General features: G+C 44.4%; 32 protein-coding genes and 3 pseudogenes. 9 read left to right on the forward strand and 26 right to left on the reverse strand.

Annotated elements, in window-relative coordinates; genetic code table 11:
* Positions 1–82: pseudogene (locus H6F63_RS15710) on the forward strand (IS1 family transposase); the annotation flags it as partial.
* Positions 83–210: 128 nt separating this feature from the next.
* On the opposite strand, the gene H6F63_RS15715 reads toward H6F63_RS15710, so the two are convergent.
* The 4 genes from H6F63_RS15715 to H6F63_RS15730 all read right to left on the reverse strand — a co-directional run bounded on the left by H6F63_RS15715 (position 211) and on the right by H6F63_RS15730 (position 10,842).
* Positions 211–1,515 carry a hybrid sensor histidine kinase/response regulator gene (locus H6F63_RS15715; RefSeq protein WP_190638524.1) on the reverse strand — a complete coding sequence of 435 codons (1,305 nt, stop codon included), beginning with the start codon at positions 1,513–1,515 and terminating at the stop codon, positions 211–213.
* 291 nt (positions 1,516–1,806) lie between these two features.
* On the reverse strand, positions 1,807–3,627 hold the full coding sequence (locus tag H6F63_RS15720) for an EAL domain-containing protein (protein WP_347276803.1): 1,821 nt from the start codon (positions 3,625–3,627) through the stop codon (positions 1,807–1,809).
* Positions 3,628–3,711: 84 nt separating this feature from the next.
* Entirely contained in the window at positions 3,712–8,766 is a 5,055-nt protein-coding gene (locus H6F63_RS15725) for an MHYT domain-containing protein (RefSeq protein WP_190638526.1), read from the reverse strand.
* A 690-nt stretch (positions 8,767–9,456) separates the two neighbouring features.
* Entirely contained in the window at positions 9,457–10,842 is a 1,386-nt protein-coding gene (locus H6F63_RS15730; protein ID WP_190638527.1) for an ATP-binding protein, read from the reverse strand.
* Between the two features lie 113 nt (positions 10,843–10,955).
* Here H6F63_RS15730 and H6F63_RS15735 point away from each other — a divergent pair, with 113 nt between their 5' ends.
* Together H6F63_RS15735 and H6F63_RS15740 are read left to right on the forward strand one after the other, a co-directional pair.
* Positions 10,956–11,465: a MarR family transcriptional regulator gene (locus H6F63_RS15735; RefSeq protein WP_190638528.1), complete on the forward strand. Its 510-nt coding sequence runs from the start codon at positions 10,956–10,958 to the stop codon at positions 11,463–11,465.
* A 97-nt stretch (positions 11,466–11,562) separates the two neighbouring features.
* The gene (locus tag H6F63_RS15740) at positions 11,563–12,090 is read left to right on the forward strand and encodes a hypothetical protein (RefSeq protein WP_190426138.1); all 528 of its coding nucleotides are present in this window, start codon (positions 11,563–11,565) and stop codon (positions 12,088–12,090) included.
* Here the strand turns inward: H6F63_RS15740 and H6F63_RS15745 are convergent, their stop codons facing one another.
* The 8 genes from H6F63_RS15745 to H6F63_RS15780 form a co-directional block, all read right to left on the reverse strand.
* The gene (locus H6F63_RS15745; RefSeq protein ID WP_190638529.1) at positions 12,091–13,557 is read right to left on the reverse strand and encodes an ATP-binding protein; all 1,467 of its coding nucleotides are present in this window, start codon (positions 13,555–13,557) and stop codon (positions 12,091–12,093) included.
* Between the two features lie 103 nt (positions 13,558–13,660).
* Positions 13,661–14,041, reverse strand: a complete 381-nt coding sequence (locus H6F63_RS15750) for a type II toxin-antitoxin system VapC family toxin (protein WP_190638530.1) — start codon at positions 14,039–14,041, stop codon at positions 13,661–13,663.
* Entirely contained in the window at positions 14,041–14,265 is a 225-nt protein-coding gene (locus H6F63_RS15755; RefSeq protein ID WP_190638531.1) for a type II toxin-antitoxin system Phd/YefM family antitoxin, read from the reverse strand. Before H6F63_RS15755 ends, H6F63_RS15750 begins: the two co-directional genes overlap by 1 nt.
* Positions 14,266–14,371: 106 nt before the next feature.
* The gene (locus tag H6F63_RS15760; protein ID WP_190638532.1) at positions 14,372–14,983 is read right to left on the reverse strand and encodes an HAD family phosphatase; all 612 of its coding nucleotides are present in this window, start codon (positions 14,981–14,983) and stop codon (positions 14,372–14,374) included.
* Between the two features lie 130 nt (positions 14,984–15,113).
* Entirely contained in the window at positions 15,114–17,036 is a 1,923-nt protein-coding gene (locus tag H6F63_RS15765) for a hypothetical protein (RefSeq protein ID WP_190638533.1), read from the reverse strand.
* 316 nt (positions 17,037–17,352) lie between these two features.
* Positions 17,353–18,255, reverse strand: coding sequence for a hypothetical protein (locus H6F63_RS15770; protein WP_190638534.1), 903 nt, complete (start codon positions 18,253–18,255; stop codon positions 17,353–17,355).
* A 100-nt stretch (positions 18,256–18,355) separates the two neighbouring features.
* Positions 18,356–19,579 carry a DUF4336 domain-containing protein gene (locus tag H6F63_RS15775; RefSeq protein WP_190638554.1) on the reverse strand — a complete coding sequence of 408 codons (1,224 nt, stop codon included), beginning with the start codon at positions 19,577–19,579 and terminating at the stop codon, positions 18,356–18,358.
* Between the two features lie 54 nt (positions 19,580–19,633).
* Positions 19,634–19,777: a hypothetical protein gene (locus tag H6F63_RS15780; protein WP_190638535.1), complete on the reverse strand. Its 144-nt coding sequence runs from the start codon at positions 19,775–19,777 to the stop codon at positions 19,634–19,636.
* Between the two features lie 195 nt (positions 19,778–19,972).
* On the opposite strand from H6F63_RS15780, the gene H6F63_RS15785 reads away from it, so the two are divergent.
* A complete protein-coding gene (locus H6F63_RS15785) occupies positions 19,973–20,797 on the forward strand; it encodes a M90 family metallopeptidase (protein ID WP_190638536.1) in 825 nt (274 codons plus the stop codon).
* A gap of 97 nt (positions 20,798–20,894) precedes the next feature.
* Here H6F63_RS15785 and H6F63_RS15790 read toward each other — a convergent pair whose 3' ends face one another.
* Positions 20,895–23,912 (reverse strand): UvrD-helicase domain-containing protein, encoded by a 3,018-nt coding sequence (locus tag H6F63_RS15790; RefSeq protein ID WP_199298068.1) that lies wholly within the window; start codon positions 23,910–23,912, stop codon positions 20,895–20,897.
* Between the two features lie 669 nt (positions 23,913–24,581).
* Here H6F63_RS15790 and H6F63_RS15795 point away from each other — a divergent pair.
* The gene (locus H6F63_RS15795) at positions 24,582–26,870 is read left to right on the forward strand and encodes an ATP-binding protein (protein ID WP_199298069.1); all 2,289 of its coding nucleotides are present in this window, start codon (positions 24,582–24,584) and stop codon (positions 26,868–26,870) included.
* Between the two features lie 127 nt (positions 26,871–26,997).
* Here the strand turns inward: H6F63_RS15795 and H6F63_RS15800 are convergent, their stop codons facing one another.
* From H6F63_RS15800 to speD, 4 genes are all read right to left on the reverse strand, one after another.
* A complete protein-coding gene (locus tag H6F63_RS15800) occupies positions 26,998–27,408 on the reverse strand; it encodes an EamA family transporter (protein ID WP_190638538.1) in 411 nt (136 codons plus the stop codon).
* A 120-nt stretch (positions 27,409–27,528) separates the two neighbouring features.
* Positions 27,529–28,527, reverse strand: a complete 999-nt coding sequence (locus H6F63_RS15805) for a cache domain-containing protein (RefSeq protein ID WP_190638539.1) — start codon at positions 28,525–28,527, stop codon at positions 27,529–27,531.
* 30 nt (positions 28,528–28,557) lie between these two features.
* Positions 28,558–30,045 carry an SET domain-containing protein-lysine N-methyltransferase gene (locus tag H6F63_RS15810; protein WP_190638540.1) on the reverse strand — a complete coding sequence of 496 codons (1,488 nt, stop codon included), beginning with the start codon at positions 30,043–30,045 and terminating at the stop codon, positions 28,558–28,560.
* A gap of 61 nt (positions 30,046–30,106) precedes the next feature.
* The gene (speD, locus tag H6F63_RS15815; RefSeq protein ID WP_190638541.1) at positions 30,107–30,508 is read right to left on the reverse strand and encodes an adenosylmethionine decarboxylase; all 402 of its coding nucleotides are present in this window, start codon (positions 30,506–30,508) and stop codon (positions 30,107–30,109) included.
* A gap of 452 nt (positions 30,509–30,960) precedes the next feature.
* On the opposite strand from speD, the gene H6F63_RS15820 reads away from it, so the two are divergent.
* The gene (locus H6F63_RS15820; RefSeq protein WP_190638542.1) at positions 30,961–33,240 is read left to right on the forward strand and encodes an ATP-binding protein; all 2,280 of its coding nucleotides are present in this window, start codon (positions 30,961–30,963) and stop codon (positions 33,238–33,240) included.
* On the opposite strand, the gene H6F63_RS15825 is transcribed toward H6F63_RS15820, so the two are convergent.
* From H6F63_RS15825 to H6F63_RS15840, 5 genes and pseudogenes are all read right to left on the reverse strand, one after another.
* Entirely contained in the window at positions 33,224–33,364 is a 141-nt protein-coding gene (locus H6F63_RS15825) for a hypothetical protein (RefSeq protein WP_190638543.1), read from the reverse strand. The genes H6F63_RS15820 and H6F63_RS15825 overlap by 17 nt on opposite strands.
* 19 nt (positions 33,365–33,383) lie before the next feature.
* Positions 33,384–33,959 (reverse strand): hypothetical protein, encoded by a 576-nt coding sequence (locus tag H6F63_RS15830; RefSeq protein WP_190638544.1) that lies wholly within the window; start codon positions 33,957–33,959, stop codon positions 33,384–33,386.
* Positions 33,960–34,340: 381 nt separating this feature from the next.
* The gene (locus H6F63_RS15835; protein WP_190638545.1) at positions 34,341–34,880 is read right to left on the reverse strand and encodes a GNAT family protein; all 540 of its coding nucleotides are present in this window, start codon (positions 34,878–34,880) and stop codon (positions 34,341–34,343) included.
* A 222-nt stretch (positions 34,881–35,102) separates the two neighbouring features.
* Positions 35,103–35,207: pseudogene (locus H6F63_RS30080) on the reverse strand (TetR/AcrR family transcriptional regulator); the annotation flags it as partial.
* Between the two features lie 57 nt (positions 35,208–35,264).
* A pseudogene (locus H6F63_RS15840) lies at positions 35,265–35,867 on the reverse strand (TetR/AcrR family transcriptional regulator); the annotation flags it as partial.
* 52 nt (positions 35,868–35,919) lie between these two features.
* On the opposite strand from H6F63_RS15840, the gene H6F63_RS15845 reads away from it, so the two are divergent.
* Complete coding sequence (locus tag H6F63_RS15845; protein WP_190638547.1) at positions 35,920–36,912, forward strand: Rieske 2Fe-2S domain-containing protein; 993 nt, start codon at positions 35,920–35,922, stop codon at positions 36,910–36,912.
* A 190-nt stretch (positions 36,913–37,102) separates the two neighbouring features.
* Here the strand turns inward: H6F63_RS15845 and H6F63_RS15850 are convergent, their stop codons facing one another.
* The 4 genes from H6F63_RS15850 to H6F63_RS15865 all read right to left on the reverse strand — a co-directional run bounded on the left by H6F63_RS15850 (position 37,103) and on the right by H6F63_RS15865 (position 41,658).
* Positions 37,103–37,957 carry a hypothetical protein gene (locus H6F63_RS15850; RefSeq protein WP_190638548.1) on the reverse strand — a complete coding sequence of 285 codons (855 nt, stop codon included), beginning with the start codon at positions 37,955–37,957 and terminating at the stop codon, positions 37,103–37,105.
* A gap of 205 nt (positions 37,958–38,162) precedes the next feature.
* Complete coding sequence (locus tag H6F63_RS15855) at positions 38,163–39,026, reverse strand: neutral zinc metallopeptidase (protein WP_190638549.1); 864 nt, start codon at positions 39,024–39,026, stop codon at positions 38,163–38,165.
* A 300-nt stretch (positions 39,027–39,326) separates the two neighbouring features.
* On the reverse strand, positions 39,327–39,920 hold the full coding sequence (locus H6F63_RS15860; protein ID WP_190638550.1) for an HPP family protein: 594 nt from the start codon (positions 39,918–39,920) through the stop codon (positions 39,327–39,329).
* Positions 39,921–40,404: 484 nt separating this feature from the next.
* The gene (locus H6F63_RS15865) at positions 40,405–41,658 is read right to left on the reverse strand and encodes a glycoside hydrolase family 10 protein (RefSeq protein ID WP_190638551.1); all 1,254 of its coding nucleotides are present in this window, start codon (positions 41,656–41,658) and stop codon (positions 40,405–40,407) included.
* A 426-nt stretch (positions 41,659–42,084) separates the two neighbouring features.
* Here H6F63_RS15865 and H6F63_RS15870 point away from each other — a divergent pair, with 426 nt between their 5' ends.
* Complete coding sequence (locus H6F63_RS15870) at positions 42,085–42,300, forward strand: hypothetical protein (protein ID WP_190638552.1); 216 nt, start codon at positions 42,085–42,087, stop codon at positions 42,298–42,300.
* A gap of 5 nt (positions 42,301–42,305) precedes the next feature.
* Complete coding sequence (locus H6F63_RS15875; protein WP_190638553.1) at positions 42,306–42,749, forward strand: hypothetical protein; 444 nt, start codon at positions 42,306–42,308, stop codon at positions 42,747–42,749.
* The last annotated feature ends 70 nt before the right edge of the window (positions 42,750–42,819 follow it).

The raw sequence follows: 42,819 nt of genomic DNA on the forward strand, positions 1-42,819 counted from the left end.
GTCTTTTTCTAAAAAGTTAGAAAATCACATTGGAGCTATATGGTATTTTATCCATCATTATAATGCGTCGCTATCTATGTAAGAATTTTTTTCACTACATATTTACCACTACCGAATTGCCCATAGTAATCTACCGGATATGATATGAATTTTTTTCCTTTTTAGTCTTACCTGCGAATTATTTTATTCAGACATTTAAAACACCCTGATCTAACAGTTTATATCCTTAATTAACTGCACTGGAATTTCAATTGTAAACTCTGCACCTTGCCCAGGTGAGGAATTACAACGCAGTTCCCCTTTATGCTTCTCCACTACAATCTCATAACTCGTCACTAACCCTAAACCGCTCCCTTGACCTACAGGCTTAGTTGTAAAAAAAGGATTAAATAAACGCGATCGCACTTTCTCATCAATGCCAATACCATTGTCTTTAATCTGAATACTTACAGTCTTATAGGCAGTTAACTCGGTATTAATCCAAATCGTCGGACTTGATAATTCAGTAATACCTTTTTCCAGCCCAGATTCTATAGCATCAATAGCATTATTCAACAAATTAAAAAATACCTGATTAAGTTGACTAGCATAACAAGTAACCAAGGGTAAATTTCCATATCTTTTGATAACTTTAATCTCTGGGCATTTCCTTTCTTTCCTCAGTCGATGCTGCAACAATAATAAAGTGCTATCAAGCCCCTCATGGATATCGACAGCTTTAATATCTGATTCATTCAGGCGAGAGAAAATGCGTAAGGCAAGAATCATTGTAGAGATACGCTCCGCCCCCGTCTGCATTGAACCCATAATTTTTTTGATATCTAAACTTAAAAAATCTAAATCAATCTCCTGAATTGCTTTTTGAATGGGAATACTAGGGTTAGGATATTCCTGCTGATATAAATCAATCAAATGTAGCAAGTCTTGGATATATTCGCTTGCAGGCTCAAGATTACTAGAAACAAAGCCAATAGAGTTATTTATTTCATGAGCCATCCCTGCGGCTAACTGACCTAAGCCCAGCATTTTTTCTTTTTGAACCAATTGTGCTTGAGCTTTTTTAAGCTCGTTTAATGCTTGTTGAAGCTGGGTATTTTGCGCTTGCAGCTCATTTTGAAGATTTTTAATTGTCAGTTGATTTTGAATTCGAGCTAACACTTCTTCAATTTTAAAAGGTTTGGTGATATAGTCTACACCTCCAACTTTAAAAGCTTTAACCTTATCCATTACATCATCCAAAGCACTTAAGAAAATTACGGGTACAGAGCTGGTTGGAGAATCCTTCTTCAGAAGTTCGCATACCTCATAACCGCTCATGTTGGGCATATTAACATCGAGCAAAATTAAATCAGGAGGAACGGTTTTCACTGCGGTTAATGCCATCTGCCCATTGGTAGCTTTCCGAACATTATACCCCTCATCTAACAACAGGGAAGATAAAAAGCGGAGGTTGTCCGGTGTATCGTCTACTATCAGAATGTCTGCTTTGAAGATAGTATCCGCTTTGTAATTCATTGTAGTTTTAGGTCTATTTTAATAAAAGTTTTGTCAAATATTATTCGTTAATAATTTTAATTATTTATTCTCAATATCTATTTATATATAAAAATCTTAATCTATTTATGGAATTCTCTCTTGTTTCTTTGCGGAGTGTTTTTTACGCCTGTAGTATTTCGTTTTTAAAAATGGCTTTCACAAATTAGATAAGATTAGCATAGGAGTTCTGTAGATTTTTTCGCTAAATTGAAGTATTATAAATAATTAACAATTTAACTACCTTAGCATTAACTAAACTTTACTCATGTTTTACCAGTGAGTAGCCGATTCAATTAAATTTGTTGCGTTTTTGCCATCTAAAGGTTTAGAAAAAAGATATCCCTGACCAAAATCGCAGTTTAAAACTCTAAGTTGCTCTAATTGTTGCGCTGTTTCTATGCCTTCAGCGGTTACACTCATTTTTAGAGCCTGGGCAATATTCATAATTGCTGAAATCAGCCCCAAATTGTCTGAATTTCCATTTAAAGAACTAATAAAAGAGCGATCAATTTTAATATTATCAATGGGAAAATTATGTAAATAACTTAGGGAAGAATAACCTGTGCCAAAATCATCAATACACAATTGAATTTGGCGTTCCTGAAGTTGCTGAAGAATTACTTTGACAGGTTGAGAATTCTTCATGATGACACTTTCAGTAATTTCTAACTTTAAACTTTGGGGATTAAGCTGCGTTTCTGCCAGAATTTTGTCAATTTGCTCAATCAAATCGGGCTGAGCAAATTGCCGCACCGAAAGATTGACGCTCATGGTAAGGGGATAATCAGTGAGCTTTTGGTGATGCCATTGCTGAAGCTGATAGCAAGCTTCTCGTAAAACCCAGTTACCAATAGGGTTAATCAAACCTGTTTCTTCTGCTATAGGAATAAACAAATTTGGAGAAATTAACCCTTGTTGAGGATGGTTCCAGCGTACCAGTGCCTCAAACCCAACAATTTTGCCTGTGGTGAGGGCAATAATTGGCTGATAGTGGACGATAAATTCTTGTTGATTGACAGCTCTACGCAGGTCGTTTTCTAGCTGTAAAACTTGAATAGCAGCATTGTGCATTTCCGAGTCAAAAATTTGGTATTGACCTTTTCCTAACGTCTTGGCACGATACATAGCGGTGTCCGCATCCCGCAATAAATATTCTGACTGTTCGTAATTAAGATTGCTTAGAGTAATACCAATACTGGCATTGATGAAAACTTCTTGTCTTTTTAATTGGAATGGAAAAGAGAGGGCTTTAAGTATTTCATCTGCTATCAAAGTTACACTGTTAATATTTTCAATTTCCGTTAGGAGAATTGCAAATTCATCACCACTCAATCTAGCCAGAGTATCAGTTTGATTTAGAGATGCTTCTAAACGACGAGCAAGGGCGACCAACAGTTCATCGCCGACGAAATGACCAAGGGAATCATTGACGACTTTAAAGCGATCGCAATCGAGAAACAACACCGCAAACCGATAATCTGGATGTTGCTTGGCACGTTTAAGCGCTTGTTCTAAGCGCTCCATGAATAAAAATCGATTGGGCAAACCCGTCAGAGCGTCATAGAGAGCCATTTTCAGCAGTTGCTCTTGCAGAAGCATCCGTTCAGAGATTTCCCGCTTCAGTTCCTGATTAGCTAGTTCTAACTGATGAGTACGCTCTTTAACTCGCTCTTCAAGTTGGGCATTAATTTGTTGGTTTTGGATTTTTGCTGCTTTCAGAGTTAGTTGGTTCTGAACGCGGGTTAAAACTTCTTCAAGTTGAAACGGCTTAGTGATATAGTCTGCGCCACCGACACCAAAGGCTTTTACTTTGTCAAAAGCATCACTCAGAGCGCTCAGAAAAATTACGGGGATTTCGGCAGTTTTCGGATCTGCTTTTAGATGTTTACAGACTTGATAGCCATCCATGTTGGGCATCATAATATCGAGCAAAATTAAATCTGGCACAACACTTTGCACAGCCGTCAGTGCCATTTGCCCATTTAACGCCTTGCGAATGTTATACCCCTCTTTGGTCAGCATCTTCGAGAGCAAGCGCAAGTTTTCTGGTGTGTCATCAACGATAAGGATGTCTTCTTTAGTCATGCCCATCCCAAGAGAATTCATCTCAAGTTTATTTTCATCCCTGGTATTGTTCTGTCCATTTATTTGAGTTTTTATTATATGCTATAATGGCTAGCTTACACTTGATTGAGCTAATTTTATGATTTGCTCAAACTGAAAGTTTTCGGCTAAATCCGTCAAAGCAATAATGAGAGCCGAATTGTCTGCCGGTATTTCCTTAATCAGCTCAAGAATCAGGATATCGCTGCCTTGGGAAGCTGCATAATGTATTTGTTCTATCCACTGGGGGGGCATACTGGTAATCTGAATCCCTCTGCCGCAATTGGTAACCTCTTGTAAGTTTTGCTTTCTGCTTTCTATCTGGCGTGCTTCCTCTTGATAAAGATATCGCACCCCCAGATATTTGCTCATTTTGAAAAGAAGCTCCTCTTCTCGAAAGGGTTTACGCACGAAGTCGTCACATCCGGCAGACAAAATAATTTGTCGCTCCTCTTCAAAAGCGCTAGCAGTTAAGGCAATAATTACAGTTGCCTGACCATTCAATGAAGCTCTGATTGTTTTGGTAGCTTCATAACCGTTCATTAAGGGCATCCGCATATCCATCCAAATTAAGTGTGGTTGCCAACTCTCCCAAATGGCTACAGCTTCTTGACCATTACAAGCTTCCCGCACCTCAAAGCCCAACGAACTGAGAAGCTCAACTAACAGAAGGCGATTTGTTAACCTATCCTCCACAACCAAAATGCGATAGATAGGTTGATTAGGGGCTAAACCAATAACTTTTTGAAAGATGGGTTGAGTTGTTTCAATCGGAGTTTCTTCAAGCAAACTCACTTGAATATCAAAAGAAAATTTCGCTCCCCTACCAGGAAAACTGGTGACAGTAATTTCTCCCCCCATCAGTTGTACAAACTTTTGGCTAATGGGTAAACCTAAACCTGTTCCTTGATTTGATTTCAATCCTGCTGCGGTTTGTCCGAAGGCTTCAAATAACTTATCAAACTCCTCTGGGGCAATGCCGAAACCTGTATCTTCTACTTCAAAATAGAGTGTCAGTTGTTTGATACCCTTGTCCGCTGACACGCGCAAGGTGACGCTACCTTCTTGAGTAAATTTGATGGCATTACTAAGCAGGTTGATTAAAACCTGACGTAGCTTGCTTTCGTCGGTTCTGACATATTGAGGAACTTGGGGGGCGCGATCGCATATTAACTGGAGGCCTTTGGATGTAGCTTTGAGTTGTAGCATCCGTTCAATACTATCGAGCAGACGATATAAATCAAAGTTATTTTCCACCAGGGTGACTCGTCCTGCTTCGATTTTTGACATTTCCAGAACACCGTTAATCAATTCCAGTAAATGTTCCCCACTACGACTGATAATGTCCAAATATTCCTGATGCTCAGGGCATAGCGAGGTATCAAGGCTCATCAGTTGAGTAAAGCCGAGGACGGCGTTGAGTGGCGTTCTTAGTTCGTGGCTCATATTAGCGAGAAACTCGCTTTTAGCACGGTTGGCAGCGTCGGCGGTTTCCTTAGCCTTTATCAGTTCAACCGACTGCTTTTGAGTTTGCGCTAATAATTCAGCTTGTTGGATGGCGACTCCTAACTGCGCCCCAATTTGAACTACCATCTTGATTTCTGCTTCTTGCCATTGGCGGGGAGCGGAATTTTGGTAAATTGCCAGTAATCCCCAAAGTTGATTGCTACAGAAGATGGGGACAATGATGTATGCCCGTGCTTGAAATTGCTCTAAAAGTTGCAGATAACAATCGTCAAATCCAGCGGAGTAGATATCTGCGACACAGCGGTAACTTGTTTCTTGGCGATGAAAACCGCCTTGATTTTCTTGCAGATAAGTATCTTGTACTGGGTATGGTGAGCTATCTAAGGTTTTGACAACACAATCACTTTGGTCAACTGCTACTTTTTTGAGATCGGGTTGATTAATTTGTTTCAAAAGTAGCAAATTCCAACCCTCTGCTACTGATTCAGATACAAACTCTCCACTCCAGTCAGGGTGGAAACGATAGACAGCGACGCGATCGCTATTTAAGGCTTGCCGCAGTTCTTGGGTTGTGGCACTAAAAATCTGCTCAATATCCAACGTTTGGCGCATCCGTTGAATTACGAAGGCGATCGCTTTTTCCCGTTCGGCACTTTCCCGTAATGCTTCTTCTGCTTCCTGGCGTTCTGTAATATCAGTCACCAAACCATCCCAGATAATACTGCCATCAGCTTGCCGTTCCGGGCGAGAATTTCCTTGCAGCCACTTAATTTGACCGGAGACGAAAACTCGCCAGACGCAATCCCAAGGCTTCAGGGTTTGAGCTGAGATAGCAATCGACCGATTTAGAAGAGCGATATCATCAGGATGAGTAAGCTTCCAAAACAGGGGGGCATCGTGAAGCAATTCCTCTGGCTCTAGTCCAAAGAGTTCTCGGCAACCGCCGCTGACATAAAGAAACGCCCTTGAGCCATCAGGTTTGAGAATGAATTGATAAATCATCCCCGGTACGTTCTGTGCTAAATTCTGATACCGAGTATTGCTCCGTTGCAGTGCGGCTTGTGCTTCTAGATGTCCCTGGCTAATGGCGATGAACTCGGTGACTAATTTGAGCCAATTAATTTCTTCTTGACTCCAGATTGAGGAGGAACGAACGATATCCAGACCCAGAAATCCTACAACTTTGCCATAATGGAGCGTGGGAACGGCAAGCCGATTGATATCAACCCACTCGGATTTTTGGGTGGCTTCAGGTGGGATGTCAGCGGGAATTTGGACAGTGTTGCCACTCAAGATTTGGCTGTGAACCCAATTATCATTCTCAACTAGCAATCCTTGAAATTTATCGATTAATGGCTCTATGCCTAAGCTGCACCACTCGTGGGTCATTTTTAAGCAGCTGTGGTTGCTATCGTATTGGAAAAGATAGGCGCGATCGCTCCCCAGAACCTCACCGACTGTTTGCAGCGTGAAAGCGATCGCATTATCTAAGTTTTGGTTAATAAACCTATCTGGAGATTGGTGTAAATTGTAACTACGCTCTAAATCCCTATTAGGGATGGAAATCATCAACATCCGGGAAATACGGCTCAAGCAACTGTCCATTTCCGCTCGTTTCTGGAGCAATTCCTCTGCTAATTTCCGCTCCAGTTCAGCTCCTGCCCTGGCAACAAAAATTTTCAAAATCATCTCTTTGCCCGGATCGTAAGGCATTGGCTGCACGTCTAGCACCCCCAAATTGCCGATTACATTCCCGGCGGAGTCCAACAGTGGGATTCCCCAGTAGCTTTGTGCGTTTAACTCAACTAAATCGCCAAAGTCAGGAAAGAGTTTTTGTACTTCTGACGGGTAAAAATGGCTCGTCCCCTGCAAGACATTTTCGCAGGGAGTGCCAGCTAGGTCGTACTCAAAGTTTTCGCCATCTTCGCCCTTCCAAAATGCCAAGGTACGCACTCTGGTTTTAGCATCGTTGGCAAACTTACTTACCAAAGCGTAACGAACTCCTAAAACTTCGGCGAGATAACGAACACAGGTGTGAAAGAATTCATTGCCAGTTGCAGAAGCTGTCCCCTCAACAATTAATTGCAGTGCTTCTTCTGTGTGCTTGCGATCGCTAATATCGGTATGGGAACCCGCCAAGCGATAGGGGTTGCCTGTTTCATCCCACAATGCAACTCCACGAGTTAGAATCCAACGATAGCTGCCATCTTTGTGCAATGCCCGGAACTCTTCTTTGTAGCTGGGGATTTTCTTAGTCAAATAGTCATGTAGCGCCCCCCGGACTCGCTCTGAGTCTTCTGGGTGGATAATTTTGAACCAAGAATCTATGTTACTCTTAATTTCTGAGTCTTCATAACCCAACATACTTTTCCAACGCGGCGACAGATAGGCATAATTCGTTTGCAAATTCCAGTCCCAAATCCCGTCGTTGGCCCCTTCTACAGCCAAGGCAAATCGTTCTTCACTTTGGCGAAGTGCCACTTCTGCTTGTTTTTGGTTGGTGATATCGCTAAGGGTGCAGATAATTCGCTCTACGCTACCATTCTCTGCTATCTGGGGATCGGCATTCACCAGCAGCCAGCGTTGATTTGGATCTTGAGGACTCTTAACTCTTGGCTGAATTTCTTCGTTCCCAGTCGGCGCAATTCCCATAACAATATTATGAATGGGTTGGCGCTCTTGGGTCGCCTTTTGCACAGGTAACTCTGTGGTTTGGAAGGGAGTACCGTCTTCGTGTAGCAAATGCCAACAAGCACCAAACACATGATGCCTTACATCCTCTGGATTGAGATTGAGAAGATTTGTCGCCGCTTGATTGCAAACGAGAATTTCGGCATTAGCATTCAGCAGCAATACTCCCACCTGCATTTCGCCAATCAACATCCGAAAACTTTTCTCGCTTTCCTGTAAAGTCTGCTCTCGGACTAACTGAGCCGTTAAACGCTTATCAAATAGGGATGTTAATAAAGCTAAGCTTAAAATAAATAAGCTAGCAATCCCAATGCCAACCCCTAGCCAGGACTGGTTTATTGCAGGGGATTGGTGTACTGGCAAGACTTTGTTGGGAATAAAGTGAGTTGCCTGCATTCCGGTATAGTGCATTCCACTGATGGCAACTCCCATGACAAAGGCACTGCCGAGTTTTTGCCAAAAAACCCCTTGCGAAGATTGATTGTGTAGCCGAAACAGCCAAAGGGCGGCAAAAGAGGCACTCAGAGCGATCGCAACAGACAGACTAACCAATATCCAGTCATACTCTATCTTCGCTGGCAGTTGCATCGCTGCCATGCCAGTATAGTGCATCGATGCGATCGCTATTCCCATGCAAACGCCACCGCCGATTAAAAGCGGTGTTGACATCAAGCTACGACTCACTAACCACAAAGCAATGCTAGAGGCAATAATTCCGCACAGCAGGGAAAGCAAGGTGATCCACACGTTGTAGTTAACGGACTCAGGTAAATGGAACGCCAGCATGGCAATGAAGTGCATTGACCAAATTCCGCTTCCCATTGCCACTGCTCCACCCAAAAGCCAGCGCCATCGTCCCTCTCCCAAGCCAGATTTTACTCGCCCTACTAAGTCTAGGGCTGTGTAAGATGCAATTAGCGCGATCGCAAAGGAAAGCGTCACCAAGCCTAAGTTGTAAGTGCCTGCCATTGGGCTATCCATCTCGTTTTAAATGTCGCAGACTGCTAACAATTAAGGTAAATTTTATTATCTAGGAATATATTTCATCATAGCTTCCCTAACTTCAGCCCTATTTGTACGTTATATCTATTATGAATCTATCCTCTATCTAAAGTAAGAATTAAACCTCTAAATAAAACAAATATTCTTAAATCAGAAATATTTTTCAGATTTTAGACAAAAAAATAGGTATCGTCAAAATTCAGCTAGTAGGTTGGGTTGAGGAGCGAAACTCAACCTACGAAAACTACGCAAACTTATAACGAACCGTCTTGGGACTGCTATAGCCTTTCTCAGTTGCATGAAGTACATCAGGAAAACCTAACCCCCAACCCCTTCCCTGCTAGGGAAGGGGAGTAAGAATCAAAGCCTCTCTCCTTGTAGGAGAGAGGTTTGGAGAGAGGTCAGAGTGTACCGCATCCAACCGAGAACCGCTATATAGCAATTATTAGCTAGTGGAATCAACGGTGAAATTACCTATTTTTCATAATTTTTGTCTGACAAAACTTTTAACGAAACTTGCTTTTGCTCTTTATAGATAGTTAATATCAATTCACTTTTTTGCCACTACATTTAAGCGTCTCCTTAGCCCCCAATTTATGGAAGCACCTCAACTCTTAGCATTAGCAGGCTCCCGCCTGAGAACGAGGAGAAAATGCCTTAATTATCTAAACATTCTATGGGCAGATAAACGCGAAAACAGGTGTCACCAGGCTTAGACTCAAAGTGGATGTCGCCTTTGTGCCTTTTAACAACAATGCGGTAGGCAATTTCCAAACCTAACCCGCTTCCTTTCCCCACACCTTTAGTAGTAAAAAACGGTTCAAAGATGCGAGATTGAATTGCTGGCGGGATACCTAACCCATTATCAGCAATTTCTACCAGTATGCAGTTATTGCCTCTGGACGTGCGGATCGTCAGCTGTCCTTTCCCATCCATCGCATCAATCGCATTGTCAATCAAATTCGTCCATACTTGATTAAGTTCGCTGCCGTAAACGCAGATGCGGGGAATACTTTTGTCGTAGTCGCGCTTGACGACGATTCCCTTCTTGAGCTTATGATTCAGGATGGTCAGCGTGTTCTCGATGCCCTGATGCACATCGACTTCTTGCAGGGGCGCTTGATCCATGTAGGAGTAAGCTTTAACTGCTTTCACTAAGTCAGAGATGCGGGTGGTACTCTGCTCAATTTCGTTTAATAATCCAGAGGAAGCAAGTGTCGCTTCTAGCCACAAGAGGACGTTGCTAAGTAATTCTTGGGTGATATTGTCGATAAGAGTATCCAGTTTTTGGGTATCAATTCCGGCGTTAACCAGTGTTGGAGCGAGTTTCCAACCGTTGCTGACATCGTGCGCTTCTAGCCAGTCTGTCACCTCTTCTTCTTTGTCGCTTTGTGTTAGAGGATCGAGTGGGCATGATGTGGTAGCGTGAGCGATCGCATCCTTATGAACATCAACAATAAAATTTAATTGCGCTGGGGACAAGGAATTCAGCTGCAAAGCCAGAGATTGCAAGTTTTGGAAGTTCTCGCGCAATTGTCCCGCAGCCCTTTGTCCCGCAGAAGCTGGATTATTTAACTCGTGAGCCAGGCCTGCTGACATTTTACCAAGTGCTGCCAGTTTCTCCTGTTGCCTGAGTTGCGCTTCAACGTCTTGAGTTCGTCCCGCCATAGCCGAAAGCACCACATCAGCTATCGGAGAACATTCGACGATGATGTGCTTAAAAGTGTCCATGTCAATCCGCAGAACACGAGAGGAAGCGATCGCGCGTGCGCTGGCAATAGATCCAGAACCTGTTAACATCGAAAGCTCACCCATAAACTCGCCCCGGCGATGAATAGCCAGCAGTCTCTTCTCGCCGCCAACAAGCTTAACGATCTCGATTTCACCTTCTAGGACAACGTGAAAACTATAATTCTCCTCACCTTCTGAAAACAGCACATCACCCGTATTAAGCTGAATCTCAGTCCCATGCTGCTTCATCTGCTGCAACGCCTCATCAGGTAACTTCGGAAACAGCGCGTTCTGGTTTGGATCGTGCAGCATCGCAACACCTTTGTTTAACTCTGACTTCTACCATAGGGCAATCCCCTTATTTCTGGGTGAGTTCTGAATTAAGCCACCATAAAATAAGCTTCCTAATTAATCAGCAGCAATTCATGTTCATACTACGCACACTCCCAAATAACCAGATACTACTGAATCTTGCCAGTCGCTACCCAGAACTAGATATGGCTTCAGTACAAACTTGCCTAGCTTTTCTGAACACCACTGCTGATGTCTATGAAGCTCTTGATACTCACTTTGCTCGTTATGGTCTTTCAATGGGCAAGTTTACCCTTCTGATGCAGCTACTGCCAGCAGGCGAGTCGGGACTAACCCCATCAGAGTGCGCTGAACGTGCTGGTGTCACTAGAGGCACAATAACTGGGTTGCTTGACGGACTAGAACGAGACGGATTGGTGAAACGCCGACCTCATCCGGCGGACAGGCGGATGCTGAGTGTGCAACTGACAGAAAAGGGAGAGCAATTGCTTGATGAAATGCTCCCAGATCACTTTTGCCGCACCACTGGCCTGATGGCTAATCTTACTGACGCTGAAAAGAAGACACTGATCGAGTTGCTGGCAAAGTTAGGCTCTGGAACACCTGCCATGCGCGAACCATAATTTGATAAGGAGCCATACTATATGGCAGTTTATGGTAAGTTAGTAAGGAGCCATATAGTATGGCTGCAAATTATCCCAACCTAGATCATCACGCTTCATGAACAAACTAACTGTCAAGCAAAAAAACTGGTTATTGTCTTCCCACGTTGGTTTTATCGGACTTTGGTTTGGAACAGCTTTAAGCATGGTAATCATCGCTTTAAGTAACAGAAATACAACAAATGGCGATGAACTATACGCGATTAATTCAATAGTGAAGTTGCTAGATGACTTTATTGTTATTCCGGCCGCAGTCGGTTCGTTGTTAACTGGTGGATTGCTTTCCTGGTTGACAGTTTGGGGATTTGTGAAATTTTACTGGGTTATTGTTAAGTGGATTTCTACACTTGTACTTATTACCTTCGGGACTTTTTGGCTGGGGCCGTGGACAAACGCAATGACCTCTATTTCCGATACAGAAAGACTAAAAGCGCTGGAAAATCCGCTTTATATGTTTGATGTCAAAGGAGTAATTATTGGTGGCGTAATTCAGACTTTATGCCTTTTAGTAATCATTGCTATTTCTGTTCTTAAGCCGTGGGGAAGACGAAATGTAGTTAAAGCTGACAGCCATTCTTCCGTTTAGTTAGGCAATTTCTCTTTCTATGAGCTTCTTATTAGCAGCAATAGGAAGACGAACCAAAAAGCGTGTGTCACCCGGCGTTGAGGTTAAACTGATATTGCCGTAATGTTTGCCGACAATGCGGTAAGTCATATCTAAACCTAAACCAGTGCCTTCTCCTACACCTTTGGTAGTGAAAAATGGCTCAAAGATGCGATGCTGAATTTCCGGCGGTATACCCGATCCGTTGTCGGCAATTTCCACCAGAACGCGATCGTGTTCGTGCTTGGTACGAATCAAAATAGTAGGTATTAGGGATTGGGTATTCCCAGTCTTTAGTCCCCAGTCCCTAGCCACCAATCCCAGAGCAGCGATCGCATTATCAATCAAATTCGTCCACACCTGATTTAGTTCGCTGCCATAAGCCGTGATCCGCGGCAGATTCAGGTCGTATTCCCGCTTCACCACGATACCTTTTTTCAGCTTGTGACTGAGAATTGTCAGCGTACTTTCCAGCCCTTCATGCACGTCTATCTCTTGCAGTGGGGCTTGATCCATATAAGAGTAATCCTTAATCGCTTTCACCAGATGGGATATCCGCGCCGAACCCTGCTCGATTTCGGACAACACCCCAACGCCTGTCAGCGTCGTTGTAATCCAAGTCAGCACATCCGAGAGCGAATCGGCGGACACGTTTTTTGCAACAGTTTCCAGCCATTGAGTGTCAAGTCCTGCTTGTACCAGGGTGGGGGCGAGTTTCCAACCATCGCTTACATTGTGCGCGTCTAACCAATCAGTAACTTCCTCCTCCTTGTCGCTTTGCGTCAGAGGATCGAGGCGAGGCGCTAGAGTAGCACGCTTTGTTACGTCGCATTGCAAGTCGGCAAGAAACTCAAGTTGGGCTTTTGTCATCTGCTGCTGATTCAGCTTCAGCGCCATGCAAGGCAACTCTTCAAAGATATCTTGCAAGTTAGTTGCACCCCGAATCACCGCGGCGGCGGGGTTATTCATTTCGTGAGCTAGTCCAGCTGCCAAAGTGCCGAGTGCTGCCAGTTTTTCCCGCTGCTGCGACAAATTTTGAATATTTTGCATCCGCAACGCCATCGTGCGGAGAATAACCTTAGTCACGCAAGAACAAGCCGCCAGCAGTTGCCAAAATGCGTCTTTTGGTAACTCAAAAATATGGCATTGAGTAACGGCGCGTCCACTAGCCCAGAAGTATTCTTGACCCATTAAAACGGGTAACTCGCCAAACAGCGTTTGCGGTTCGTAGGTAGCTAATACGATTTCTTGTTCGCCAACCTTCTGCGTTATCCGCACTTCACCTTCTAGCAGCACAAAAACATGATCAGCGGGCTCTCCTTCTGCCCGATGAATTTCACCCGCTTGTCGCCATACTTCTGTACCCTGTTCGCACAACCAGTCCAACTTTGCTTCCGGTATTTCTGTAAAGAGTGGCACTTGGCGTAAAGCGTCTTTGATGTCGAGCATTATCACACCTTCCCCATGCGATCGCTTTCTCAATGATTATGCGCGATTTGCCCAGAATGTGTTTATAAATTAGCAGCCTCAGAACGCTCTTTTTGTGTGCTACTTACCACAGCCGAGTAATTGGATAAGCATCAAAGGCAGAATCAGCACTCAGGATCGGTATCCTTTCCACCATAGACTGTGCAATCAAAAGCCGATCGAATGGATCGCGATGATGAAAAGGTAGCGCCGCAATAACATCAATATGGTCTAGATTGATAGAAAGCAACTCGATGCTGTTCAAACTAAGTTGCTGCTCTATAAATATCCTAAAGGGTAGACCAAAACTTAGTTTACCACTGCTATGCTTAATCGCCATCTCCCAAATACTAGCTGTACTGAGCAGATTTTGGTTATCCTCAATTAGCGATCGCAATCTGGGGCTGATTCTAGGATTGCCCATAACAAACCAAATAAAGCTATGAGTGTCCAGCAGTTGCCTCATTACATATAGTCCTTAAAGTCTTCTATAGGATCGTCAAAATCATCGGATATTGTAACCAACCCTTTAGCACTGCCAAACTGGGGGCGACGATTAACTGGTGACACTGGAGTTAATTTAACAACAGGCTGATCGTCTTTGGCGATGACGATTTCTTCGCCTCTAAGTGCTGCTTCGATTAAGTCGGATAGATGTTTAGATGCTTCGTCGAGATTTATTTGCTGCATGGCTATAACCTCTGTATTCCTAGATTTATCTTGACATCAAAAATCGGTTATTTGGTGCGAATTTGGCAACGCTTACTGCTGGATGCGATCGCATCCTCAATCTGTGTCAAAAAGTACCAGCTTCAGAACGCCAGAGGACGCGCACATCAATTACCCGCATTAAGGCGCGATTAGCGGCTTCTATTCCTCCGTCGCTATCTTCATAGACAATACATTCTTCTGGCGCAACTCCCAAACGCTTCGCAGCTAATAGAAAGATGTCGGGAGCAGGCTTACCCTGCGCTACATCATTCACAGTTACAACAGTATCGAAAAGATATCGCAAGCCAATAGCATCCAGCGTTGCTTCCACCAGAGGGCGATGACCACCACTAGCCACAGCCATCGGGACTTTACCATAGTGAGTACGGGCAATATCCGCTACTGCCTGAATTTCCACTGCCGTATGTGCTAAAGCAATATAACGACGTTGCTTATCTGCAAATGTCAATTTTTCATCAAGACTATAACCAAATTCGCTGTTAAGCGTGCGGATAAGTTCCTTTGCAGATATGCCACTCCGCTTAAAGAACCATTCTTCATTTAACTCTACACCGAACGAGCGCAGCGTCGCTGTCCATGTCTGAAAATGAATAGGCATGGTATCGGCCAAAGTCCCATCACAGTCAAAAATTAGTGCGGCATAAGGTGGCTGTGGGAGAATAGGTTTTGTGTTCATGTGGTTAGGTTATTCAAGCTAAATAGCGATCGCGTTTTAATCCTAATACGGTTCACGAATAAGTTAAAAATCCCCAAGTGATAGTAGGCTGGGGGTGGCTCCCCAACCTACAATTAATCAAAATTTACTTCTATTGAATCAGAATGATTGCCTCTTGAGCTTTAGTATTTAAGGCTTTTTGAAGTTCTTGCCCAACTTTCGCAATCAGTTCGTTAAAAGTCTCCCGATTCTCTGTCAACTGTTTTCTAAAAACATTTTCTAACTCAGGATTCATTTGCTCACAGATAGAATCAAGCTTGCTATCGTTTAAAAGAAGGCCACGAGTCCAACTAGGAACATCCACATTTTCCTTAATGGCTTCTTGGGTTTTGCTCCGAGTTATCTCCACTCCGGCAGCAAGTACAGAAGCACCATATATTAGCACAATCGGCCAAGTCAAATGCCCCGTGAGCACCAGAGCGATGATGCTACCGATAGTACCTCCACCAATCACCACATTGATGATAAATCCCACTGTATCAGCAAGGATAGCATCCCCAATTGACAGCTCCGGGTTGACTACGGCAGGGTCGATCCCTTCCTCAAACCTCAAGCTGCTTCTGGGTATTTGGAACTTTCGACAAATCGGGTCGGTTTCTGCGGCTAAGTCGGGTTGAATTTTGCTGTTAAACCAAGTGACAGATTGATTTTTGATGATAAGTCTGGCGCGATCGCTTTTAATCCACTCCTCTGCGCTTCCCTTCAAGGCATTTTCCAAATCGGCTAAAGTCCGTACTTTGTTGTTTCGCCAATCTTTCAGACCTGGTTTAACTACATTTTCAATCAAACCCTGTGATAAAGGTAACGTCAGCTGTTCGATTAACTCTGGGATATGTCTCTCAACGAGTTCTTTCAGCTTCTTCGAGTCGAACAGTTGCTTGACTTCTTCTTTAAATGCACTCGCACGCATATCCCATCGTCCTACCCGCGATAAACCTAGTGCAATGCACCGTTCAGGTTCTGGATCTGGGCGAACCTGTGTTTCGGGTTCCGGGAAAATCTCCTGGCAAATATCGCGGGTAAAGTTCATGCGGGATGCGCCGCCAGTCATCAACACAACTTTCGGAACAATACCCTGTTGGTCGAGTTTTTCCTTCGCCTCAGTCACCGCCTCGCGAAAAGATTGAATCCAACTCTTGTCTTCTAGTTCAGATAAGGGATGGTTCAAAATCTCCTGCGCGATCGCTTGATTAACTTGCGGAACAAAGTAAATTTGTTCGTTAATCGACTCGAAGCCGCGTGCAAATGTTTGCGGATGCTTGTACAGTTGTTCGTTAGAAAAGTAATCTTCCTTAGCTTTGCGACAGGCGAGTTCGCAACGAGCTTGGTGATGAGGAAACTGCCCAAAAACTCTTTCGAGTAACGCTTTCTCTTCGTGGTTGGCGACAGTCCGGGCAAAAATCGCCTTGTCGATTAAGGATGCTCCTAGGGCGTTGCTCCCGAAATCTATCGGGATCTCGTGCAAGCTCTTGACCAGAGTAAAATCCGTAGTTGAGGAGCCAATATCGACAATTAGCACCGACGATTTGAGCTTGTCGAAGTCCAGTTTACCAGCTTCCTTGGCTTGCATGAAAGCCGCCCGCGACTCCGGTACAACACTCAGTAAACCAATGCCAGATTCCTTAAGTAGCTTTTGGTATTCTTCGCGATCGCTTACTGACCATCCTGACGGACACCCAACATAAAACTGGCTAGTCTCTCCACCTTCAATCTGTTTGCTTTCTTTTAAAAGGCGGTAGTAGGTTTCCACAAAACTGCGGATAGTCTCTCTGTAATTTGGATCGTTGTTGGGTTTTTGCTTAAAAGAAATTTTTAGCTGAGTAACGCCAGCTTGAATTAAGGCTTGTTCTCCAACAAGATAACCCAGTTCCGGATGCCAGCCAAGCGCAGTTACTTGAACCTTCTTATTATTAACCTCAAGCATCTCTGGAGGTTCGATGCTTTCAACCCTCGCCTTAGCCACAGCTGTTTCACCGTGTCCCAAATCGAAACCAATTGTTTCTAAAATTTCCATACTTTTTCTATCCCCTAATTCTTATTTTGAAGGGGAAACACTGGGTGCATTTCCATTTTGCAAAAATCTCGCCCCAGGCATCTTGCCTACGCTATATCCACAGACAGGCGAGATGTCTGTCCGAGGAATTGAAAAAAATGGGATGCTATAGCAATCCTAATCCATTTATCAAATTCTCTGTTCTCTTCCTCCCTGTTCTCTGGGCCTTTGCGGTTCGTTTAAAAAAGGTAGTCACAAATCAAATAGGATTGCTATACCAAAAAACTTTTTAAATGAAGACTTTGGCACTCATGCACAGCTGTAACAACAAGACAATTTACTCTCTAGTCTCAGAGTAAGCTGGCTCAACAACTCGACCTCTTCGGAGTAAGCGATCGCCTTTCATCAAGGCAGGAGTTATAGTTACATAATCTCTGGCTTCAGGGTCGATACTTGGCTCAAAGTCAAAATACTCGCGCCCACTATGCTTGTCGCCTGGTTGGTAAATCTGGGTTCGTATTCCCTGCTCCATTAAAATCTGGGGTAGAAGTTTCGTCAGTTCAAGCGCCATCTGGGGTTTTTGCAGAAATGACGCACCCGTTAGCCTCTGAACAACATTCAGGAGTTCGGGCAACTCTTCTATTCCACTACCTTCCAGTGGTTTTTTCACTTGTTCAGCCGAGGCGACTGCAAGATCAATAGTGTTGAGAGCATCACCAAGGTTGTCCAAAAAGGCTTTGCTATCAACTTGCATAATCAGCTTGGGTGGTGCTACAGGCTGCTGAGAGTCGGAACGATTTTCGCCGCCTCCTTCGAGTTGGAACACAACTTCCAGCCCTACCAGCACAGTCATCAACAAGATGTCCATCCAAGCCCCAACGGTATCTTGAGTCAAGGAAAATAACGAACCTAAGATGCTTATACTGATGAGTCCCTGTAAGACTTTCAGAATTAAGCTGTTGGAGAAACCTCTGGTTCGGTTAAGGATTTTCTCAGGCTGTGGCTCAGAAATTCTCGTTTCGTTGGCAGCCGTGAGAGTAGCGATAGACTGTCGTAGCGTGTCCAGAAAAAAGGAAGCTAGACGAATCTGCCCCACGCTCAACTCACCGATGTAATTCCTCTCAAGATTATCGAGTCGGCTTTGCACCAGCTGAACTACCTGTTCCAGGTTAGTTGCCTTGTCAATCTCTGTCTCCAGTTGGTTGCGTTCTTTACCAAAAAGCGTTATTAGTGTTTTCATCACCCAAAAGCGCAACGATCGGTGTCTTTTTCAAGTTTGGCGTACAGCTGAGGCGAGTAACAGAAATTTCGTCATGATTGACGTTCTTTTGCCAGATCCCTTAGAGCTTTTCCCTTGGCGGCGACGTGATGCGGAGCTTTGTCAGCATCTCCTCAAGCTCTCTGAGAAATTCAAAGTCCGCCGTAGGTAGGCGCTGTTGGCTCGAAAATCCGCCTTCAGCTACGGATAGCTTCTTCTCTAAGAAATCGAACGCCTGCCGGAACTGACGCGGGTTTGCCTGAATGGGCGAGTCAAAGTGGCAGCCAACAATCCGCTCAAAATCCCAACGGGCTACCTTGTCAGCCCAGCCCAGCACTGTTCTCGGTGCTTGGTTGAGGATAATCGTCTGTAGAATCGGTGCCACAAACAGGCGACCGCCGCCTCGCAGTGCATCAAACGACTGTTTCCAATCTTCCTTCCATTGGAAGGGAAACCAACCGAAATAAGCTTTCTTTGACCGATCTGGCGCTTTCAGGGCATCGCGAAACGACTTCCCCAATTTGGTTGCCTCTAGCGCACTCGGTCGGAAGTAGAACGCAAACAGGGAGATGCGCTGCCATCCCTTGCGGCGACTTTCCTCATTGTCCTCAACGACATCGAACACATCGTCCTTGGCATGGAACAGCAAGGGGTACGGGTCAAGTTGAACGATTTGCGGGGGTTCTTCTGGAACGGAAAGCACGGAGTCAGTCACGAGTAGCGTGCGCGATCGCTTGTGAAATAATGCTACTTCCCCAAACGACCCCCGTCCCAGATTGATGTACAGCACCTCGTAGTCAAACTCATCGCCAAAGGGCGCTTCAGCGCTGTCCTCTGGGAGAATGTGGGTGCGTTTAGTGGGAAAACCGAGCCAGCTTAAAGGGAGGTTCACCGGGAAGCTCCACTGATTCGGAGCCACGAAGACTTCTGCGTTCGGAAAGCGTCTGGCAAAGGGGCCGACGAAAATCTTGTGTTCTAAACCGGAAAGCGTTGGCAGGATGATGTACTTAACATCGCCGTATCGTTCCACCAACTCCTTGACGAGTCGGATACACTCTCCTGTCGGCGCGACTGGCGCATAAATGAGAAGGCCGCCTGCTTTGAGCTTAACGACGGTCATCCGAATCGGCACGACAGCATAGAGAATGCCCTGCACTTGGTCGAAAGTCCAGATGGTGTCCTTGACCACTTCTTTGCGGAGTGTCCGCCGGGTGCCGTATGGATAGAGTGGCAAAGCAGGCCAGAAATGCCATGTAAAGTCCCCAGGACGGATGCTCTGTTGCTCCTGTGTTTCCTGCACGTTCATCGCGGTTCTATCCACGCCACAACTCCTCCCAAAATCCCAACGCTCAACCTATTTTTAATCTAATCTCCAGAAGTTAGAGTTGATCAAAGGTTGACACAATAATCTATCTAAAGGTTGCGTTTCTTGAGCTATCTGTCTGTAGAGATAGCGATCGCAATCTGGGTAGACGATCCCACTGGTCATCTGTCGTAGCTTCATGCGCCTTCCACGCCCGCTCATCTTCTAGCTCGGCAAGGAGACGAGCCGCGATCGCTCTGGCCGTTCATCCCCATCAATGCGATCGCTCTGTTTTTCCTGACGGACAATCAAGATGTAATCCTATCGAGTAATTCAGGGATATTTTATCCCACAAGCTTATCTGTAAATCAGACAGCATAAAATGCTTAAAAGTCAATGTTTGAAGCAATAATTATTTTTCTAATCATTGGACTGATTATCACTGGAATTTTAGTCAATCCTGCCCTAGTTAAACGACGCAGAAATCGTTTCAAACATCGTCCTTTTCCGCTCCTGTGGAATGCGATTGTTGAGAATAATCTTCCTATTTACCTTCTTCTCTCTCCCGTTGAACGAAAACGGCTTCAGGGACACATTCAAGTATTTTTAGCCGAAAAACAATTTATAGGTTGTGGAGGATTAGACGTAACGGAAGAAATGAAGGTGATTATCGCGTCTGTCGCGTGTTTACTCCTACTCAACCAGCGAGAAAGCTACTTTCCTAAACTTCGTTCAATTCTAGTTTACCCCAGCACGTATCTTGTTAATGAAACAGCTTATACAGGTAATTTTATTGTGGAAGAAAGGCGTGTAGCCAGACTGGGGGAATCGTGGACAAATGACCAACTGGTACTGTCTTGGGAACAGGTGAAACACGATACTTGCAATTGGCGGGATGGACATAACGTTGTGCTTCATGAATTTGCCCATCAGTTGGATCAAGAAGATGGTAAAGCTGAGGGTGTTCCTATTTTGCACCGAAACTCAGATTATCCTACTTGGGCAAAGGTGATGACGGAAGAATATCAACAACTTTGCAATGATATTCAACGAGGCGTAAAGACGGTAATGAATAGCTACGGTGCAACGAATCCCGCAGAATTTTTTGCCGTAGCGACAGAGACATTCTTTGAAAAACCCCACCAATTACTGAAGCAGCATCCGGCACTTTATGAACAACTACAACGTTACTATCAACTAGATCCGGTGCAATGGGTTTAGATATGTTCAACTCAATCTAAGGTCAGGGGCGATCGCATAGCGTCCACCTTCGATAATATAAAAACCTACAGAGATTACGAATCGCACTCATCATGGCCTAAAATAGGATATCGTCAAATTCGAGATTTAGAATCTTGTCAACAACGCAAGTCCATTGCCCTTTGTCAACCCGATAGATAGCCAGCATCTTCTCGAAATCATCATAAAATCGCACCTCAATTCCAACAGCGCGAGAACTCCACTCAGCGTTATCAAAAAATTGTTGTAGTGAGAAGTTCTGTGCAGGATAGGTGCGGCACCAAGCTTTCAAGCGACTGTTCCAGTTATAGCCTTCAGCCTTAAGTAAGTCTCTGATCGCGTAAGTGCCGTTTCCACCTCGTCCATCCTGGTTGCCTACCTTGATAGTGAGGTGTTTTATAGCTCCAACCAAAGACTGGTAATCAGACCAATTCACTGAGGAAATGGTTTTTCTATTCCTCAATTCTTCAAGGAAAGGCGATACGTTGTTCGTTTCAGTGAGGATAAACAAATGCTCTACTGCACGAGTTAATGCAACGTAGAAAAGACGGCGCTCCTCGTCAAACACCTGCTGAATACTATCACCAAAAACACGAGAAAGCATCAAGTCTGGATGGAGCAAGGGGTAACAACGAGGGACAGCATCTAGTATGATGACTACCTTTTTTTCTAGCCCTTTGTACTTGTGAGATGTCGATATAGTTACCTTGTACCTTAAGTTTTCAGGTAGGTAGGATCGCACTTGTTGTAAAAAACTATCGAGTGTGCCATCCCTCGAATTACTCCGGCTTTCTCCGTGATTCACGTACCACGGTAAACTATTCTTCCGGCTGAGCAGAACAATGTTTTTATCTTCCTTAATAGCCTTGTTCACTAGGCGTAATACAACAGGTGTTAAGATATCTCCTGAATGCTCTTCTGACTCTTTTTGGGTTGGCTGAAAAGTTCCTAAATCAGCAATCTCAACTTTTCCTAATATACTCTTATGAACGCGGGCAGGAGTTCCCAATCCCTGCATCAATGTATTGCCCATATCGACTATGGAAGTTGCTGAGCGGTAATTGGTAGCTATATTAAGTTTGCGCGAGGGCTGGAAAAATTGCGCGAAATTTTTATAAAACCGGAGGTTAGAACCAGCAAACCCATTAATTGCTTGCCAGTCGTCCCCAACGCAGAAAAAAAGCGCTTGCGGATTCTGTTCTCGAACTGATTCTATTAAATTGTGAAAAAGTTCTGAGAAGTCTTGATATTCATCAATGAATACGTATCGCAGATGATTCAAATCCCCAGTGCCAGATTTACGGCGAAATACAGTTTCTCCTGATGCAACGATCTGTGCGGCTCTTTGCATCAGTCCATCAAAATCCTCCTCGCCTGTTGCCTGAAGACGTTCCAAATACGACTTATAAAATCTTTCTGCAAGCCCCAAAAAATGTTCCTCGATACTGTTAGCACAGCTATGAGCCTCAACAATTCTGGCTAGCTTTTCTGAGGTTAGAGACAGTTTGCGACATCTCTGGATAAATCCCACTACTGCCTTAGTAAAACGGTCTATAGCGCGGTCTTTGATTCGCAACCAAATTTCTTCTTCGCTCAAGCGAGCGCAAGTAATTCCGAAATCTTCAATAGAGTGCTTTAACAAAGTACAAAAACCTTCTACCCCCTCATGCTTTAGGGAACTTGGGGATAATTCAAGTAAACGCCAGTTAGAATTATTTTGCCAATACTGTCGCTTTTTAGCAGACATCGCATCATAATCTGGATCGCCTTCGAGTCCAAAATATTCGATAACTATCCCTTGGTTGTCTCCAGTGAAGATAGTAAAGTCAGGGCGGTAATTGATTCCATTCCACCAGAAGTTACGCTCGTATTTATATTTGATGTTGTGTTCAAATAAAAAGTCGGCAATGACCTTCTCGCCAAAAGATTTAAGGTATGTTCCATCAAGTCCTTCTCTTGGCAATGAGCGACGGTAACGCAGCATCTCTTCAGGACTTTTGTCGTAGCCACCGGAAGCGATGCGCTCCCAGTCTTCACGAAAGTGCGCCATCATCAGGACGCGAATTTCTTCGCGGTAATTTGGGTCGCGTAGGTAGTCGTCAATCACAGACTGTAGGGCGCGGCTTTTACTTTGTTCCCCATTTGGTTCGTCCAAAAGAATGCTCTCTTCCGGATGAACCAAAGCATAGGCTAATGCGTGGAACGTCATTACATGAGGAATAGAACCTTGTAGCTGCTTGGTGAGGCGCTCTCGGATCTCCTCGGCAGCCTTGCGATTGAAAGCTAAAAGCAACATCTCATCGGGTGCAACGCCGCAATGTTTCTGTAAAAACAAAGCTCGGTTGACCAACGTTGAGGTTTTACCACTGCCAGCTCTAGCTACTACTTGAACATGACTTTCAACTGCACCAATAGCTGCTGCTTGTTCAGAATCAGGAGTAGAGTTTAAGTGGTGTTGTACCCAATAGCGCACATAGTTTATTTTCTCTGATTGGTACTCCTCAAACGATATGTGTTCAATACACTGGGCTTGATAGAAGTTATGAGCATTGAGAAAGTCTTGTGCAAATTGCTCTTTTAGGCTATTGAGTAAAGTTTGCTTCTCTACCTCACGACGAACACGTTGCTGCCGTTCTTCCTCTAGTTTACGTTCCTTCTCCTTACGCTCTACTTCGAGCCGAAGTCTTTTTTGCTCTTGGTGAAGTCTCTCTTGTTCTCGACGCTGCTGTTCTCTACGTTCCTTCTCCTTGCGCTCTGCTTCGAGCCGAAGTCTCTCTCGTTCTCTGCGCTGCTGACATTCCTTCTCCTTGCGCTCTGCTTCGAGCCGAAGTCTCTCTCGTTCTCGGTGCTGCTGTTCAAGGCGAGTGTGTTCCTGACGTTGTTTCTCTAGCTGTTCAAGGCGAGTGCGTTCCTGACGTTGTTTCTCTAATTGCAAACCTATATCATCTTCTATATCGATTCTTCCCTTCTGTATAAATTCAAATATTTCTCTACAAGAAAGAGGCGGAGCTATACTATCGAATTCTCTGATAAATCTCTCTTTGGGATATCTAATAGTATATTTTCCAGCCTCTTCATAAGGGATAGTGTCTACCATTGGGTAGTTTACCCATATCTCTGAACAGTCATTTTCTAATACCAAAATTCGTCCTCTTCCTCGGACAAAATGTATCACTTCTCTTCCAACAAGGAGCGTCCACAGGTTATCGTTATCATTAATAAATTTGACAAAACTTTGAACATTATCAATCTGTGAACCGCTATCCCTATGGGAACCTGCAATTAATTTGACAAAACTTTGAACATTGTCAATCTGTGAACTATCCCTATGGGAACCTGCGCTGAAACTGCCCATCTATGCTCTGCCTGACTCTTACTCAACTGCTTGCAGCGACTTGAACGCCTATTTCTAGTTTTCCCGCTGAGTGAGCAGGTCTAACACCGACTTCAAACGAGATCGCCTCCCACGGGCAACCTCTCAACTACACCCTCACCCAGGACTCATGATTACTAAGGGTGATCGCATCGTTTAGCTTTTGCTGCACACAGACACAAAAACGATCGCAAGCGAGGCTGCTTAATCGCAGACTGAAGCGAAACCAGGCAATTCTGACAACTGGGCTGGAATTAAGCTGCGATCGCTCTGGTTTAAGCCTTTCTACTGAAACTTAAGCTCAAATGGTATTTTTCATCTCCATTCGGGAACTATAAAGTAAGATTGACTACTTTTGTGTACTTACTTGAAACTTTCTGCTGAGCCACTCCCTTGAACATCAAAAAAGATCGTCCGGCTAAGGCTACTCAACAGTTTCCCCTGCGTCTAATTCTTATAGTTCCCTTTGTATTACAAATATTTGCAGCGGTAGGGTTGGTTGGCTATCTCTCATTTATAAACGGGCAGAAAGCAGTCAATGACCTAGCCAATCAACTGATTGACAAAGCCAGTCAACAGGTTGGCGAACACTTGGATACTTATTTGGCGCTGCCACAGCAGTTGAACCAAATCAATGCAGATGCGATCGCTTCTGGACAATTAAATCTGAATAACCCCAAAGCAAGTGAGCAGTATTTCTGGAGTCAAGCCAGAGCTTTTAAAAATCTTAGCTACATTGGCTGTGCCTTACCGGATGGCAGAGAATCAGGTGCAGGGCGTTGGGTCAATGGAGTCGATCTCCTTGTCTATGAAAATCCCCGCAGAGGCGGTCTGGCATCAGACTATCTCGCTGACGACCAGGGAAACCGGAAAAGCCTTGTGCAAAGCTATCAGAACGATCCGTTAGCGAACCTTTGGAATAAACAAGTGCTAAAAACACGTAGACCAGGCTGGTCTGGGATCTCTACGTTTGAGACAAGCACTGTAGAAATCGCTGAAGCAGGCAAGGCACTGAAAAGCCAAAACACAGTTTCCAATGTTGGGATCAATTACTATGTCGCAGTCCCCGCTAGATATCCAGTTTATGACCAGAAGGGTAATCTGTCGGGTCTTCTGATGGTAGATTTGCTGCTAACGAATGTGAGTGAATTTCTTCGCAACCTGAAAGTTAGCCCTTCCGGACAAGTTTTTATCATGGAACGCGATGGCTTGCTGATTGGCAGTTCCAGCACTAAACCAGTCGTACAGAAAGTCGATGGCAAAACAACCCGGTTTAGTGCGCTAGAAAGCTCAGATCCGTTGATTCGCGCTGTGGCAGAAAAATTAAAACAACAATTCAATAATTTCAATACCCTTCAAAATACTCAAGAAATTGAGGTGAAGTTCAACGGGCAGCGTCAGTTTATTCAGGTCACTCCTTGGCGCGATCGCTTTGGGTTAGACTGGCTAGTGGTTGTCACCGTTCCGGAATCTGATTTCAATTCCCAAATTAACGCCAACACTCGCACAACTATCGTCTTGTGTCTGGGAGCATTGGCAGTAGCAACAATCCTGGGAATCTACACATCACGCTGGATTACTCGTCCCATCTTAAAGTTGAGTTTGGCATCCGAAGCGATCGCTACTGGACAGTTAGACCAAACAGTGGAAACTACCAACATCAAAGAGTTAGATGCGGTGGCACAGTCCTTTAACCACATGGCTTCTCAGTTACAAGATTCCTTTAACGAACTAGCGCAGACTAACGCCGAATTGGAAAATCGAGTTGAAGCAAGGACGGCCGAACTTTCACAAACGCTTACTGATTTACGACATACCCAGATACAACTGATCCAAACCGAAAAAATGTCCAGTTTGGGACAATTGGTTGCGGGAGTAGCCCATGAAATTAATAATCCGGTTAACTTTATTCATGGCAATTTGATACATACCGAAGAATATGCCCAAAACTTACTGAATCTGGTGAACCTTTACCAGCAGGAATATCCCAATTCCACTGCAAATATTGAAGATGAGATCGAAGAAATCGACCTCGACTTTCTCAGAGAGGATTTTCCCAAGTTGTTAGCTTCAATGCGACTAGGAGCCGAGCGCATTCGGGAAATTGTTAAATCTCTCCGCAACTTTTCCCGTTTAGATGAAGCAGAATTCAAAGAAGTAGATATTCATGAAGGATTAGATAGCACATTACTAATCTTATTCAACCGCTTGAAACCAACTTCTGACCATCCAGGTATTCAAGTCATGAAAGACTATAGCCAAATGCCGTTGGTAGAATGCTATCCGGGGCAACTCAACCAAGTCTTCATGAACGTGCTGTCGAATGCAATCGAGGCGTTGCATGAATCCGATAAAAAACGTACCTTTCAAGAGATTGTAAGTAATCCAAGTACCATTCAAATTTCCACAGAAATAAGTCATTCTAATTGGGTCATTGTTCGCATAGCGGATAACGGTCAAGGAATGGTGGAGGACGTGCGAAGCAAACTTTTTGATCCCTTCTTCACCACCAAGCCGATTGGCAAAGGGACTGGTTTAGGACTCTCCATCAGTTATCAAATTGTGACCGAAAAACATGGCGGGAAATTATATTGCCATTCCGCACCTGGACAAGGAGCAGAGTTTGCAATTGAGATACCCATTCGCCAAACTATCAAACCCCTGAACGGTGCGTTGGCGTAGCCTTTGGGAAGCGCGAAAGAGTATACGCGCTAGGGCGCGATCGCGCCCTAGCAATTAACTTAAAATTCCCGCCTTCTATTAATAACTAGCTCAAAGACCTGTTGAAACTAGCTATTTTGATAAATCCCTAAGCGGTTACTAGAATCATTGCTAAAATAGCCAGCGCAATCCCGACGCTCTGCTGGAGGGTGACTGATTCATGTAATATAAATACCGCAAGCAGGATGCTGATAACGGGGTAAAGGGCAGACATCGTTGCTACCAAAGTAACTGGGCCTCTGGAAACTGCCATGAGGAAGCAAAAAGCACCTAGAAAACCTAGCATCCCCGTGGTTATAGCAAATGCAATACCTTTGGGATGTACATCCAGTTGGAATCGTGAAGAAACGAGGACGATTATTCCTAATATTAAAGCGCCTACTACTTCGTAAACAATCGCGCTTTTGGGCTGCAAATAGGTCGTGGTCAGTTTAGGAATAAATCCCCAAAATCCCCACACGACTAAAGCGCCTAATGTTGGTAAGATCCACCCTTGCATTATTCAACAACCTCACATTCAAAGAATAATTAGACCTTTTAATCTTTGTAGAGACGTGCCATGCCCGTCTCTACAAAAGAAATGTTACCGCTCACATTAAAGCAGGATGGCTATCCGCAATCAAATCAAATCCGATTTAGGTATGCCAACAACCACAAGCCAGTCCAATCCATATTCCTCCTGCCAAGGAGTTACATAAACAAACTGATGATCGCCGTTTAATGAGAAATCAAACTGTTGCTCCTGAATCGTTTGAAAGCTGTTAAACTGCTTTTGCAACTCTTCAGCAATGGAACGAATTGCTAGATTTGGCGTGTTGAGAGCATTAAACCGTTCCAATCTGCCATCCACTCTATGCACAATAGAATGCTCATCAGCACTGCCGACTAACATTCCATCGCGCTCCATAATAAAGATTTGTCCGGAAGAAGTAACTTTCAGGGTACCCAGAAACTTGCTAATTTCGCTGAGTAGCACATCAACAATTGCTAACCCAAATAGCTTGCCATCTTTGTCATAGAGTGGACGTTCGGCATTAACCGCCACATAATTTTGATAACCGACATTAGAGGAAGTATCTTCAGGTTGGACAGACTCTTCATTAGCAACCTCTACATCATCAATATCAGCCGTAAAGATGTGAGTCCAAATCGGTTTACCTGCCTCAAGCGCCTGTTTATGCCAAGGCTGCGATAGGGCATCATAATCATAGCTTTGGATTAGATGGGTGCGGTTTCCTTGTTCATCGGTTGCATAATCGCAGCCTTTGAAATTCCGATTTTCGTAAACTGACAATTGTGTTCTCTCAATCCATCTTCCAGCGCCTGATTCTTTACTCCCGTCAGTTAAGGCAAAACCAATATAGCTAATACTGGGAAAGATTTTAGCAAGCCTCCATAAATGTTGCTCGCAAGCGATCGCATCATTGAGATCCAGTTGACCCGCAGCAACTACGTCTGCATTCAGTTGATTCAGTTGGTGGGGTAGCGCCATATACGCGGTCAACCGTTCGCTGACACGCTGACCAGCTTGGCTGATTAATCGATATGCCAAGTTATGGACTGCTTGGGTCAATTCCACTTCGGCTGAGTTTGTTTGATGTTGATCTGTGATTTGCATACAGAATTTTGTTGGTATCATTGACAACTATCAAGGCTGGGTGGAAGCTTCCAATACCCGTTGTGCAAGCATTTCTGTCTGCATCAGATTTAGGGAATAGGTGGAATTTTTTCCTGGTTTGCAACAAGATGCGAATTGAATGTCTCCGCGACATTTCGGAGATCCACACATACACTGAAATCCCTCCATGTCTTCACCGCAGAATGCAGCAAAATCTACGGTCAATTCCTCACCCGCTTTGATATCCCGTAGCGCCATCAGATCGAGTCCCTGATACCCGGTGTTGGGGTCACAAGAGTGGTTTTGTAATATCCAGTTCCCAGGATTTGAGTCACGCAAAACCAGAATATCTTCACCCAGAGGATAAATATAACGCAACAGAAATGCTTGCTCTGCTTCAGTCCAGCGAGATTGAACGTGAGAACGGGTGACAATGCGTTGTGTTCTTGCTTCTCCTGGCGCGATCGCATCGCCAGTTTTGAAATACTGAGTCGCAAAAATGCCATAAGTTGCGATCGCACTTTTTCCTACGCGATATTTCTTCTGACGGCGCTGGTGTCCGGTAATTCCCTCGGCAATTATCTGGTTAAAAAATCCCGCGTGACCTGCTGGATCAAACTTCAGAATATAATCTGCTACCGTTTCATGACCCTGAGTACCAAAAACAGCGCAAGGAGAATTGACTTCTAGAAAAAAGATTTCTCCATTCTCGTCAACTCTCAAGTCAATCGAAGCATAACCACCCTGATTCATTTCCAAAAATAGTCGTCTAGCCGCATCTCGTAAACTTAACTCAAGCTGCGGATCGTCACAAGGAACATACCATTCTGGATGACTTTGACGGAGTTTTAGATTGTAAAATTGAAAATGCTCATCCTTGGGCGGCACAAACTCGATTGGTTGATACACAATAGGCGAACAAACATCCTCTGGGTTAGCAACCAAAAGCACTGTGAACTCGCGTCCGGCGATATACTCTTCAATCAGGATAGTGTCGAAGTCAGCAATTAATTCAGTGGCTTTGCTTAACAAAGCCTCTTTTGTAGTTATATGCGATCGCGCATCAATTCCCAGACCATCTCCAGACGCTGCTGGTTTTACAAACAAAGGAAAATTTAGTTCAACAGAGGCATTCTCTACATCAGTCAACGTTTCGGCAACCCAAAAGGCTGGCGTATCAACTCCTGCAAAATAAGCAATATGCTTCATTTCCTGCTTAGGAGAATCATACAAAGTTGCCGCAGAACCCGTATAGGGAAGATTCAACGCTTCCAATGCGCTCATTACTTCATGGCAAGAAGGAACATCCCAATGTCTATAACCTCGACAAAGATTGACAAAGATATCGTAACCCTCTTTCTTCAACTCTTTTAACTGACGGTAGATCGTCGCTTTATTGAGAAATACAGAGTTTACTTCATCTTCTGGTTTTAGATTGGGAAAATAACTCGGTGAAGTGTAAGCTTCCAAGTTTACCGTTGCTTGAAAATAGTCAGGTTGCAGAACGCATACTTTCATTTTGGAAATCTCGGAGAGTTGTTTTGTTTGTGGAGTTCTAAAAGTTGGCGCTACTTGACTTCTAAGCTACAGACTCAAGCAAACAAGCTGAAGTGTTTGTCGAGACTTTTAAATTGCGACCTCGTGTAGCCTCAGCATAGGAAAACTGAGATGGCTCAAAGTGAAGCTTTAAATAGTCCATCAGGCGTAACACTTGAAGCGAACCATCTGAACAATGAAAGATATCAATTGAGGCATGACCCGTCTCAGGATAGGTATGTATCGAAACATGAGATTCACTGACGATCGCCACTGAAGTCACCCCAATTGGATAAAATTTATGGCTGAATAGTTGCACTAATGTAAAATTGGCTACTTTCAATCCTTCTCGCATCAGTTCTTCTATTTGGTTTAGATCATCTAGAAGTTCTGCGTTACGGCAATCACTGAATTCCACAAGAAGGTGAGTTCCACAAAATTCCATACCTAATTACCTACGACTTTGCTTGCATGACCCTGATTAAATCAGCCCTAAAATCCCCGCCCAGCACTGAATAACCTGGAAGTACGTTCACCCAGGCCTAACGGTATAGCCACGTTATCAGTGCCAGCAGCAGAAAATCTTGTGACCTTATTAGTAGTTTTCCCAAATCAGCAATCAAATTCACACTAACTTCACAATATTTCAATTTGTTTTCCCAAATCAGCAACCAAATTCACACTAACTTCACAATATTTTGATTTGTTAAGCTGCAAGGACTGAATCCTCACCTTGGCTTTGTTGGGGTAGAATAGGGTGTTTTGGCATTGCTGCATGATTAACTTGACAATGCCATTCAGCCTAAAATTGAACGATATCTTCAAAAGCCGTTAGGAAACTAACCTATTTGGGAACTCTAAAATTATGTATAACGTTGTGTTCTCTGAGTAACGCCAATGAATGCCAAACCTGGCTATGCTGCTAAGGCTACTCAACAGTTCCCCCTGCGGCTGATTGTGATAGTTCCCTTTTTATTACAAATATTTGCAGCGGTAGGGCTAGTTGGCTATCTCTCATTTATAAACGGGCAGAAAGCAGTCAATGACCTAGCTAATCAACTAATTGACAAAGCCAGTCAGCAGGTTGACGAACACTTGGATACTTATTTGGCACTGCCACAGCAGTTGAACCAAATCAATGCAGATGCGATCGCTTCTGGACGATTGAATCTGAATGACCCCAGAACAAGCGAGCAGTATTTCTGGAGTCAAGCTAGAGCATTTGAAACACTTAGCTATATTGGCTATGCTCTACCGAATGGTGCCGAATCAGGCGCTGGGCGTTGGGTTAATGGCGTGAATCTCCTGGTTTATGAAAATCTCCTTGGAAACGGTGCAGCATCGGATTACACCGCTGATCAACGGGGAAACCGGAAAAGCCTTGTGCAGAGTTATCAGGCTGATCCTTTATTGCCACCCGGAGTGAAAGACATTATCAAAAAAGGTAAGCCAGCCTGGGCTGCTATCTACACCTACGCATTTGAGAATACGGTACAGATTACGGAAGCAGGCAAGGCAATAAAAAGCCAAAGCGGCACTTCTGATATTGGTCTTAATTACTATGTGGCAGTTCCTGCTAGATATCCCATTTATGACCAGAAGGGCAAGTTACGCAGCCTTTTGATGGTAGATTTGCTGCTAACAAATGTGAGTGAATTTCTTCACAACCTGAAAGTTAGCCCTTCCGGACAAATTTTTATCATGGAACGCGATGGCTTGCTGATTGGCAGTTCCAGCACTCAACCAGTTGTACACAAAGTCAATGGTGAGACAAAACGCCTGAGTGCGCTAGAAACGCCAGATCCGTTGATTCGCGCCGTTGCAGAAAAATTAAAACAACAATTTAATAATTTCGCAGCCCTTCAAAATACTCAAGAACTTGAGGTGAAATTCAACGGGCAGCGTCAGTTTATTCAGGTCACTCACTGGCGCGATCGCTTTGGGTTAGACTGGCTGGTGGTTGTCACCGTGCCGGAATCTGATTTCAATTCCCAAATTAATGCCAACACTCGCACAACGATCCTCCTGTGTCTGGGAGCATTGGCAGTAGCAACGGTTTTAGGAATCTACACATCACGCTGGATTACTCGTCCCATCTTAAAGTTGAGCCAAGCATCCGAAGCGATCGCTACTGGACAGTTAGACCAAACGGTGGAAGCTACCAACATCAAAGAGTTAGATGCGGTGGCACAGTCCTTTAACCACATGGCTTCTCAGTTACAAGATTCTTTTAACGAACTGGCACAGACTAACGCCGAATTGGAAAATCGAGTTGAAGCACGCACCGCCGAACTTTCACAAACCCTTACTGATTTGCGGCGAACTCAAGCACAAGTGATTCAAACCGAAAAAATGTCCAGTTTGGGACAATTGGTTGCGGGAGTAGCCCATGAAATTAATAATCCGGTTAACTTTATTCATGGCAATGTCACCTTTGTCGATGAATATGCTCAAAATCTTCTAGAGTTAGTGCAGCTTTACCAGGCGGAATATCCCCTTCCCACACCTGCAATTGAAGCCAAAATTGTTGATATAGATTTAGAGTTTATCAACGAAGATATGTTGAAGTTACTCTCATCAATGAAATTGGGGACTGAACGCATACGAGAAATTGTTAAATCGCTAAGGACGTTTTCTCGATTGGATGAAGCGGACATGAAAGAAGTGGATATCCATGAAGGAATTGAAAGTACGCTGCTGATCTTGCAACATCGCCTAAAACCAAAACCAGACCGCCCAGCGATCGCAGTAATTCGAGACTATGGAAAGTTGCCCCTTGTGGAGTGTTATCCGGGACAACTCAACCAAGTCTTAATGAATATCGTGGTAAACGCGATTGATGCACTCGAAGAAACCAAAGCCAATTGCACCTATCAGGAGAAAAAAGACCATCCCGATCAAATCACTATCTCCACTTCAGTGATTGATTCGCAATGGGTGCAAATCGCGATCGCGGATAATGGAGTTGGTATTCCCCAAGACGTTCAGCAACGGATATTCAATCCCTTCTTCACAACTAAACCGATTGGGAAAGGAACGGGGATGGGGATGTCCATCAGTTATCAAATTATTACGGAAAAACATGGCGGTAAATTGGAATGCTTCTCCACTCCTGGTGAGGGAAGCGAGTTTGCGATTCAGATTCCCATCCGTCAACAAGTCAGCGCTGCTGTCTAACGGCATTCAGGGGATGCCAGACGGACTGAGCAAGTTTAGCGGTATAACTATGAATGAATGCCAGTGCGATCGCTCTGGTTTCATCAAGAATGCGATCGCATAAATCAGCTTTTGCTGCGCGCACTTCTATACTTCACCAACCTCTAGTCGGGTAATGCGAGTCCGGTTCGAGGATCGCGGATATAAAGCCCTAGAACTAACGAATCCATAACCGTATCCCACACAGGAATCAGGCGATCTGCATCGTCCACCCAGTAGTCAAAAGTAATCAGACACTGAACACCAGAACCTAGCCCAATACAGATTCGGGAATAAGCTTCGCGCTTTTCTTCAGGATCAATAAATTTGAATTGAGTCCAAACGATACGAGCAGTTTGGCGCTTGAGTTGAATAATTTCCCCTGGCGCGATCGGCTGACGCTCATCATCTTTAACCACCTTCTTTAATAGCGGAACTAGCGGAAAATCTGCCCAGTTGCCAGGAGGCAGTAAATTAAAGGAAGCTTCTAAACGAGCATCATCGTTGGGTGGCTTTTTGTCTAGAAACCGGAATGACTTCTCATCCGGTTCAAAATGCCAATCCTCAGGGACATCGAAGCGCAAGGCTCCTCGTCCTGCTACGAAGATCCGATTTCCTGGCTTTGATTTCCAGTTGTGGTCTTCTTTTAACTCTAAGGTTTCCTTAAGCCATTGGAGATTGTGCTTTTTCTTCTTAGACATAGCCGCCCCAGTGTTGACCTCCCTTTTATTTTGCCGTAGGTTGGTTTTAACTGTAGATGTTTGTTGGTGCCATGTCTGACGACAAGCCGCTCAAGCGTCTACGCTCATCAACCTACTCTAAGCTATTCAAATACTTGCTCAACGTTGGAAATTGCCGTGTTTCGGTGCGACTGTATCCTTGAATATAGGGCATGACTCTCTCCTGTTGCTCCCACACTCGATCCTAACTCCTCCACCGATGGCGGCACACATGAACGCTGGTATCTAAGCCGGGACAAACCAATGGGTTGCTTGGGTTCGTTCTGATATTATTTGTCAGAGTCCTAATGAGAATTAGGTTAAGGTCGCAGGCTAACACAGCGCCTTGTTAGCCTGCTGTTATTAAACCTTTGCCTCCCATTCCTGCTTCAAGATGCCGTATACGAGGGTGTCGTGCCACTGTCCCCGGATGCTCACATTCTCTCGCAACCGACCTTCTTGGCTCATGCCAAGCTTCTGCGCCAATGACACCGCCCCTCTATTTTCAGCGATACAGTGTGCATAAATGCGATGCAGGCCAATCTCTGTAAAGCCAAAGCGCAGTAGCAGGCGACCCATCTCAACCGGATAATTTCGACCCCAATGCTCAGGAGCCAATTCACACCCAATTTCTGCTTCTGGGGCATCGGGATGGCTCTTACGGATGCCGCAGTTACCAATCAGCTTATCCTGTTTTTGTAGAGCTATTGCCCACTGATACCTCCATCGGGGCTTCTCCTGCTGCCACTGGAGGAAGCGATTAACGAAGGCACGAGCGTCCGCCTCAGTGCACCCGGATGGATAAAAGCGTTGGTATGCACGGGTGGATTGATATGCTAAAACGGCTGGCCAGTCGGCTTCCGTAAATTCGCGCAGCAGCAGGCGATCAGTTTGAAGAAGCATGACTAAATTCCGAAGTTAAAACCAACTTCAACTTCAGTTTACCTGCCACCAATAACCTACGGCACGGCTCAACGCAGTAGGCAGGGGGCTAATTCTTATTTATGCGATCGCAACCATGAATAAGAGATAGCGATCACGCTTTGGGGATTGCGATCGCTTTTTTTGGTGTGTGGCGTAAGGGCGATTGATACTGCTAGCTAACGAGGGTCAGAAACGCTGGAAATTCTCCACAAACTGTTTCCCGCATTCCTTACAGAGATAGCATTGCTTCCCCCTTCGATACCCGTTTTTAGATAACTGCTCCGATTGACAATGCGGACATTTCATTACTTTCATTACATCGCCCAGCCGACCGTCCCCTACATACGGCTCTAAATATGACACCAACAAGTCCTCAATCTGCTGCACCAACTGTTGACGATGCTGTTGCTCTGGGTTGCGAAGTGCCGACAGAAGAACAGCATTACTGCTGTGGACGCAAACCTCTGCCAGTAGACTACATTGTGCTTTACTCAATGCCGAATTTCTTTGCTTTAAGAGACCAGCCATGAAGTCAATTGCTTCTTGAGTCATGCTTTCATCGATCGACTGGAAAATCTGGCGAGATATAAAAAACTGCACAAACACCACCCGTGACACAGGCTGTTCAAACATCTGTGCGATCGCGCTGACCAATCCCTTAATCATCTGTCGGAGTGGTAATCGAACCATCTCTGGTGTATCTGCGCTTGACCACAAGGCCTTAACCCGCTCGGTATGGCGTAATTCCATCGCATTAAAAATGGCAGCTTTATCGGGAAAAAACTGATACAAAGACCCAATCGCCGTCCCCGCTTTGGCTGCAATTAGATGGGTGGTTGCCGCTTCATAGCCCACCTCGTCAAACACTGCCGCCGCTGCATCCAAGATTTTTTCGACCCGTTCTTTACCTCGCTGCTGTTTAGGTTGACGGCGCAGACTTCTTGACGAATGTGAATATTCTGTCATATTCTAAAAACACGACGGATTTCTCACAATTTTATCTCTACCGGAGAACATTATGCAGTCTATGCTTTTCGGTGCGCCCTGGTTGTTGGCGCACAAGTCGATGTTGGTAGTGAACCAACCTCGGAGAATTTCTCTGTATGGTAATGATTATGTAATGTGGAAAGACGCTGCTGGAGCAATCCATGCCCTGCCCAATGCCTGTCCTCACATGGGAGCAATGTTGTCAGAAGGATGGTGCGAAGCACGCATTGATGGTACGAGTACGGTCGTCTGCCCGTTTCATGCCTTGCCGTTTGATTCAGAAGGATGCACCGTTTTGCCGGGATCGGAAAAGAAAACGTTGCCTCAACTGAAACCTTTAGAGTTAAAAATTCAAGGAGATTTCATCTGGTCTTACGGCGGATACGAGGCGAAAGTGCCGATTCCCACTGTGCTGAATGAGATTGCAGATACCTACTACTTTGTCGGGCATACCGCAGATACAAGTGTAGAGACCGATTTGCTCACTATGTTGCTGAATATGCACGACTATAATCACCAAAACGGTACTCACCGGGAATTATTCCGGGTTACTAATGTGGAATTTCATCAATTTATTGACAATGGGCATCATTCCCATGCGTTTTATGATATGCCCACTGCCCCTTATAGCTTGGCAGAAAAGCTGAGAAAACTCGATTTATTCCTTCTCCCGACAACCATCAAAGCCCACCTGGAAAACCACTTCCCATCTCTGGTGATTTTTCATGGTGAAATGCCATTAGGTAAAGTAGTCCAGTGTCACATCTTTATCCCAGAAGCCGAGAACCGCACAAGGACTTACATTTTGCTATTTGGTCAAGCCACGCACCCTGCCTTTAAGCTATTTGGCAGGACATATCTTAAGTTTGGCAAAGTGGTAGTCGATCAAGATGCTGATATTTTGGGTAAAATTTATCCGAATACGCCTCAGAAAATTAAACTCAATAATGAGGTGGGTATGGACTGGGTGCGGCGCAATTTTCAAAGTTTCCCAAATGTTGTAGAACCTAATCTTTCAAAGTAGACGGCGCATAGCTCTTCAATATTATGGTAGCTGTTCGTTTCAGCATCACCCCATAGCGATCGCTTTTTTGGGGTATGGAGTAAATGGAAACTAATACTGCTACTGAACGGTGGTCAGAACTGGCGGAATGGGCGATCTCCAACAACCCGCCTCATCTGCGGCAGATATCTTTTCACTCTAAATTGATAAATCACGTTCCGTCAGGTGCAGGCGAAGTGTTAGACTGGTGGCAATCGAGAGCTAGCATCCCATTCTTGGCAAATACACTGAAACCATCCAAAAATTCGATGGCTGCTTCATTCTCCGCATGAGGTTGATTTTGCTCATCAAGCAGCACTTTATGTGGACGTTGACAGGTGAAACAGAAATCTTGAAATAAAAATGTCCAACCACACTCAGAAACGTATGTTCTGAGTGTGTGCCATAAGTCTTCTTCTATGAAGCATCCTAGCTCAGAGGTGCAGAAATCTAGCAATCCACAAATACTACATTCTGTATCTGGTGAAACCAAACCTGTTGTCAAATAGAACCAAAATTGCTCAATTTGCCTTTGATGATTGGGTTTACCGGATTTCCAGATTAAAGATAATTTTTCACTATCGCGTAGGCTTAAACGTATCACGCTATTGAGCGGGGACGAGAAGCTAAATTGTTTATGCAAACTGTTCCATAGCTCAATATCGAACTGCTGTCCCACAAGTTCAATCAGCGGATAAACAATATGTCTACGAAAAGAATCACGAAAAAATCCATGTTTGATTAATTGATTTTTAACTTTTCTAATGATGTTGTTCAGCTTACGTTGATTGAATAAGTTTGCAGCCGGATGAATATGGGTTATAAAGCTGAGGTTAGCTAGACTACGCGGACTGTCAAAATAGTATATGTCCGGTATTTCTGCGTTTGATATTTTCTGGTAAACTGCCTCAATTGCGGAAAAGGCTCTTATCTTATCAACTGGCTGGGTTGAGATTGCCATTGAATACCACTTCATTCGATAGTCAGCAATCAGAGCTTTTTTTTGTGCTGTCAATTCAGAAATCATTGATATCCCTTAGCGAACTTAAATGGTCTGAAAGCTTACTTTTATCTACAAAATTCTCACTCTAACTATTAACTATAGCCCCATTGCAGTATAAGATTTCTTATAGGTATAAACTACCCCTCTAAATAGCGGAAGTCTAAAGGCGATCGCAACTATGAATAAAGAAAGCGATCGCTTCCTACTATAATTCCAACACCATATTTTGCTAGGGATTTGCTGCTGCAAAGGTATTGCATTGTGCAGGATCTCCCGTCTGAATCCCCCGCTTGAACCAGCGGACTCGCTGCGCTGAACTACCGTGAGTAAAAGAATCCGGGACAACATGCCCTTTGGACTGACTCTGCAAGCGATCATCGCCAATACTGCTAGCAGCATTCAGCGCCTCTTCAACGTCGCCTTCCTCCAGAATTTGCCGGGAGCGATTAGCATGATGCGCCCAGATGCCAGCAAAACAGTCTGCTTGTAACTCCAACCGGACTGAAAGTTGATTCGCCTCAGCGCGGCTAGCTTGACGCTGTAATGTCCGAACTTTACTCGAAATTCCCATTAAATTCTGCACATGATGCCCAACCTCGTGAGCAATTACATACGCCTGGGCAAAGTCTCCGGGTGCGTTGAGCTTATACTTCAAATCCTGATAAAAACTTAAGTCAATATAGACTTTTTGATCGGCGGGGCAATAAAACGGCCCAACAGCAGAACTTGCAGAACCACAAGCCGACTGTACCGAATTTGAGAAAAGAACTAACTTAGGCTCGACATAGTTTTCTCCGTTTTGGCGAAACAGGGTACCCCATGTATCTTCTGTATCCGCCAAGACAACGGAAACGAAATCAGCCATGCGATCGTTCGCAGCAGATGATTGTGTTCGAGGAGACTGGGAAGAAGTGCGATCGCTTGGCGCTGGTTCTTGTCCTTGTTGCAACACTGCACCGGGATCGCCCCCCAAGAGGGCAACAATTACTGCCAGAAGGATTGTCCCAATCCCGCCCCCTACCACAGGCCCGGAAACCCCACCCCCGCGTCTGTCCTCAACGTTGCTGCTTTTCCGACCGAATTCCCAGCGCATAGCTTCAAGTCTCCAAACTACTCAACCCAGGAGAAGTAAGTAAAGTGCTATTTCACCTTACCCAGACTTTCCACAACCCACTACAAATATTAGCGATCGCCTTCTTCTAGATCCTCTACCAGAGGGACGGCGCTGATTTATAGACGATCCTTCTTAGGGAAGGCTATCTCATGGTCAAACAGTAGGGGCATGGCACTGCCATGCCCCTAGACAAGGAATAGGAGGTTAATAAATCCACGCTCCTTATGCTTAATTAACCCTAAGCTCTACCAGTCTTTGTATAGTTTACGTTCAGACAGCTCAGAACCAGTGCTTAGGATACGTCCTGTCTTGAGCAAGATTGTTAAAAACTACTGCACAGAGTAGCAAAATAATAGAACCTTCAAGTGTCGGGGTTAGCAGAAACTGCCACTGTGCCTTCGTCATCATTATGACTAATGCAACAGCTCCCGAAGGTGGATGCAATGTCCCAGTGAACTGCATCATGCCAATAGCAGTTGCCACAGCCATTCCCATCGCCCAGGGTTCCGCACCGAAAAGATGCAAAATCGTTAAGCTAACTAGAGCAGCTATAAAATTACGGCCAATTACATTACGCGGTTGTGCCAAGGGACTATCAGGTACGCCAAAAATCAAGACGCTGGTGGCACCAAAGGGAGCCATTAGTAGAGGAGCGCCAGTTTTCACTGATAAATAAGCTGTGGCTGCAATGCCGATGAAACTACCCAGCGAACTCCACAGAATATGCCTATGATCGGGTCTCTCTAAAGGAACTGCACGTTTACTACCGCGTATTTTTAAGCAGTAATTGTCTACTCTCAAGCGAATGCTTGCGTAATTTAATTGAGGGAGAATTGTACGATAATTTCGTCCTTTAGGCAGATAGCTTTTCATCAATTTTTTAGTTTTAACAGATAGTAAAATTAGAAAAATTAGTCATGAAAAATTACTCTGCTCAGCTTGGAAATATATCTGAAAATTTGCAAGCTATGGCAAGGTGAATATCTAAATTTTGCAATTCAACTGTATTGCTATAAAAACGTTAAATGCTGTTATTCAATCTACGGAAAGAAGGTATAGATGCCATGATTCGCTTTCATACAAGCAGAAGGATGACAAAAACCCATTTAACATGAAAAATATTCTCCCGCGTTAACAAATGTCATGAAATCTTAACAATATAATTAACATTATCTTTTCCTCGCTCAAAATGAAACCTCTAATTCATAAGAATAAGCAATCTAAGTAATCAGCTTTATTGATAGGTTGAGAGCAAAAAGCGATCGCTTGCTTCATTCACGCAAGTGATCGCTCGTATCGGTGGATTTTGACTGCATGGAGGCAAAGCGTGCGATCGCTTGCTTAAAAGATTGCCAGGTTATCTATTTGCAAAGCGGGAAGCCGGGAAGTTGAAGAGACTTTGAAAATTAGATTGCCGTTCCGCTATGGGTTCTGGTGCATCGTCCCAAAGGCTTTCATAATAGAAGAAAGTTACACCCAAACCGCGATCGCGAGCTGCTCGCACTTTAGCCTGAATTAGTTGCATCGAAACACGCTTCCTTCTTAAGCCTGTGAGGACACCAACTCCAGTGGGAATTTTTTGTTGCACTTCTTGAATTTCCGGGCGGATGAGCTGGTCAAGAAAACTTTGCAGATCGGGACGATAAACTTGCACAATTAACTCATCCACGATATCTTTTCGCACCCAAGTCAGCCAATCTTGCAGATAAGTATTGTAAGCGGTAACGTAGGGATTAGGAGCAACGGAGAAAATGGCGTTGGGTTTTCTCTCTTTTACAGCTTTATTGAGCTGTGTCATGAATGCCGTGATTTTATCTGCACGCCAGCGCACCCATGCAGGATCTTTAGGATTGGAAGGCGCATCTTTCTTGGTTTCCTGTTTGTACAAAGCAAGCGTGTAGCGATCGTAGCCAAATTCATTGGGCAAACTGGTGTGATCGTCAAACTGAATACCATCGGCATCATATTTAGTGACGACTTCCAGCACCAGATCGGTGATGAACTGCTGCACCTCTGGATGGAAGGGATTGAGCCAAACAACCTCACCCGCAGCGCCAATCCAAGTTTGGCTACCATCCCGCCGTTGCGTAATCCAATTAGGATGATTTGATGTCAGTTCCGACATCGGGGGAGCCATGAAACCAAACTCAAACCAGGGAATCGCTAGCAAGCCTTGGCGATGGGCTTGGGCAATCAAGTCAGCGATGATATCTTGTCCTTGTAAACCTTTGCTGACAAAAGATTGAATACCTTCCCGTTGTGCTATGGCACTCTCGTAAAGCGTATAGCCAGAATTCCACACTACAGGATAGATCGTGTTGAAGTTTAGCTGCGCCAGTTGACTTACAGCATTTTGCAGTTTGGGGCGATCTCTGAGGATTTTAGTGTCATTGTTGGTCATCCAAACGCCGCGGATTTCCTGAAAATGTTTCTGAGGGGTGGCTTCTGGTATTGGGCTTTCCTCGATTGCTTCTGGTTCTGGCATTGGACTTTGCGCGATCGCAGAGATGGGGTGGCCAGCCAGCAATACTGCGATGAATGATGCCAGAAACAGTAACAAGAGATACTTGAGCGATCGCCACCAACCTCTAGGGATGAAATGCAATTTCATAAGTTTGAATGTATAAGTGAGCTACCCGATCGCTTAGCCTGGTGATGAAATTAACGATTAATAGTCTACAGCTATTTATATATACTAAAAAGTTGATTATTAACAGGAATCATTCAATCAGTAATCTGGAATTGTTGTATTAGGAAAACTGAGGCATCAATGTATTTTAAGTAGAATTACGGACTAGCTTAATTGAAACTGAGGATTAGCTATCGTAAGGTCGTCAAAACGGTGTTGTTGGTTGCAGATGAATAATTTACCCAGATTGCAGATGCACAAAGCGAACTTCTCTCGCGTAAGTGCGATCGCGAAGCGCCGACCTGTCGGTTCGCGCTATTGCTTCATAAGCCTGTCTTGCTCTAGGGCGCATAAAATAAGGGTAAAGGCTATTCAGGTTAGCTTAGGCAGAGTAATAAGGAGCCAGAAATGAATTTAGCAGAGTTAGTGCCGATGGTGCGACAACTTTCTGCACCCGATAAACTTAAGTTGATCCGTATCCTGGCGGAAGAGTTAGATACTAATGAGGATATTTCTCCTTTAGAACCTTACAAGGTTTATTATTTGCCAACTCCTTATGAGGCTTTTGGTGCGGGTGAGACATTGATGCAAGCAATGCACTCAGCTGATAATGAGGGTGATTGAACAGGATGCGCTTCAAATACTCTACATCTGACTCATCTCAAAATGAGTTTGATACTTTGCCACGCATTCCCCTGTTCCTTCGCAACAATGACCAAACTGTTGAAGTTGTTGGATTGGTCGATAGTGGTGCAACTGTGAATGTATTGCCCTACGATATTGGCATCCAACTTGGCGGAGGTTGGGACGAACGCAGAGCGATTATTCGGTTAGCAGGTAATCTTGGTAATCAACCAGCAATGCCACTATTTGCAATGGGTGAGATCGGAGAGTTTGCTCCTGTGCGGTTAGCATTTGCCTGGGTCAAGAGTAATCAGGTGCCACTGATTCTTGGACAGACTAACTTTTTTATGGAATTTGATATTTGCTTTTATCGTTCCAAGCTTGAGTTTGAGATACAACCGCGATCGGGAGCATCCCGGTTTTGTAAAACTACTATCAAGAGAGGATAATAGGTAGAGCGTCAACAGAAGTGTGAACTGCATTCGTAGGAGGAGCGGCTATGACCCCTGAACAAAAGGA

It is taken from the genome of Trichocoleus sp. FACHB-40, from assembly GCF_014695915.1.
GTDB classification, from domain to species: domain Bacteria; phylum Cyanobacteriota; class Cyanobacteriia; order Cyanobacteriales; family FACHB-T130; genus Funiculus; species Funiculus sociatus.

Coding starts and splice junctions, on each gene's coding strand:
- H6F63_RS15875 (WP_190638553.1), top strand. CDS start 42,306: ATGCGCTTCAAATACTCTACATCTGACTCATCTCAAAATGAGTTTGAT.
- H6F63_RS15800 (WP_190638538.1), bottom strand. CDS start 27,408: ATGCAAGGGTGGATCTTACCAACATTAGGCGCTTTAGTCGTGTGGGGA.
- H6F63_RS15870 (WP_190638552.1), top strand. CDS start 42,085: ATGAATTTAGCAGAGTTAGTGCCGATGGTGCGACAACTTTCTGCACCC.
- H6F63_RS15740 (WP_190426138.1), top strand. CDS start 11,563: ATGAACAAACTAACTGTCAAGCAAAAAAACTGGTTATTGTCTTCCCAC.
- H6F63_RS15805 (WP_190638539.1), bottom strand. CDS start 28,527: ATGCAAATCACAGATCAACATCAAACAAACTCAGCCGAAGTGGAATTG.
- H6F63_RS15760 (WP_190638532.1), bottom strand. CDS start 14,983: ATGAACACAAAACCTATTCTCCCACAGCCACCTTATGCCGCACTAATT.
- H6F63_RS15790 (WP_199298068.1), bottom strand. CDS start 23,912: ATGGTAGACACTATCCCTTATGAAGAGGCTGGAAAATATACTATTAGA.
- H6F63_RS15845 (WP_190638547.1), top strand. CDS start 35,920: ATGCAGTCTATGCTTTTCGGTGCGCCCTGGTTGTTGGCGCACAAGTCG.
- H6F63_RS15865 (WP_190638551.1), bottom strand. CDS start 41,658: ATGAAATTGCATTTCATCCCTAGAGGTTGGTGGCGATCGCTCAAGTAT.
- H6F63_RS15830 (WP_190638544.1), bottom strand. CDS start 33,959: ATGTCTAAGAAGAAAAAGCACAATCTCCAATGGCTTAAGGAAACCTTA.
- H6F63_RS15745 (WP_190638529.1), bottom strand. CDS start 13,557: ATGCTCGACATCAAAGACGCTTTACGCCAAGTGCCACTCTTTACAGAA.
- H6F63_RS15750 (WP_190638530.1), bottom strand. CDS start 14,041: ATGAGGCAACTGCTGGACACTCATAGCTTTATTTGGTTTGTTATGGGC.
- H6F63_RS15755 (WP_190638531.1), bottom strand. CDS start 14,265: ATGCAGCAAATAAATCTCGACGAAGCATCTAAACATCTATCCGACTTA.
- H6F63_RS15715 (WP_190638524.1), bottom strand. CDS start 1,515: ATGAATTACAAAGCGGATACTATCTTCAAAGCAGACATTCTGATAGTA.
- H6F63_RS15775 (WP_190638554.1), bottom strand. CDS start 19,579: ATGAACGTGCAGGAAACACAGGAGCAACAGAGCATCCGTCCTGGGGAC.
- H6F63_RS15780 (WP_190638535.1), bottom strand. CDS start 19,777: ATGAAGCTACGACAGATGACCAGTGGGATCGTCTACCCAGATTGCGAT.
- H6F63_RS15860 (WP_190638550.1), bottom strand. CDS start 39,920: ATGAAAAGCTATCTGCCTAAAGGACGAAATTATCGTACAATTCTCCCT.
- H6F63_RS15730 (WP_190638527.1), bottom strand. CDS start 10,842: ATGCTGCACGATCCAAACCAGAACGCGCTGTTTCCGAAGTTACCTGAT.
- H6F63_RS15835 (WP_190638545.1), bottom strand. CDS start 34,880: ATGCTTCTTCAAACTGATCGCCTGCTGCTGCGCGAATTTACGGAAGCC.
- H6F63_RS15720 (WP_347276803.1), bottom strand. CDS start 3,627: ATGGGCATGACTAAAGAAGACATCCTTATCGTTGATGACACACCAGAA.
- H6F63_RS15765 (WP_190638533.1), bottom strand. CDS start 17,036: ATGGAAATTTTAGAAACAATTGGTTTCGATTTGGGACACGGTGAAACA.
- H6F63_RS15850 (WP_190638548.1), bottom strand. CDS start 37,957: ATGATTTCTGAATTGACAGCACAAAAAAAAGCTCTGATTGCTGACTAT.
- speD (WP_190638541.1), bottom strand. CDS start 30,508: ATGGAATTTTGTGGAACTCACCTTCTTGTGGAATTCAGTGATTGCCGT.
- H6F63_RS15855 (WP_190638549.1), bottom strand. CDS start 39,026: ATGCGCTGGGAATTCGGTCGGAAAAGCAGCAACGTTGAGGACAGACGC.
- H6F63_RS15725 (WP_190638526.1), bottom strand. CDS start 8,766: ATGGCAGGCACTTACAACTTAGGCTTGGTGACGCTTTCCTTTGCGATC.
- H6F63_RS15810 (WP_190638540.1), bottom strand. CDS start 30,045: ATGAAAGTATGCGTTCTGCAACCTGACTATTTTCAAGCAACGGTAAAC.
- H6F63_RS15735 (WP_190638528.1), top strand. CDS start 10,956: ATGTTCATACTACGCACACTCCCAAATAACCAGATACTACTGAATCTT.
- H6F63_RS15770 (WP_190638534.1), bottom strand. CDS start 18,255: ATGAAAACACTAATAACGCTTTTTGGTAAAGAACGCAACCAACTGGAG.
- H6F63_RS15820 (WP_190638542.1), top strand. CDS start 30,961: ATGAATGCCAAACCTGGCTATGCTGCTAAGGCTACTCAACAGTTCCCC.
- H6F63_RS15785 (WP_190638536.1), top strand. CDS start 19,973: ATGTTTGAAGCAATAATTATTTTTCTAATCATTGGACTGATTATCACT.